This is a genomic window from Caulobacter sp. GW821-FHT10A10 (assembly GCF_059415745.1).
In genome coordinates, this window is the sequence record NZ_JBWKNV010000016.1 from 1 (window position 1) to 49,992 (window position 49,992).

General features: G+C 69.2%; 35 protein-coding genes, 2 tRNA genes and 1 pseudogene. 22 read left to right on the top strand and 16 right to left on the bottom strand.

Going from position 1 to position 49,992, the window contains the following annotated elements; genetic code table 11:
* Positions 1-263 precede the first annotated feature (263 nt).
* The gene (locus AC07NS_RS26195; protein WP_110120960.1) at positions 264-626 is read right to left on the bottom strand and encodes a CZB domain-containing protein; all 363 of its coding nucleotides are present in this window, start codon (positions 624-626) and stop codon (positions 264-266) included.
* Positions 627-878: 252 nt separating this feature from the next.
* Between AC07NS_RS26195 and AC07NS_RS26200 the strand changes: the two genes are divergently transcribed.
* The gene (locus tag AC07NS_RS26200) at positions 879-1,154 is read left to right on the top strand and encodes a FecR/PupR family sigma factor regulator (RefSeq protein ID WP_494608107.1); all 276 of its coding nucleotides are present in this window, start codon (positions 879-881) and stop codon (positions 1,152-1,154) included.
* 326 nt (positions 1,155-1,480) lie between these two features.
* Here AC07NS_RS26200 and AC07NS_RS26205 read toward each other — a convergent pair whose 3' ends face one another.
* Positions 1,481-4,483: a TonB-dependent receptor domain-containing protein gene (locus AC07NS_RS26205; protein WP_494608109.1), complete on the bottom strand. Its 3,003-nt coding sequence runs from the start codon at positions 4,481-4,483 to the stop codon at positions 1,481-1,483.
* Positions 4,484-4,710: 227 nt separating this feature from the next.
* Between AC07NS_RS26205 and AC07NS_RS26210 the strand changes: the two genes are divergently transcribed.
* Positions 4,711-4,917 (top strand): hypothetical protein, encoded by a 207-nt coding sequence (locus tag AC07NS_RS26210; RefSeq protein ID WP_058346819.1) that lies wholly within the window; start codon positions 4,711-4,713, stop codon positions 4,915-4,917.
* 142 nt (positions 4,918-5,059) lie between these two features.
* The gene (locus tag AC07NS_RS26215) at positions 5,060-6,313 is read left to right on the top strand and encodes a dicarboxylate/amino acid:cation symporter (protein ID WP_494608111.1); all 1,254 of its coding nucleotides are present in this window, start codon (positions 5,060-5,062) and stop codon (positions 6,311-6,313) included.
* A 281-nt stretch (positions 6,314-6,594) separates the two neighbouring features.
* Here the strand turns inward: AC07NS_RS26215 and AC07NS_RS26220 are convergent, their stop codons facing one another.
* From AC07NS_RS26220 to murA, 5 genes are all read right to left on the bottom strand, one after another.
* Complete coding sequence (locus AC07NS_RS26220) at positions 6,595-7,770, bottom strand: glycoside hydrolase family 5 protein (protein WP_494608113.1); 1,176 nt, start codon at positions 7,768-7,770, stop codon at positions 6,595-6,597.
* 70 nt (positions 7,771-7,840) lie between these two features.
* Positions 7,841-9,754 (bottom strand): M1 family metallopeptidase, encoded by a 1,914-nt coding sequence (locus AC07NS_RS26225; protein WP_494608115.1) that lies wholly within the window; start codon positions 9,752-9,754, stop codon positions 7,841-7,843.
* A gap of 56 nt (positions 9,755-9,810) precedes the next feature.
* Complete coding sequence (locus AC07NS_RS26230) at positions 9,811-10,941, bottom strand: hypothetical protein (RefSeq protein WP_494608117.1); 1,131 nt, start codon at positions 10,939-10,941, stop codon at positions 9,811-9,813.
* A gap of 324 nt (positions 10,942-11,265) precedes the next feature.
* Positions 11,266-11,703, bottom strand: a complete 438-nt coding sequence (locus tag AC07NS_RS26235; protein ID WP_494608119.1) for a DUF2948 family protein — start codon at positions 11,701-11,703, stop codon at positions 11,266-11,268.
* Positions 11,704-11,706: 3 nt separating this feature from the next.
* Positions 11,707-12,999, bottom strand: a complete 1,293-nt coding sequence (gene murA, locus AC07NS_RS26240) for a UDP-N-acetylglucosamine 1-carboxyvinyltransferase (protein ID WP_487292323.1) — start codon at positions 12,997-12,999, stop codon at positions 11,707-11,709.
* Positions 13,000-13,340: 341 nt separating this feature from the next.
* On the opposite strand from murA, the gene AC07NS_RS26245 reads away from it, so the two are divergent.
* Positions 13,341-13,415: transfer RNA gene (locus AC07NS_RS26245), tRNA-Thr, on the top strand.
* A 209-nt stretch (positions 13,416-13,624) separates the two neighbouring features.
* Here the strand turns inward: AC07NS_RS26245 and AC07NS_RS26250 are convergent.
* Positions 13,625-16,018: a TonB-dependent receptor gene (locus AC07NS_RS26250; protein WP_494608120.1), complete on the bottom strand. Its 2,394-nt coding sequence runs from the start codon at positions 16,016-16,018 to the stop codon at positions 13,625-13,627.
* Positions 16,019-16,409: 391 nt separating this feature from the next.
* Between AC07NS_RS26250 and AC07NS_RS26255 the strand changes: the two genes are divergently transcribed.
* From AC07NS_RS26255 to AC07NS_RS26300, 10 genes are all read left to right on the top strand, one after another.
* Positions 16,410-17,027: a lytic transglycosylase domain-containing protein gene (locus AC07NS_RS26255; protein ID WP_494608122.1), complete on the top strand. Its 618-nt coding sequence runs from the start codon at positions 16,410-16,412 to the stop codon at positions 17,025-17,027.
* Entirely contained in the window at positions 17,027-17,359 is a 333-nt protein-coding gene (locus tag AC07NS_RS26260; RefSeq protein WP_494608124.1) for a TrbC/VirB2 family protein, read from the top strand. The genes AC07NS_RS26255 and AC07NS_RS26260 overlap by 1 nt, the downstream gene beginning before the upstream one ends.
* A 6-nt stretch (positions 17,360-17,365) precedes the next feature.
* Positions 17,366-17,653 (top strand): VirB3 family type IV secretion system protein, encoded by a 288-nt coding sequence (locus AC07NS_RS26265; RefSeq protein ID WP_110121867.1) that lies wholly within the window; start codon positions 17,366-17,368, stop codon positions 17,651-17,653.
* Positions 17,650-20,001, top strand: a complete 2,352-nt coding sequence (locus AC07NS_RS26270; protein ID WP_494608125.1) for a VirB4 family type IV secretion/conjugal transfer ATPase — start codon at positions 17,650-17,652, stop codon at positions 19,999-20,001. Before AC07NS_RS26265 ends, AC07NS_RS26270 begins: the two co-directional genes overlap by 4 nt.
* Complete coding sequence (locus tag AC07NS_RS26275; protein ID WP_494608127.1) at positions 19,998-21,200, top strand: TrbL/VirB6 family protein; 1,203 nt, start codon at positions 19,998-20,000, stop codon at positions 21,198-21,200. Before AC07NS_RS26270 ends, AC07NS_RS26275 begins: the two co-directional genes overlap by 4 nt.
* A gap of 29 nt (positions 21,201-21,229) precedes the next feature.
* Positions 21,230-21,970, top strand: a complete 741-nt coding sequence (locus AC07NS_RS26280; protein ID WP_494608128.1) for a TrbG/VirB9 family P-type conjugative transfer protein — start codon at positions 21,230-21,232, stop codon at positions 21,968-21,970.
* A complete protein-coding gene (locus AC07NS_RS26285) occupies positions 21,967-23,082 on the top strand; it encodes a TrbI/VirB10 family protein (protein WP_494608130.1) in 1,116 nt (371 codons plus the stop codon). The genes AC07NS_RS26280 and AC07NS_RS26285 overlap by 4 nt, the downstream gene beginning before the upstream one ends.
* On the top strand, positions 23,079-24,059 hold the full coding sequence (gene virB11, locus AC07NS_RS26290) for a P-type DNA transfer ATPase VirB11 (RefSeq protein ID WP_494608132.1): 981 nt from the start codon (positions 23,079-23,081) through the stop codon (positions 24,057-24,059). Before AC07NS_RS26285 ends, virB11 begins: the two co-directional genes overlap by 4 nt.
* 73 nt (positions 24,060-24,132) lie before the next feature.
* On the top strand, positions 24,133-25,848 hold the full coding sequence (locus AC07NS_RS26295) for a DUF1800 domain-containing protein (RefSeq protein ID WP_494608134.1): 1,716 nt from the start codon (positions 24,133-24,135) through the stop codon (positions 25,846-25,848).
* 3 nt (positions 25,849-25,851) lie between these two features.
* Entirely contained in the window at positions 25,852-27,210 is a 1,359-nt protein-coding gene (locus tag AC07NS_RS26300) for a DUF1501 domain-containing protein (protein ID WP_494608136.1), read from the top strand.
* Between the two features lie 62 nt (positions 27,211-27,272).
* On the opposite strand, the gene AC07NS_RS26305 is transcribed toward AC07NS_RS26300, so the two are convergent.
* Positions 27,273-30,026, bottom strand: a complete 2,754-nt coding sequence (locus AC07NS_RS26305; RefSeq protein WP_494608138.1) for a TonB-dependent receptor — start codon at positions 30,024-30,026, stop codon at positions 27,273-27,275.
* A gap of 245 nt (positions 30,027-30,271) precedes the next feature.
* On the opposite strand from AC07NS_RS26305, the pseudogene AC07NS_RS26310 reads away from it, so the two are divergent.
* The 6 genes and pseudogenes from AC07NS_RS26310 to AC07NS_RS26335 all read left to right on the top strand — a co-directional run.
* A pseudogene (locus AC07NS_RS26310) lies at positions 30,272-31,333 on the top strand (phosphatidylinositol-specific phospholipase C1-like protein); the annotation flags it as partial.
* A gap of 198 nt (positions 31,334-31,531) precedes the next feature.
* Entirely contained in the window at positions 31,532-32,011 is a 480-nt protein-coding gene (locus AC07NS_RS26315; protein ID WP_494608156.1) for a phosphatase PAP2 family protein, read from the top strand.
* Between the two features lie 83 nt (positions 32,012-32,094).
* Entirely contained in the window at positions 32,095-34,344 is a 2,250-nt protein-coding gene (locus AC07NS_RS26320) for a TonB-dependent receptor (RefSeq protein WP_494608140.1), read from the top strand.
* The gene (locus AC07NS_RS26325; RefSeq protein ID WP_494608142.1) at positions 34,341-35,519 is read left to right on the top strand and encodes an MFS transporter; all 1,179 of its coding nucleotides are present in this window, start codon (positions 34,341-34,343) and stop codon (positions 35,517-35,519) included. Before AC07NS_RS26320 ends, AC07NS_RS26325 begins: the two co-directional genes overlap by 4 nt.
* A 53-nt stretch (positions 35,520-35,572) precedes the next feature.
* Complete coding sequence (locus tag AC07NS_RS26330) at positions 35,573-36,655, top strand: flavodoxin family protein (protein WP_494608144.1); 1,083 nt, start codon at positions 35,573-35,575, stop codon at positions 36,653-36,655.
* A gap of 93 nt (positions 36,656-36,748) precedes the next feature.
* Positions 36,749-36,822, top strand: a tRNA-Cys gene (locus tag AC07NS_RS26335).
* A 265-nt stretch (positions 36,823-37,087) separates the two neighbouring features.
* Here the strand turns inward: AC07NS_RS26335 and AC07NS_RS26340 are convergent.
* The 7 genes from AC07NS_RS26340 to AC07NS_RS26370 are packed head-to-tail and all read right to left on the bottom strand — an operon-like array spanning position 37,088 to position 48,303.
* Positions 37,088-38,440, bottom strand: coding sequence for an MBL fold metallo-hydrolase (locus AC07NS_RS26340; RefSeq protein WP_494608145.1), 1,353 nt, complete (start codon positions 38,438-38,440; stop codon positions 37,088-37,090).
* Positions 38,441-38,456: 16 nt separating this feature from the next.
* Positions 38,457-42,134 carry a S8 family serine peptidase gene (locus AC07NS_RS26345; RefSeq protein WP_494608147.1) on the bottom strand — a complete coding sequence of 1,226 codons (3,678 nt, stop codon included), beginning with the start codon at positions 42,132-42,134 and terminating at the stop codon, positions 38,457-38,459.
* 13 nt (positions 42,135-42,147) lie between these two features.
* The gene (locus tag AC07NS_RS26350) at positions 42,148-42,570 is read right to left on the bottom strand and encodes a hypothetical protein (RefSeq protein ID WP_110117880.1); all 423 of its coding nucleotides are present in this window, start codon (positions 42,568-42,570) and stop codon (positions 42,148-42,150) included.
* 13 nt (positions 42,571-42,583) lie between these two features.
* Positions 42,584-44,146, bottom strand: coding sequence for a c-type cytochrome (locus AC07NS_RS26355; RefSeq protein WP_494608149.1), 1,563 nt, complete (start codon positions 44,144-44,146; stop codon positions 42,584-42,586).
* Position 44,147: 1 nt separating this feature from the next.
* Positions 44,148-45,560, bottom strand: coding sequence for an NADH:flavin oxidoreductase (locus tag AC07NS_RS26360; protein ID WP_494608151.1), 1,413 nt, complete (start codon positions 45,558-45,560; stop codon positions 44,148-44,150).
* Complete coding sequence (locus AC07NS_RS26365; RefSeq protein WP_494608152.1) at positions 45,557-46,456, bottom strand: hypothetical protein; 900 nt, start codon at positions 46,454-46,456, stop codon at positions 45,557-45,559. Before AC07NS_RS26365 ends, AC07NS_RS26360 begins: the two co-directional genes overlap by 4 nt.
* Entirely contained in the window at positions 46,453-48,303 is a 1,851-nt protein-coding gene (locus AC07NS_RS26370) for a peroxidase family protein (protein WP_494608153.1), read from the bottom strand. The genes AC07NS_RS26365 and AC07NS_RS26370 overlap by 4 nt, the downstream gene beginning before the upstream one ends.
* Before the next feature lie 304 nt (positions 48,304-48,607).
* Between AC07NS_RS26370 and AC07NS_RS26375 the strand changes: the two genes are divergently transcribed.
* Positions 48,608-49,693 carry an acyltransferase family protein gene (locus AC07NS_RS26375; protein WP_494608154.1) on the top strand — a complete coding sequence of 362 codons (1,086 nt, stop codon included), beginning with the start codon at positions 48,608-48,610 and terminating at the stop codon, positions 49,691-49,693.
* A 233-nt stretch (positions 49,694-49,926) separates the two neighbouring features.
* Positions 49,927-49,992: hypothetical protein (locus AC07NS_RS26380; protein WP_494608157.1), on the top strand; the 66-nt coding region annotated here is incomplete at its 3' end.

Consider the following 49,992-nt stretch of genomic DNA (forward strand, 5'->3'; position numbering starts at 1 on the left):
AAGCTGAGACTGGCGGACGCGCCCTTGCCGGAATCTCGGCCTCGAGGCCTGGGACCCAACGAGCTGCGCCCGCCACCTATCAAGCTCGCGCTCGACACCTATCGCAATACACAGGGACCCAGGGGACTGGGCGCGGCGGCTGGTCCAAGGCGTTGGCGGCGGCGACCGCAATGCGGCGGCCCCTGGGTCCCGGCTCTCCGCGCTAAGCGCTGCGGCCGGGATGACGGAGATGGGGGGCGGGTCTTCGCGCCCTACCCCGCCCCCTACCCGGCTGTCGTTTCGGCGGCGATGCGCATCTTGCGGAAGGCGGCGGTCAGGTCGGCTTTCGCTTGAGCCAGGGCGCCGCCGTTGCGCAAGCTGCGGCGGGCGTCGGCGACGGCGCCGCGGTTGACCTGGTCGGCGACCTGGCCGGCGACGCGATGGAACTCGCGGTGGGCCTCCAGGCAATGCAGGTGCAGGTGGCTGCCCGGCATCCGCCGGTGGCCCTCGCCGTGCAGCCACTGGCCCGCGGCGCATTGGCGCTCGGCGCGGACGGCGACGGCGTCGACCTGGCGGCCGCCGGCCATGGCCTCTTCGAGGTCCTCGCAGATGCGATTGTGAAACTGGGTCTGTTCGAGAAAGTCCATGACCACGCTCTCACGCTGGGGGCGATTGAACGTGGGCAATGGCGACTTTCGGTTTCGCGATTATTGCGCCCAGGTTGCAGTTTGACGAAGGGCGGGCTCAAGGCCTCGCCATCGCCGATTTCGCGGGCGCCCGGCCCGCGCGGCGCCCGCCGGACAACCCAGGATATCGCCGCACGTCCGGCGCGACATGCGACCGTAACAGTCTCCCGGAACAACGGCCTCCGCTTCATCCGAGGACGGAGGGACGTCGACATGACCCGGACCCGAGAAGACGTGCGCGAGGCCGCCGCCTGGCTGGAACGCCTGCGCGCGCCCGACGCCGGCGAGGAAGACCACGCGGCGTTCGAGGCCTGGATCGCCCAGCCCCGCCGCCGCGACGCCGTCGAGGCGGTGCAGGCCGTGGAGGCGGAGATCGCCAGCTGGGATCCGCCGGAGCCTTCGATATGGCGCGACCTGAGGGTCCTGGCCCTGGGCGGAGCCGGCATCGCCGCCGCGGCCCTGGCGGTCGCGGGCGTGCTGGCGCACTGAGGGGGACCTCTCCTACTCGCCCCCTCCCCTTTCCTCCCGTCATTCCCGCCCTTGTGGCGGGAAACCCTCCGTCAGCCGCAAGAGCGGATGGGGCGGACTGCTCAGCAGTCCGCTTGCGCTTCACCTGCGAGCGGAACCAGGGGTTCCCGCCACAAGGGCGGGAATGACGGGAGATCAATAGAGAAGCGGGATTGAAGACCGCCCACAGAACGCGAAAAGGGCGCCGGCCCGCCAAGACCGACGCCCCTCCTCGCCGCCGCCGGGGGGATCGGCGGCGAAGGCCGGGCGCGTCAAAGGGGGCCGACGCGCCCGGTATTCTTGAAAAACTAGAACCGCTTGCGGACGCCCAGGTAGTAGGCGCGGCCCAGCACGTCGTAGTTCTGGGCGTCGTAGTTGCCCTCGGTGTCGCCCACCTGCGGCGGCGCCTTGTTGAACAGGTTGTTGACCCCGAAGCGCAGGTCGGTGTCCCACGGCAGCTTCACGCGGCCGTTGAAGTCGAAGGCGTTGTAGGAGACGACCCCGCGCGAGGTGCTGGTCGGGGTGACCACCTTGGCGGAGTTGTCCATGGCGTCGATCCAGCGCCAGCGCAGGCCCACGCTCGCCGGACCCCAGGTGTAGGTGGTCGAGGTGACCGACTTCCACTTCGGGTGGGCGGTGCCGGCGGTGCTTTCGACGCCCGTGCCGATGGTGCCGACATAGTCGTAGACCGCCGCGCCCGGCAGGCTCTGGATCTTGAACTTGTCGGTGTATCCCAGGGCCACGTTGACCGACAGCGAGCCGGGGACCTTGTCCAGCAGGGTGTCGGCGAAGTCGAAGCTCCAGTCGACCTGCACGTCGACGCCGGTGGTCTGGAACTGGCCCAGGTTCAGCAGCGGCTGGACGGGGTTGGTCGGCACGCCGCTGGCCGAATTGCGGGTCAGCAGCGAGCAGTAGTAGTTGCTCGGGTCATAGGTCGGGTTGGCGCCGCCCGAGTTGAAGCAGAACTGGAAGGCGTTGACGATCGACAGGCTGCCGATCGCGTCCTTCACCTTGATGTCGTACCAGTCGATCGAGGCGGTGATCCGGCTGAGCAGCGGGCCTTCGAAGGGCGAGCGCAGCACGGCGCCGAACGAGTAGGTGTCGGCGGTCTCTTCCTGCAGGTCGGGGTTGCCGCCGGTCAGGGCGAAGACCTGGGCCGTGCCCAGCTGGTAGCTGTCGATGATCGCCGTCGGCACGCCCTGCGCCAGGCAGAGGGTCCGGACCGCCGCGGCGTTGGCGCCGGTGCGGTAGGACGAGCGGACGTCGCAGGGGTCGCCGTTGGTGGTGGTCGACGAGGCCGTGCCGATGGCCACCGACCCCGTCGAGACGGGAGCGTACAATTCACCGACGCTGGGGGCGCGGATGGCGCGGTTGTAGCCGCCGCGCAGGCGCACCGGCTCGATGATCTTCCAGTCGAAGTCGGCCTTGTAGGTCTGCACCCCGCCCACCGAACTGTAGTCGGAATAGCGGTAGCCGAGGTCGAGGTTGAACTCCTGGATGAAGGGCAGATCCTTGACGATCGGGACCAGCAGTTCGCCGTAGACCTCGTAGGTGTCGACCGAGCCCGAGGCGTCGCGCAGCACGCTGTAGCCCAGGATGTCGCTGGTGCCGTCGGGCTGGTTCAGCTGGCTGTCGGGCTTGAAGGTGTATTCGTTGGAGCGGTAGTCCGTACCGGCGGCGAACTTGATCGTGCCGGCCGGCAGGTCGAACAGCGAGCCCGAGACGTTCACCTCGACCATGCGCTGCTCGAGGCTGTTCTGGTTCAGCGTGCGGCGCGACATGTAGCGCACGCACTCGCCCGACGGGGTCAGGTTGCCGAAGGGGTTCCAGCCGCCGGCGCAGTATTCCGTGCCCCCGGTCGGGCTGTTGAGCAACCGCGAGATGGCGCTGGCGCTGGCCCCGCCGGTCTGTTCGTTGTCGAACTTGGCGCGGCTGAACGAGACGTAGCCGTCCCAGGTCCAGTCGCGGAAGCCGGTGTCGCCCGACAGGCCGTTGGTGAACTGGAAGACGTCGTAGCTGTACTTCTGGACGCGCGGACCCAGGATATCGAGGGCCTTGTAGAAGGTGAAGGCGGCGTTCGGGGTCGGGCGCGAGGCCAGGATGGCCTTGAAATCGTTGGGGATGAACGGGTTCGTCACCGGCACGGTCAGGCCGTAGACGTTCGAGGCCAGGGTCGGGTTGGACACGCCCACCGAGGTGTAGTCGGTGAAGGTGAACTGTGAGAAGAACCGCAGATTGTCGGTCAGATTGTAGTCAACCTTGGCGAACACGGCGTAGCGGTCGAGGTCCGACTGCATCGAGCTGCCATTGTAGCCGAAGTTCACCTGCTGCGAGGTGCCCGAGGCGTTGGCGTTGACGATGTAGGCGTTGTCGGTCTGCGGATCGCGGAAGTTCAGGACCGGCACGCCCGAGGTCGAGAACAGGGTCTGGTCGGTGTTGAAGCCGAGCTGGCCGGTATAGCGGCCGGCGCTGTTGCCGGTCAGGGCGGCCGTCCCATAGGTCCCCTGGAACAGGCTGTTGATCGAGGCCAGGGTCGGCAGGTTGGCGCCGAACAACACCGTGCCCTGCGGGATCGTCGACAGGCCCGGCGCCGAGGTGCGGAAGATGTAGTAGTCGCGGGCGCTCTGCAGGGCGCGGTCGCGGTTGGTGTAGTCGAACGACAGCACCGCCCGGCCCTTGCCGTCGGCGAAGGACGAGCCGCCGGTGACCGAGAAGCGGAACGACTCCGCGTCGCCCTTTTCAGAGATGCCGTACTGGGCGTCGGCGGTCAGGCCCTCGAAGCTGCGCTTGAGCTTGAAGTTGACGACGCCGGCGGTGGCGTCCGAGCCGTAGGCCGTCGAGGCGCCGCCGGTGATGACCTCGACGTTCTCGATCAGGGCTTCGGGGATGATGTTGAGGTCGACCGAACCGTCGGGGTTGGACGGCTGCAGGCGGCGGCCGTCCAGCAGGATCAGGGTGCGCTTGGCGCCGAGGCCGCGAAGGCTGGCGTAGGACTGGCCGCCGTTGAGGCCGGTGCTGGTCGAGCCGGTGTTGCCCTGGCCGAACGAGCCGGTGAACTGGGGCATCTGCGACAGGGCCTTTTCGACCGTCACCTGGCCGGTGGCCTCGATCGCCGCCGCGCCGACCGTCTGGATCGGGCTGTTGGCCACATAGTCCTGGCGGGCGATGCGCGAGCCGGTGACGACCACGGCCTCGACGGCCTGGGGCTCTTCCGGCGTCGCCTCCTGGGCGTAGGCGCCGTTCGCGCCGATCATCAGCGCGCCCAAGGCGCAGCCGCCGGCCATCATCGCTCGCAAGGTGCTGGATCGCATCGCTGTAGTCCCCTTCGTATTCGGTCGCGCCCCTCGCGCTTCCAAACCTCAAGACGCAGCCTGTTTCCGAACCCACATCTTCCCGACGACATTTTGCCGTAAAGCCAAGTCACGGATTGGTAAGGAGAAAATATTTTGTCGCCAGACGTGAGGAAACGTCGTGCGACTGCGTCTTGATAGATGCGGGCCGCTTAAGTCGGCCTTCTGAACAGAGCTACGGGACCGTTATGCCGGACGTGATCCAGATCCCCGCCGAACACTTCGAGCGATTGAAGAGCCGCCTGCCCGCCATCACCCGCGAGCACCTCAACAACGTCTACGGGATCAGCGAGACCACCTGGACCAAGCTGCGCCGGGGCGAGCCGATCAAGCGGGTCACCTGGGAGCGCCTCCTGAGCCGCTACGAGCGCCTGCAAAAGGCCGCCGCTTCCTGATAACGGCGCACCTGCGCCTCTCTTCCTGACCGGGACCGGCCCGACTTCCGGCCCCGCCGTCCGCCCTTTCCCCAAAATTCACGCACTGCGGACGCCTGAGCGACAGGCGGCTCGCCGGCCGCATGCGCAGAGGTCTCGCCCGATGAACAAACGCTTCGCCTATCTGATCATCGGCGCGATGGTGCTGGGGGTGCTCGTCGGCTGGGGGTGCAACCAGTTCCTCGACGCCGAAGGGGCCAAGTCGGCGGCTTCGGGCCTGTCTCTGATCACCGACATCTTCCTGCGCCTGATCAAGATGATCATCGCGCCGCTGGTGTTCACCACGCTCGTCGCCGGCATCGCCCACATGGAGGACGCCGCCGCCGTCGGCCGTATCGGGGCCAAGACCCTGGGCTGGTTCATCGGCGCCTCGGCCGTCTCGCTGCTGCTGGGCCTCTTGATGGTTCACCTGCTGCAGCCGGGCCATGGGCTGCATCTGGTGGAGGCCGCGGTCTCGTCCAAGCCCGCCGCCTCGACTGAGGCCTTCACCCTCAAGGGCTTCATCACCCACCTGGTGCCGACCTCGATCTTCGACGCCATGGCCAAGAACGAGATCCTGCAGATCGTCGTCTTCTCGCTGTTCGTCGGCACCGCCGTGGCGGCGCTGGACGACAAGGCCCCGCAGGTGCTGCACCTGGTGGAGCAGTGCGCCCAGATCATGCTGAAGGTCACCGGCTTCGTCATGAAGCTGGCCCCGCTGGCGATCTTCGCGGCCCTGGCCTCGACCATCGCCACGCAAGGGTTGGCCATGCTGGCCACCTACGCCAAGTTCGTGCTCGGCTTCTACGCCACCATGGGCACGCTCTGGGTGCTGCTGTTCGCCGCCGCCTTCGTGGTGCTGGGCAAGCGCGCCATCCCGCTGTTCGGGGTGATCCGCGAGCCGGCCCTGCTGGCCTTCTCGACCGCCTCGTCGGAAGCCGCCTATCCCCGCATCCTCGACAGCCTGCCCAAGGTGGGCGTGCGCCGCCGCATCGTCTCGTTCGTCCTGCCGCTGGGCTATTCGTTCAATCTCGACGGCTCGATGCTCTACTGCACCTTCGCCACCATGTTCATCATGCAGGCCCACGGCGTGCACCTGACCATCCAGCAGCAGATCTTCATGCTGCTGCTCCTGATGGTGACCTCCAAGGGCATCGCCGGCGTACCGCGCGCCTCGCTGGTGGTGATCATGGCCACCCTCACCTATTTCGGCCTGCCCGAGGCCTGGATCGCCCTGGTCCTGGGCGTCGACCACCTGCTCGACATGGGGCGGAGCGCGACCAACGTGGTCGGCAACTCGGTCGCCGCCGCCGTGGTGGCCAAGTGGGAGGGGGAGTTGGAGGACATCCAGCCGGAGGAGGCTTCGGCCACCGCCTGATACTTTCCTCCGTAAAATCCCCGCGAAAGCGGGGACCCAGGCGTTTTCTGAAACGCGCCGCTCTCTCCGACAAAAAGCCTGGGCCCCCGCTTTCGCGGGGGTTTTACGGTTTACGGGGTGGGTTGAGTCCCGACGCCCCTAACAACCCCGCCTCCCTCGCCCTCGTGGCGAGGGTCCATGCCGGCCGCTGCTCAGATCCGAGCCGTACTCGAAAGGTCTGAGCAGGATGAACCCTGGATCCTGGGCACAAGGCCCAGGAAGGCGACGGGGGGGGCGGGAAGTCAGCGCACCGCCTTCCCCGTCAACGCCTCCACGACCTTCGGATCGGCCCACTTGGCCCAGGTCGGGTCCAGCAGCCCATAGGGCTCCACCGCCCCGGCCGTGCGGTTGTAGCCGCCGGACTGCGTGCCGTTCAGCGGCCACCAGGCGAAGTCGATACCGCTGGAGCGCGCGTAGTCGGCCAGGGCCTGGACGAAGGTGATACGGTCGTTCTTGCACGGTTGGCCGTCCGGGCCGACCTGGGTGCAGCCGCCCCACTCGCTCATATAGACAGGGGCGGTCCAGGGCTGCCCCGGGTCGCGCACGAAGCCCCACCGCTCGTGCGAACGCAGGGCGAACAGGGCCGGGTCGGCCAGCTCCTCGGGCTTGCGGTTCCAGGCGTAGTCGTGGGCCGCGTAAACGAGCTTGTTCGGAACCGACAGGGTCACCGGCTGGTCACGCACGCCGGTCAGGTGGTTCTGGTAGTCGATGCCGCCGACGATGATCAGCAGCTTCGGATTGACCGCCAGCACGGTTTCCGCGCCGCGCATGGACGCCGCCCGCCAGTCGGTGCGCGGATCGCCGCCGCCCCAGACGGGCTTGAGGCCCAGGGACGGATCGGGCCGGATCTCGTTGCGCAGTTCGGCGGCGACCACGAACGGACGGTTCGCATAGCGGGCCGTCATCGTCTTCCAGTCGGCCAGCCAGGCGCTTTCGGGGTAGGCTGGCGTCCACCACAGGCCGTCGCCATGGGCCTCGTCGCAGCACCAGTCGCCGCGGCTGCGATGGTTGTCGAGCACCACCATCAGCCCTTCGCGGCCAAAGGCGTCGACCACCGCGTCGAACACCTGGAGGGCGGTCTTGCCCTTCAGCTTCGGATTGGCCGAGAGAAAGCGGTCCTCGACCACCGGATTGCGCTCGACCAGCTCGTTCGACCACGGCAGGCGCACCGAGTTGAAGCCGCCGCCCTTGACGGTCCTGACAATCTTTTCGAGCGGTTGCCTGTCCAGCCCGCCGACCACGAACTCGGCCGACTCCGCCCCGAACCAGTTGACGCTGACCAGCCGCACCTTCGCCCCCTTGGCGTCGACGATGTCAGGGCCACGCGTGGACAGTGGATACTTCGGCCCCGCGATCACGGGGGTCGCCAACAGGACGCAGCCGAGCACGGCCGCAAGACGCAGAAGGAAAGCCGACAAGAAAACGCTCCGCCACCAGCAAGGGACGGAGCGCATTCATCCTACAAATAGCCTGGGGCGCAAGCGGCCCCTACTTCACCGTCTTGTCGACCGTCTCGCGGGTGACGGCGTGATAGAGCGGCCGGGACTCCGCATAGATGCGCTTGGCGATCGGCTGGCCCCACTCGCCCTGGCCCCACAGCGACACGAACAGCGGGGCGACGAACTTGCGGCGGCCCTGTCCGGTCAGGAACTGCTCCAGCGACGGCACGGCCGGCTCGTAGCGGTTGGCGATGGCCAGTTGCAGCCAGGCGAAGCGGATCTCGCTGTTGCCCTGGGCCGACAGGCCAAAAGCGGCGTCGACGGCGGCCAGTTGGGCGTTCGTCAGCTTGCGCGGCAACTGGCCGACGAAGCGGACGCGCTCCGACGTGCCCCAGCCCTTCCAGGCCTCGACCGGCGCAACGCCGCCGTCCGCGAAGGCCTTGGCCGCGGCGTCCACGGGCTCGAAGGCCTTGGACTGCACGTGGACGGCGTTTTCCGGCAGGCCCGGCTGGTAGATCCAGCGCTGGACGTCGATCTTCTTCTCCAGCGCCTTGTCGCCCTTGAACAGGTTGGCGCGCAGGTCGGCGATGAAGCCCTCGGCGGTCTGCGGCTGGAAGGCGTGGCGGTCGAAATAGCCGCGCAGATAGGCGTCCCAGCGCTCGCGGCCGACCTCCTTCTCGATCGTGCGCAGGAAGGCCGCGCCCTTCTCGTAGGGGATGTCGGTCATGCCGTCGTCGGGATCGCGGCCGGTCAGGTCGATGTGCAGGCGGGTGTCGGGGGCGGTCATGCCGCCGGCCTCCTCGATCGCCTCGTGCAGGTCGGTCCAGCCCAGGTCGGCCAGCATGGCGGCCGTGTCCTTGCCGTACAGGCTCTCCATGATCCGGTTCTCGAAATAGACCGTGAAGCCCTCGTTGAGCCAGAAGTCGGCCCAGGTGGCGTTGGTCACCAGATTGCCCGACCAGGAGTGGGCCAGTTCGTGCGCCACCAGGCTGACCAGCGAGCGGTCGCCGGCGATCACCGTTGGGGTGGCGAAGGTCAGGCGCGGGTTCTCCATGCCGCCGAACGGGAACGACGGCGGCAGCACCAGGAGGTCGTAGCGGCCCCAGCGGTAGGGGCCGTAGAGCTTCTCGGCGGCCTCGACCATCTTCTCGACGTCGGCGAACTCCCAGGCCGCGGCCTTCAGGGCCGAGGGCTCGGTATAGATCCCGGTTCGCGGGCCCAGCGGCTGGAAGGCCAGATCGCCGATGGCGATGGCGATCAGGTAGGGCGCGACCGGCTTGTCCATCCTGAAGCGATAGGCGCGGCCGCCGGCGACGGGTTCGCCGTTCGGGGTCAGCTGCTCGGCGCTCATCACCGCCTTCAGGCCCTCGGGCGCGACGATGCGGGCGGTCCAGGTCTGGCGGATCCCGGGGCTGTCCTGGGTGGGGATCCAGGTGCGGTTGAGGATCGCCTCGCCCTGGCTGAACAGGTACGGCTTGACCTTGCCGGCCGTCTGCGAGGGCGACAGCCACTGCAGGGCCGCGCCGTCGGGGGCGCTCTCATAGGCGATGACGATGCGCTTGGCGCCGGCCAGGGTGACGGTCAACGGCGCGCCCAGGTGCGGGTCGAAGGCGCCGAGGGTCCACTTCAGCGGCTTGCCCTGGGCGTTGGTGATCGACTTGATCTTCAGGCCCTTGGTGTCGAGCACGACCTCCTTGGCGCCGGGCGCGAGCTTGAGGTCGAGGGCGGCCTTGCCGACCATCTTCTTGCCCGTGAAGTCAGCCGTCAGGTCGAGATCGACATGGGTGACGCGGGCGACCTGGGGCCTTGCGTAGGAGTGGATGTCCTTGGCGTCCGAGCGGGTCGACAGCGGGGCGATCATGGGGGCTTTCGCCGGCGCCGCCGAAGCCAAGGCCGGGACGGCGACGCCGCCGAGGAGCGCGGCCACGAGCAGGGCGCGCGAGGTGTTCGAGATCAGGGACATGAGACGTTGAATCCGTGGAAGCGGAACTTTGCGCCTCTTATTCCAGATACTGGGGCCTACAGATAGTCGAGCAGGCTCATACCCGTCTTGAGCGTTCCGTCCGCGCCGAACATCGAGGAAAGTTTGTCCGACAGGGTCTGCAGCGAGACCATCTTGTCGTAGAGGGCCGGGGTCCAGCCGACGGCCTCGCGCTCCTCGTCGCTCATCGAGACGTATTGCGAGACGAGGTTGCGGCCGAAGACCGAGGCGTCGCCCGACTGCTGGGCCGACTTCCAGTTCGAGGAGACGCCCTCGCGGTTGCGGGCGCGGACCTCGTCGGCGGCCTCCTTGACCTCGTGCTCGGAGAACTGGCCGCCCTTGTTCAGGGCGATGGCCGACAGCGAGCGGTCGTCGAAGCGGGAAAAATCGATGGTCCCGGCGTCGCCGTCGGTCGCCATCCCCTCCCCCGTCGCCAGCGCGTACTGGCGGTCGAGCGCGGTGCGGACGTCGGAGGCCACGGCGTCGATCTCGCGCGAGCGCGGATTGGCGACGACGCCGCCGTTTTCCTTGAGGTAGGCGGCGACCGGATCGTCGGCGATGCCCGTGGGCGCGGTTCCCGGCTTGGCGGTGGCCTGACGCAGGCCCTCGACCAGGGCGGCCTTCGCGTTCTGCCAGGCCAGCGTGCCCTTCTCTTCGGTCCCGGCGGCCTCGTGGCGGGTCAGGGCGGCCTTGTAGAGGCCGGCATAGTCGCCGGTCACCCGGGCGTCGGCGGCGGGACCGGCCAGCGCCTTGTCCTGGCCGGCCTTCAACTGGAGGCTGGCGACCACCTGCTCCTCGATCGGGAAGCTGCCACCCTGGTTGGAGGCGCCCTGGTTCGAAGCAATGGCGTAGAGGCTGCGGCGGTCGAGGCCGGAGACGTCGATCGTCGCCTTGCCGTCTTTCAGCGCGCTGGTGGCCTTGGCGGCCGACAGCAGAGCGTCGAGGCTCTTGCGGGCGTCGGAGACCACGGTGGCGAGGCTGCGGCCGTCGGTGCTCGCGGCGGCCAGCGCGGCTTGAGCCTCGGCCGACAGGGTGACGCTGACGCTGGCCCCGCCGGTCTTGGCCGCTTCAGCCGCCTTGGCCTGGGCGGCGGCCGTTCCCGTCTGGCTGCTCGTCGCCCCCGCATAGGCGTAGGCGGCGGCGTAGCCCTGAGAGCCGATCCTGGTCATCACGCACTCGAAGTCGATTCAACTGCGAGTTAACGTATCAGTTCGGATGTGATTTGAAATGTTTGGAAATCAGAAGGTTGGTTGGTTAACGTCACATCCCTGTGGGTGGGAGCCGTCCGATTCCCCTCTCTCTTAGAGAGAGGGAGGGGCCCATGCGAAGCATGGGAGGGTGAGTGGTTACACCCTCAGCCGGCGTGTCGGCACGTACCCCCAACAGCACCAAGATTTCTCAAGGGCTTCGCCTACCCACTCACCCTCCCACGCCTACGGCGCGGGCCCCTCCCTCTCTCCATGAGAGAGGGGGCGGAGGAAAGGGACTGAGCCCTACCCCTCGTGCCCCGGCGTCCGGGGCGTCGCCCACGGCTCCGACACGTCAGCCAGGGCCGCTTCCACGCAGTCGACGGAGACCCGCAGGTCGCCGCCGCCGGCGAAGGTCAGCAGGATCACGCCGCCGGGGGCTTCCGCGCCCGGCTCGAAGGCGATCGACAGCAGCTCGACCACCGCCTGCTTGGCGTCGCGGCGCAGGTTGCGGGCCTGCACGCCGGTGACGTCGCCCAGTTGCAGGGCCGAGCGCACGCGCTCGCCGCCCTTCTTCCTAGCCCCGGCTTCCCAGCGGAAGCGGTTGCAGGCCAGGGTCAGGGTGCGGGCGGCCGCGTCCCAGCGGATGTCGCCGATCTTGGCGACGGCGTCCTGCAACGCCGCCGAGATCACCGGCAGGTCTTCCGGCTCGTGGGCCAGCAGGCGGAGGGGCGCGGCGCTCATCGCTTAAAGCTCCGGCTCGCCGTCGCCCTTGATGCGGCGCACCTGGGCCCCACAGGCGCCCAGCTTCTCTTCCAGGCGCTCGAAGCCCCGGTCGAGGTGGTAGATGCGCGACACCACGGTCTCGCCGCGAGCCACCAGGCCGGCGATCACCAGGCTGACGGAGGCGCGAAGATCGGTGGCCATCACCTCGGCGCCTTCCAGCTGGGCGACGCCGCGCACGCGGGCCTCGCCGCCGTGCACCGAGATGTCGGCGCCCAGGCGCATCAGCTCGGGGGCGTGCATGAAGCGGTTCTCGAAGATGGTCTCGCGGATGCGGCTCTCGCCGTTCGCCGTGGTCATCAGGGCCATGAACTGGGCCTGGAGATCGGTGGCGAAGCCCGGGAACGGCGCGGTCTCGAGATCGACGGCGTTCAGGCGCGAGCCGTTGCGCTTGACGATGACGCCGTCCTCGGTGCGGACGACGGTGGCGCCGGCCTCCTCGAGCTTGACCGACAGGCTCTCGATCAGTTCGGGGCGAGCCTTGGTCAGGCGCACTTCACCGCCGGCCATGGCGGCGGCGACGGCGTAGGTGCCCATCTCGATGCGGTCGGGGATCACCGAGTGGGTCGCGCCGTTCAGGCGGGCGACGCCGGTGATGGTGATGGTGGGGGTGCCCGCGCCCTCGACCTTGGCGCCCATGGCGTTCAGGCATTCCTGCAGGTCGGCCAGTTCCGGCTCGCAGGCGGCGTTGCGGATCACCGTCACGCCGTCGGCCAGCACGGCGGCCAGCATGGCGTGCTCGGTGGCGCCCACCGAGACGATCGGGAAGACGATCTCCGCGCCCTTCAGGCCGCGCGGGGCCTGGGCGTAGACGTAGCCTTCGTGCAGGTCGATCTTGGCGCCCAGGGCCTCCAGCGCCTGGAGGTGCAGGTCCACCGGACGCGCGCCGATGGTGCAGCCGCCAGGCAGCGAGACCTTGGCCTGGCCCGAGCGGGCGACCAGCGGGCCCAGCACGTTGAACGAGGCGCGCATCTGGCGCACCAGGTCATACGGCGCGAAGCCGCTGGTGATCTCCGGCGCGTGCAGGATGGTCTGCTGGCCGTCGGGACCGTCGTCGCTTTCGGTGACGCTGACGCCGAGGCGCGTCAGCAGCTTGCCGAGGAATCGCGTATCGGCCAGGCGCGGCATGTTGGTCAGCCGCAGCGGCTGATCCGTGAGCAGGCTGGCGGCCATCAGCTTGATGGCAGAGTTCTTGGCGCCGCTGACGGGGATGGTCCCGTTCAGCTGCGCGCCGCCGGTGATGGCGATGCGATCCAATGAAAATCCCTCGAACGCGCGGAAAAGCCGTCTTCCACGCGGGTCACATGTGAGGTCGCGGTTCTAACGCTTGCAAGGGGGCATGCAAGAGGCCGCGCCGATTCCTATTCCGAAGCCGATTCCGGCTTGGCCGACGCGCTGGCGGGCGCCTTGCGACGGCGGAGGTTGGTTCTCAGGGCCTGGGCCAGACGCGCCTCGCGTTCGGCTTTTTCCTTGTCCTGACTGGGGTTTGGCTTCGATGACTGACTCATGTGTCCACAGGTGAATTGCCCGCGACGTTCAGTCAACGCGATTTGGGCTTTGCAATCCCCGAAATCGTTGGCTATACGCCCCTCCTCGTCGCCGCCGTAGCTCAGTGGTAGAGCGCATCCTTGGTAAGGCTGAGGTCGGCAGTTCAATCCTGCCCGGCGGCACCACGGGGACCCAGACGGAAGTCTGGGTCCCCACCACACCCCTGAAATCGCAAAGCTTTCCCAACGCCAGACGGCGTGATCGTTCGCGCGTGCGAAGTCGCGTCCGGGCGGCCGAGGCCGTCCGCCGAAGCTGGAAGCGCGTCGTTCAGCCGGCCGGAATCGCCCGCCGGATCGGGAGCGGCCCGCCGGGCCGCCGCCCCCCTTCCCTCAAATCAGAAAACGATCTTGCGGACGCCGATGCGGAACACCCGGCCCAGCGGATCGAGATAGTCGGGCTGGTAGGTCAGCGGCAGGGTCCCGTCGCTGCTGGTCACCTTGGTGCGGGCGTCGAACAGGTTGGTGACCTCGGCCGTCACCCGCGTTCCCCGCAGCCACGGATGCTTCCGCACCCACTCGCGGCGCTGCGAGAGGTCGGCGAACAGCCGCAGGTTCACGGTCGCCAGGTCGCCGAACTTGTAGTCGGGCGTCAGGCCATTGCCCTTCGTGACCGTGCCGGATTCCCACTTGGCGTTGACGAAGCCGCCGACGCCGCGACGCGAGGCCCCGACCTGCAACTTCACCTCGTGCTCGGACTCGCCGCCGGCGCCGGAGATGGAATCCCCGTTCAGCAGGTCGAGCACCGACGAGCCGTCGCGGATCGTCACCTCGTCCTTCAGCCGCCAGGTATGGGTCAGCGAAATGTTGATCAGGCCCTGGCCGGGCCGCATCATCACGGCTGGACGCCGCCCGCCGCCGGGAGGGCCGCCAGGACCCCCGCCCGGGGGACCACCGCCGGGACCGCCCATGCCAGGCGGAGGACCGCCGCTCTCGCCCGGAGGCGGACCGCCTCCTTCCCCAGGCGGCGGGCCGCCATCGGGGGGACCGCCGTCCGGCGGGCCGAAGCCCTGGCGCGGCGGGAACTGCATCGGCTTGCCGAAGGCGCGCGAGAAGGTGAAGCCCCAGGCGGCCTCTTCCTTCACTTCGCGCGCCACGTTGATCGGCCGAGCGTCGATGCTGAGCAGGGTTCCGTCGGCCGAGCGGGTGAAGCGCTCGGGAAGGGCTTCTTCCAGGCCGGCGGTGACGCTGGAGAAGCTGCTGATCCCGTCCAGCACCTCGGTGCGGGTCCAGTTCAGGTTCATCTGCAGCGCGTGCTTCGAGGTCGGGGTCCAGTTGACGCCGAAATGCAGGATGCGGCTTTCGGGCGCCTCCAGGTCGGCGTTGCCGCCGCTGGTCTGGGTCACCGACACCGTCTGGCCGGTGGCGTAGTCGAACACCGCCACATTGGGCGTCGTCTCGGTAGGGTCGTTCAGCTGCGACAGGGTCGGGGCCGTGGTCTTGGTGGTGTAGTCGCCGGTGAAGACCAGTTTCTCGACCGGCGTCCAGTTGAGGCCCGCGCCGAGCGTGCGCAGGGTTCCGAAGTCCGACACCTGCGAGGCGGCGAGGTTGAAATTGGCCGAGACCGCGCCGAGCCTTTTCCCCGCGCCCTCCCCCGCCGCAAAGATTGGCAGGTCGAAGCTGGCCTGCACCGAGCCCTGGTCGCGCGACACGCTGCGGCTGGTGAAGTCGTCGTCGACGCGGCTTTCGCTGTCGAGGCTGGAATGCTCGCCGCCGGCCTTCAGCGACAGGCGCAGCGAACCGGCCGGCAGGGAGAGGAGCGAGCCGTTGGCGACGACGTCGGCCTTGACGCTCTGCGCCACCGACGAGGCCCGGGTGGGGGCGAGCACGGTCGTCGTGGAGTCACGGTCGGTGCTCGAGTCGGCCTCCACCCGCTGATAGGCCAGGCTGCCGGTCGTGGCCCAGGAGCCAATGAAGCCGTCGGCCAGGGCGCCCAGATCGGCGGTCGTGGTCTTGGTCTTCTTCTGCAGCGTGTCGGACAGGCCGCCGTCGTCGTCGCCCAGGCGGCTGACCTCGTCCACCGACTTGAGGCCGCCGCTGAGGGTCAGGCCGACCTTGTCGGTCAGGTCGCGCTTGACCACGCCCGACAGCTGGGCCTGGCGAAGCCGGGGCAGCAGCGTGCGCCCGGCGGTCGTCTCGCCGGTCTCCGAACGGTCGATGTCGCGCTCGTCTTCATAGAGGGCCGACTGGTTCTTGAGGTCCAGGCTCAGCGAGGTGCGGGCGCCGCCCTGGATGCGCAGGGCGTTGGTGCGCGAACTGCCGACGGTGCGTCCGCCGCCCTGCGGCCGTTCGGCGTCGACCTGCTCGGACAGCGAGCGGAAGCGTTCACGCAGGATGATGTTCACCACCCGCTGGTCGGCGCTGTAGCCATAGGCCAGGGCCGTCTGCTCGGGCAGGATCTGGAACTGCTCGATGGCCTCGGTCGGCAGGCCGCGCAGCTCCTGGAAGCCGGAGATCCGGCGGCCGTTGATCAGGAACACCGGCGAGCCGCCGCGGGCGCTGGTGGTCTGGGCTTCCAGCAGTTCGATCAGCTCGTCGACCGTGGCCGCGCCGAAGGCCTGGATCTGCATCGGATCATAGGCGACCAGCGGCGCCTGGCCGCCCCGCGCCTCGCCGCGCTTGGTCGCCTCGACCACGACGCCGGAGACGTCGGTCGAGGCCGCGCCTGGAGCCGTATCCGGGGCCGCCGACAGAGCGGCCGCGGCCAGGATGACAAACGGTGCGACGGCCATGGTCCCTCTTCGTCCAGGATGAGCGAAGCAGGGCTCCTAAGGCCTAAGTTGTGCAGCACCATCACTGGACGGAAACAATCGCGGCGATGCTTCGCGATCGCCGTTCGGGCCGTCTCGGACGCGTGAGGACGCCCCTTGCGTCTCGCTCGAAGTCCGCCCTCGGATGATCGGCCAAGCTTGACCGTTATCGCCATCACGCTGGCAAGCTTCAGCATAAGTAAAAGAGCGAAATACTTAACGCCGATTAACTTGAAACAACTTCATACGTAGACTTTTCGACATAGATAACTGGCTACCTCATGCGCTGTCCTGCCGCATTACGCGATTCAGGCGAGCCTTATACAGATGCATTAAGCATATCGTTTAACCATAGCTGTACGGGGGAGCGTCGATGACGTTCGATCTCGCCCGCCAGGCCATGAGCTTGGCGGCCATCGCGACCTGCTGCCTGCTCGCCGCCCCGGCCGCCGCCCAGGTTCTGGAAATCGGCGACGAGGGTCAGGTCACCCGCTTCGACGGTGCGGCCGTCTTCGACGGCGAGACGGCCCAGGCGATCGCGCCGCCGCCCGTCGCCGTCGTCGAGACCGTGGCCAGTGAGGCCGTCCGGCGCGAACTGCACGCCGCCGCCGCCGACTACGCCCTGGATCCCAAGCTGGTCGAGGCCGTGGCCTGGCGCGAGAGCCGCTTCCGCCCCGCCGCCCGCTCGCGCCGCGGCGCCATGGGCGTGATGCAGCTGATGCCGGCCACCGCCCGCGACCTGGGCGTCGATCCCTCGGACATGGCCCAGAACATCAAGGGCGGGGCGATGTACCTGCGCCAGATGCTCAACCGCTTCGGCGGCGACGTGAAGCTGGCCCTGGCCGCCTACAACGCCGGCCCCGGCGCCGTCCTCAAGCACGGCGGCGTGCCGCCCTACGCCGAGACCCAAGCCTATGTCGCCTCGATCCTCGGCCGCATGGCCGTGGCGGCGCCCGCCCTCGCCCTCCCCGCCCTCGGAGCCCCCAACTGATGCGTAAACTTGTAAGCGTTCGCGCCGCCGCCCTGGCGACCACCCTCCTCGCCGCCGCCAGCCAGGCTCACGCCCAGGCCGCCCAATCCCAAGTCGCTTTGGCCGACCCGCAAGGCTCGTCGGCCGTGCTGTCGGGCGTGCTTTGGCTGCAAGGCACCCTGATGGGCAACGTCGCCACCGCCGTGGCGGTGATGGCCGTGGCCGCCGTCGGCTTCATGATGCTGACCGGCCGGATGAACTGGCGCTACGGCGCGACCGTCATCCTGGGCTGCTTCATCCTGTTCGGCGCGACCACCATCGTCAGCGGCATCCGCACCGCGGCGGGCGCGTAAAGCCCGATGGCCGCCCCCCTCGATCGCGACGTGGTGTTCGGGGCCCTGACCCGGCCCCAGATGTTCGCCGGCGTGACCTACAGCTACTTCGTCGTCAACGGCGTGGTCACGACCGAGCTCTTCCTGATCACCAAGTCGTTCTGGGCCCTGCTCGCGGCGCTGGTGGTCCACGCGATCGGCTATGCGGCCTGCCTGCGCGAACCGCGCATCTTCGACCTGTGGCTGGCCAAGGTCAGCCGCTGCCCCCGCGTTCCCAATTTCCGGGCCTGGCGATGCAACAGCTACCAACCGTGAATCCGAAAAAGGAAGCGTCGGCCGGCAAGCGCCTGCCCTACGCCCGTCACCTGGACGCGCGGACGATCGAGACCCGCGACGGGCTGTTGCTGCAGGTGATCCACCTGGCCGGCCTGCCGTTCGAGACGGCCGACAGCGAGACGCTGAACTACCGCAAGGCGGTGCGCGACGTCATGCTGCGCGGCCTGGCCAGCTCGCGCTTCGCCGTCTACCACCACATCATCCGCCGCGAGGCCAGGGTCGGTACGGAAGGCGAGTTCTCCGACGCCTTCAGCAGGCAGGTGGACGCCGACTGGAGCGAGCGCCTCGCCGGCCGCAAGCTCTATGTCAACGACCTCTTCCTGACGATCGTGCGCCGGCCGCTGCAAGGCCAGGGCGGGCTGATCGACAAGGCCCTGCGCCTGGCCAAGGGCTCCGCGCAAAGCGCCGGCCAGAAGACCCAGGACCGCCGCGAACTCGACGCCGCCCGCGACAGCCTGGTCTCGGCCCTGGCTCCCTACGGCGCGCGGGTGCTGGGCCAATACGAGGGTTCGAACGGGACCAGCTCGGAGCCGCTGGAATTCCTGTCCTGCCTCTATAACGGCGAGATGCGCCCGGTTCTGGCGCCGGAAGGCGACGCGGGCGAGTACCTGCCCTATCGTCGGGTCAGCTTCGGCCACGAGACGCTGGAGCTGTCGCGGGCCGGCGCCCTGGCGCGCGGCTTTTCCTCGATCGTCTCGGTCAAGGACTACCCCGCCCAGACCACGCCGGGCATGCTGGACGACCTGCTGCGCCTGCCGTGCGAGATGGTGGTGACGCAGAGCTTCGGCTTCGTCGATCGCCAGCCGACGCTGGACAAGATGAACCTGGCCCTGCGCCGCATGCGCGCGGCCGACGACGACGGCGTCAGCCTGAAGGCCGACCTGATCCGCGCCAAGGACGACGTGGTCAGCGGCCGGGCCGCCTTCGGCGAGCATCACCTGTCGGTGCTGGTGCGCGGCGAGAGCCTGGAGGGCCTGGACCAATCCACCGCCGAGGTGCTGTCGGCCTTCACCGAGATGGGCGCCATCGCCGTGCGCGAGGACGTCAATCTGGAGCCGGCCTTCTGGGCGCAGTTCCCGGGCAACTTCAAGGATATCGCCCGCCGGGCGATGATCTCGACCGCCAACTTCGCCGGCTTCGCCAGCGGCCACAACTTCCCGGTCGGCAAGGCCCTGGGCAACCACTGGGGCCCGGCGGTGACGCTGCTGGAGACCACCTCGGCCGGCCCCTACCATTTCAACTTCCACAAGGGCGATCTGGGGAACTTCACGATCATCGGCCCGTCGGGCTCGGGCAAGACCGTGGTGCTGAACTTCCTGCTGGCCCAGGCCCAGAAGTACGCGCCGCGCACCGTCTTCTTCGACAAGGATCGCGGGGCCGAGATCTTCCTGCGCGCCATCGGCGGCCGCTACGAGGTGCTGCGCCCGGGCCAGGCGACGGGTTTCAACCCGCTGGCCCTGGAGGACACGCCGGCCAACCGCCGCTTCCTCGCCGACTGGATCGCGCGACTGGTCGTTCGCCCGGGCGAGAGCCTGACGCCGGACGACCTGGCCCGCATCAAAGACGCGGTCGACGCCAACTACGATCAGGCGCCGAAACTGCGCCGCCTGCGGTTCTTCGCCGAGCTGTTCAAGGGCGCGCGCCGTCCGGACGCCGCCGATCTGGCCGCGCGCCTGGCGCCGTGGCACGGCGCGGGCGAGCACGCCTGGCTGTTCGACAACGCCCAGGACGGCCTCGATTTGTCGGCCGCCACCCTGGGCTTCGACATGACCCAGCTGCTGGACGACCCGGCGCTGCGCACGCCCGCCATGATGTACCTGTTCCACCGCGTGGAGCAGCGTCTGGACGGCCACCCGACCCTGATCGTCGTCGACGAGGGCTGGAAGGCGCTGGACGACGAGGTGTTCGTCGCCCGGATCAAGGACTGGGAAAAGACCCTGCGCAAGCGCAACGGCCTGGTCGGCTTCGCCACCCAGAGCGCGCAAGACGCCCTGGAAAGCCGGATCGCCAGCGCCATCGTCGAGCAGGCCGCCACCCAGATCTTCATGGCCAATCCCAAGGCCCAGGCGAAGGACTACTGCGAGGGCTTCGGCCTGACCGAGCACGAGTTCGAGTTGGTCCGCAGCCTGCCCGACACCGCCCGCTGCTTCCTGATCAAGCACGGGACCGACAGCGTCGTGGCCCGCCTGAACCTCTCCGGCTCGCCCGAGCTGCTGACGGTGCTGTCGGGCCGCGAGAGCACGGTGCGCCGGCTCGACGCCCTGCGCGAACATCTGGGCGACGCGCCCGAGGCCTGGATGGCCAAGCTGGTGAGGGACGCCGCATGACGCCTGTAGCCTGCCCCGCCGCTGACGCGGCTCTGGTTCAGGGCCTCATCGGCTCGGTCGATTGCCAGGTGCACGGCCTGGCCCAGGCCGGCTACGCCGCCCTGGCCGCGCCCGGCTCGCCGGTCTCGACCCTGCTGACGGTGCTGATGACCGTCTATGTCGCCTTCATGGGCTACCGGCTGGTGCTGGGCCGCGGCTCCCTGCGGATCGGCGACGCCACCATCGCCGTCGTGAAGATGGCCCTGGTCGTGGCCCTGGCCACCAACTGGGCGCTGCTGGAAACCCTGGCCTACGACGCCCTCTTCAAGGCCCCGGCCGAACTGGGCGCCCTGCTGCTGGGCCAGCTGGGCGGCGAGGCCGGCAAGGCCGATCCCTATCTGCGCCTGCAATCGGCCTACGACGTCCTGCAGCAGGCCGCCCAACACTTCGCCAGCCGCGCCGGCGCGCGCGACTCCGCCCTGCAGGGCGGCCCGGGCTTCGCCGCCTTCGCGGCCAATGTCGGCGGCCTGGTCATGCTGCTGACCAGCCTGGGCGCGGTGCTGGCCTGCAAGGTGGTGCTGTCGGTGCTGCTGGGCCTGGCCCCGCTGGTCGCCGGCCTGCTGCTGTTCGACGCCACCCGCGGCCTCGTCGAGGGCTGGATCAAGGCGATGATCGCCCTGGCCCTGCTGCCGATGGTCGCCACCCTGGGCCTGGCGCTGGAACTGGCGATGATGACCCCGTCGCTGAAGGCGCTGGCGGCCATGAAGACCGCCCAGCAGTTCGCCGAGCTCGACATCGGTCCGGCGGTCACCGTGCTGGTGCTCAGCCTGGTGTTCGCCCTGGTCGTCACCGCCGCCGCCATCGCCGTTTCGGTCATGGCCGCCGGCCTGCGCCTGCCGCGCGAACGCTCCCGCGACCAGGCGGCGTCTCCCTCGATCGACGTCGGCCAGACCGCCGCGCCGCTGGAGCCGCCTTCGCGCGCCGCCCATGTCGCCGCAGCAGCCGCCGCCCAGGCCCGGCGCGAGGAACAGGCCGCGACCGCCGCCTCCAGCGCGACCATCGGCCCGCGCCGCCTGACCGTGGTGTCCGACCGCTCGGCCCCCGCGCCGTCGGCCTCGTCCGCCCCCTCCACAGCCACGGCCGCCGTCCCGCTCGGCGCCAGCTACCGCCGCCCCGCCTCGCCCCGCCGCACCGCGTCCGGGACCCGGAGAGACCAGTGACCCCGCGTTCCAGTTTCGGAGTATCGCCCGTGAAGCGTCCGCTTCTCGCCCTGTCGATCGTCTGCGGCCTCGTCGCCCCCGCCGTGGCCCTGGCCCAGCCGGTCGCCTCGGCCGTCGTGCGCCCCCCGGCGGCCGACCCGCACATCCGCACCCTGCCCTATGACGCCGACCGGGTGCAGCGCCTGACCGGGTTCATGGGCTTCCAGACCATGATCGAGTTCGGCCCCGACGAGCGCATCGAGAACGTCTCGATCGGCGACGCCCTGGGCTGGCAGGTGACGCCGAACAAGCGCGCCACCCTGCTGTTCCTCAAGCCCGTCGACCGCGCCCCGGCCACGAACATGACCGTGGTCACCGATCGCCGCCGCTACGTCTTCGAACTGTCGATCGCCCCCGCCGGCGCGCCGACGAGCGACGCGGCCTATGTGGTGCGGTTCCAGTATCCGAGCGTCGCCGCGCCGGTCCGCCCGGTCGCGCCGAGCGCCCAGAACACGGCCTACACGATCGAAGGATCCCCCGCCGTGGCCCCCTCGCGCGTGTTCGACGACGGCCGCGCCACCTATTTCGCCTGGCCCGAGCAGGCCGAGCTGCCGGCGATCTTCGTCATCGGTCCGGACGGGGTCGAAGGCCTGGCCAACGCTCTCGTGAAGGACGGCTACCTGGTCGTCGACCGCCTGGCGCCGCGCTTCGTGCTGCGCAGCGACAAGGCCAGCGCCACGGTGGTCAACACCGCCTGGCGCCGCGACCTGACGACGGGGAGCGCCCGATGACCCACGACATCGATCCCCGCCTGACGCCCGAGGTCCAGGACGACCTGGCGAGCGCCGACGCCAAGGCCCGGCCCGTGGTCGGCCGTAGCGGCGGCGTCTCCAACCTCGCCATCATGGTCGGCTTCGGCGTGTTCGGCGTGGCCGTGTTCGTCTGGCTGTCGAGCCACCGCGCCGACGCCGGCCAGCGCCAGCCCGTCGCCTCGCCGCCGGCGGCCGCCGCGCCGCTGGCCCAGGTCGCCAAGGTCGAACCCCCGCCGGCCGCGATCCCCGGTCCGCAGTTCACCGTCGACAACAGCGCGCCGACGCCCGCCCCCGAACCAACGCGCGGCGAGCTCATGCCGCCGAGCACGCCGGCGCCGCTGCTGGTCCCGGCGCCGGCCGACGAGTCCGTCCGTCGCCGCGCCCCGACCCTGGTCGTCGATCTGAGCGCGCCCTCGGCGCTGCGTCCGGCCGGCGACAAGGGCGAGGCCGCCGCGCCCGCCGCCGGCGCGGGCGACGGCTTCGGCGACAAGGTCAGTCTCGACGAGGCGACCCCGGCCAAGGCCACGGCCATGCAGAACCTCGACGCCGTCGTGCCCCAGGGCGCGGTGATCCCGGCGGTCATGGAGACGGCGATCAATTCCGACCTGCCGGGCCTGGCCCGCGCCATGGTCACCCGCGACGTGAAGAGCTTCGACGGCTCGACGGTGCTGATCCCGCGCGGCAGCCGGGTGATCGGCCAGTACAAGTCGGGCGTCGCCCAGGGCGCCTCGCGCGTCTTCGTGATCTGGACCCGGGTGATCCGTCCCGACGGCGTGTCGATCCAGATCGGCTCGCCGGCCGCCGACCCGCTGGGCCGCGGCGGGCTGGAAGGCAAGGTCGACCGCCACTTCTTCACGCGGTTCGGCGGCTCGATCCTGACCTCGGTGCTGAGCGCCGGCGTCGCCGCCGTCAGCAACACCCGCGCCAATTCGCAGATCTACATCGGCTCGGTGTCGGAAGCCGCCAACCTGGCCAACAGCGCCAAGACCACCCAGACCTCGCCCACCATCAAGACGCCGCAGGGCGCGCCGGTGACGATCTTCGTGGCCCGCGACCTCGACTTCTCCAGCGTGCGGAGCGCCGCACGATGACCCATCACGCCCCGATGGGGGTCTATCTGGAGGCCTATCTGGCGCCGCTGGCGCCGTGGCTGGCCGATCCGGAGGTGACCGACCTCTATGTCAACGGCCCCGGCGAGCTGTGGGTCGAGCGGCTGGGCGGCGCGGTCGCCAAGGTCGCGGCCCCCGAGCTGGACGAGACCAACCTGTGGCGCCTGGCGCGCCAGGTGGCCGCCCTGGTCCACCAGGGCGTCAGCCGCGAGCACCCTCTGCTGTCGGCCGTGCTGCCCGACGGCGCGCGGGTGCAGGTGGTGGCCCCGCCCGCGACGCGCGGCGGGATCGTCATGGCCATCCGCAAGCACGTGGTCTCGGACCTGTCGCTCGATGACTACGCCCAAGCCGGCGCCTTCGACCGCGCGACCACGCCCTTGGTCCGGCCCGACGCGGCCCTGCGGGCCCTGCTCGACGCCGGCGACGTGCGCGGCTTCCTGTCGGCGGCCGTGCGCGCGGGCAAGAACATCGTGGTCAGCGGCGGCACCTCGACCGGCAAGACCACCTTCCTCAACGCCCTGCTGAAGGAAGTGCCGCGCGACCAGCGCCTCGTCCTGATCGAGGACGCGCCCGAGATCCGCCTCGTCCACGCCAACGCGGTCGGTCTGGTGGCCGCCAAGGGCGACCAGGGCCAGGCCCGGGTCGGGACCGAGGACCTGTTGCAGGCCTCGCTGCGCCTGCGGCCCGACCGCATCATCCTGGGCGAGCTGCGCGGCGCGGAGGCGTTCAGCTTCCTGCGCGCCGTCTCCAGCGGCCACCCCGGCTCGATGACCACGGTCCACGCCGACGACCCGCGCGGGGCCATCGAACAGCTGGCGCTGATGGCCCTCCAGGCCGGCGCCAACCTGCGACGCCAGGACGTGATCGACCATGTCGAACGCGTCGTCGACGTCTTCGTCCAGCTCCATCGCCAGGACGGCGTCCGCGCAGTCCGGGAGATCGTCTTCATCGACCGATAGCGGCCGCTTCCATCCACCTCATCACCAGCTTCAACGCGCCCGTTCCGCGGGCGTGACCGGGAACCTCTGTGCAATGCGTATGAAACTTCTGGCGTCCACGGCGGGGGTAGGCCTCGCCCTCGTGCTCTCGGCCTGCGGCGGCGGCAGCGGTGGAGGCGGCGGCTCGTCGTCGACGCCCCAGAGCAGCGGCGGCACCACGCCGACCACCCCGCCCGCGCCCGTGGTGATCTCGGCGGCCGAGGCCGCGCGCCTGGCCAAGCAGGCCACCTTCGGCCCGACGCCGGCCCTGATCGACCAGATCGTGGCCGCCAAGAGCGCCTCGGCCTGGATCGACCAGCAGTTCGCCCTGAGCGGCAGCACCTACGCCGACATCGCCGCCAAGCCGGTAGCGACCAACTACTGCGCCAATTCGGGCCTGACCGGGACCGACCTCAGCAACTGCAACCGCGACAACTACGGCGCCCTGCCGATGTCGATGCGGTTCTATTCCAACGCCATGAGCAAGGACGACCAGCTGCGCCAGCGCGTGGCCTTCGCCCTGTCGCAGATCGTCGTGGCCTCGGACCTGGAGGTGCACACCACCGCGGGCCTGGCGACCTTCAACCAGATCCTGCTGAGCAACGCGTTCGGCAACTACAAGGACATCCTGCGCGAGGTCACCCTGAACCCGTTCATGGGCAACTTCCTCGACATGGTCGACAGCAACAAGTCGGCCCCCAACGAGAACTACGCCCGCGAACTGATGCAGCTGTTCTCGGTGGGCACGGTGCTGCTGAACGCCGACGGCACGACCAAGACCGGCGCCGACGGTGCGGTGATCGCCACCTACAGCAACGCCGAGGTCAAGGAAGTGGCCCGCGCCCTGACGGGCTGGACCTACGCCCGCCTCGACGGCGCGGCCGTCACCGACGGCACGAAGCTCGATTACTCCAAGCCGATGGTCGTCAGCACGGTGAGGTTCGACACCAAGGCCAAGACCTTCCTGGGCGTCACCATCCCGGCCGACGCCACGCCTCAGGCCAATGTCGACACGGTGGTCGACGCCGTCTTCAACCACCCCAACACCGCCCCGTTCATCAGCAAGCGGCTGATCCAGCAGCTAGTGCTGGCCAACCCGTCGCCGGCCTATGTGGGCCGCGTGGCCGCGGTCTTCGCCGACAACGGCGCGGGCGTGCGCGGCGACATGAAGGCGGTGATCAAGGCCATCCTGACCGACACCGAGGCCCGCGGCTCGGCCGCCACGCCCGGCAAGGTCAAGGAGCCGGTGCTGTTCCTGACGGGCCTGGCCCGCGGCATGGGCCTGAAGTCGGACGGCTACGCCTTCTATTACCGCGACAACGCCCTCGGCCAGATGCCCTTCCGCGCCACCTCGGTGTTCAACTTCTACCCCTACGACTTCCCGCTGCCGCTGGGCTCGGGCGAGGCCAGCCCGGTCAGCAAGCTGATGACCACCTCGACCATGATCGCCCGCCACAACCTGGCCTGGGACTGGACCATGGCCGGCGAGGCCACGCGCACCGAGTTCAAGGTCCAGTCGACCATCACCGGCTCGACCGCCGTCGAACTGCCCTGGACCGAATGGGAGGCCCTGGCCGCCGACGAGGCCAGGATGCTCGACCGCATCGACCTCGTGTTCCTGAACGGCACCATGACCTCGGCCCAGCGCAGCGCGCTGTCGTCGGCCATGGCCGCCGTCAAGAACACCGACCCCGCCGTCCAGGCGCGCAAGCGGGCGCAGGTCGCCCTCTACATCGTCGCCTCGTCCCCGCAATTCCAAGTCGACCGCTGAGCCATGACCCTTTCCCGACGTGACTTCGGCCGGCTGCTGGCCGGCGCCTCCGCCACCGCCGCCCTGACCCAGATCGGCATCTCGGCCGCCATCGCCGACACCTCCAGCTATCGCGCGATGGTCGGGGTGTTCCTGTTCGGCGGCAACGACGCCTGGAACATGGTCGTCCCCACCGACGACCGCTACGCCGCCTACGCCAGCCAGCGCGGCTCGATCGCCCTGAAGCAGGAGAGCCTGGTCCCGCTGACAGGCACGGCCTTCGGCCTGAACGCCGCCATGGCCCCGCTGAAGACCGCCTGGGACGAGGGCGCACTGAGCGTCGTGCTCAACACCGGCACCCTGTTCCAGCCGCTGACCAAGAGCCTCTACCAGACCCGCCCGGACCTGCGGCCGCTGAACCTGATGTCCCACGAGGACCAGCAGAACCAGTGGCAGGGCATGCGGACGCGCGAAAAGAACCTCGACGGCTACATGGGCCGCATCCTCGACCGCTCGGAAGCGGCAGAACTGCCGCCGCTGGTCTCGATCGCCGGCTCGCAGCTGGCCCTGCTGGGCAGCCGCAAGTCGCCGCTGATCCTGCCTTCGAGCGGCGGGATCACGCGCACCGGCTACAACGCCGCCAGCACCGACGCGGCCGTCGTGGCTCGCCAGGCGGCGCTGAACACCTTCTCGGACGCCTCGGCGTTCGGCGCGGTGACCGACCTGACCGGCCGGGGCATGTCGTCGGCCTACGCCCAGGCGGTGACGGCCAACACCATCATCAGCTCGACCACCTCGGTGGTGGACCAGTACTTCAAGAACCCGACCACCGGCGCGGCCCTGACCAGCGACATCTCGCGCCAATTGCTGCGAGCGGCGCGGATGATCGAGGCCCGCAACACCCTGGGCCACGCCAAGCAGACCTTCTTCGTCAGCCAGGGCGGCTACGACACTCACACCAACGAGGTCGCCGCCCACGCCTCGCTCTACGCCGATCTCGCCATGGCCCTGGCCGGCTTCTACAACGCCATGAAGGCGCTGGGCCTGGCCAACAACGTCACCGCCTTCACGATGTCGGACTTCGGGCGGGTCTTCAAATCCAACGCCAGCGGCGGCACCGACCACGCCTGGGGCTCCAACCACCTGGTGCTCGGCGCGGGCCTGGCCTCGCGCAAGGTGCACGGCGCCTATCCGGACACCGCCTTCGGCGGGCCCGACGACGCCTATAACGACGGCCGCTGGATCCCGACCATCGCGGTCGAGGAATATGTCGGGGCCATCGCCCAGTGGTACGGCGTGTCGGCCACCGACCTGCCCTACGTCTTCCCCAACTGGGCGACCTGGAACGGCGGCGGGCGCGGTCCCGTGCCCCTGTTCGGTTAGAACGACGACGCCCCGGGGCCTTGCGGCTCCGGGGCGTTGCTCTTTCAGTCCTGACCTAGATCTTAGAACTGGATGTTGGCGCCGAAGAAGACGGTCCGGCCGCTCTTGGTGTGGTTCCACAGGCGATGGGCGCCCGGCTGGGTCACGTTCACGCCGGTGGTCGAGTTGTAGACGTAGAAGCTGTTGTACTGGGCCTCGCGCTCGTCGGTGAGGTTCACCCCGTCCAGCGTCAGGCGGATGCGCGGGCTGACCTGGTAGAAGGCGGCCGCATCGACGTAGGTGGTGGCTTCGAAGCCGCCGCTGTCGATCGTGTAGTCCGAGCGGTAGTTCGACGACACCCGCGCGCCCCACTTCGTGGTCTCGTAGTAGAGCGTGATGTTGGTGTTGACGTCCGACAGCCCGTAGATCTGCCCCTTCACGTCCTTGCCGTTGATCTTGTTGGTGGTCTCGGAGTCGATCAGCGTCAGGTTGGCGACCATGCCCAGGTTCTTCAGCGGACCGGGCAGGAAGAAGAAGTCGCTCTGGGCGCTCAGCTCCAGGCCGCTCAGCGTGGCCGAGGCGTTGTTGACCGAGCGGGTGTAGATCACCGGGGTCGAGGCGGTGACGCCCGTCACCAGGCCTTCGGCCAGGCCCGTGTCGGAATAGAGGGCGTTGGTCGTCGTGCTGCTGACCAGGTTGTCGATCTTCTTGTGGAAGACGCCGGCGGTCAGCATGCCGATGCTGCCGAAGTACCATTCGGCCGACAGGTCGAACTCGTCCGAGGTGTAGGGGTCGAGGTTCGGATTGCCGCTCGACACCGTCACCGTCGAGCCGTCGACGCTGATCGAGCCGTTCATGGCGTAGGCGGCCAGGGACGGACGGTTGATGTTCTGGGCGGCGGCGGCGCGGATCTGGAACTGGTCGGTGACTTCCAGCACGGCGTTGAAGGCCGGCAGGACGCCCGAATAGCTCTTCTTGACGGTGGTCGGGGTGTTGACGCCGCGCACGGCCATGACGCCGGTCGAGGTCAACTCGGTGTCGTAGGCGCGGGCGCCGAGGTTGCCGCGCAGCGGCATGCCGGCCAGTTCGGTCTTCCAGTCCAGCTGCAGGTAGCCGGCGTTGGTGTCTTCCTGCACCGCGTAGATCGACTTGGGCGCGCCCAGGGTGCGGGTGACGTTGTAGGCCGCCAGGGCCTTGTTCCAGTCGACGATCAGCCAGGACTGGTCGTCGTGCTCGCGGAAGATCTTGTAGTAGCTGTTGACGTGGTCATCGAGCGTGCCCTTTTCCCAGGCCGTCTTGTTCACGTCGTCATTGGTCTGGGTGTAGCCCGAATTCTCGAAGCCGCGGAACGACACGCCGCCCTTCAGGGTGAAGGTGTCGTCGAACTTGTAGGACCCGTTGAACTCGGCGTTCTTCAGCTTCGTCGTCTGGTAGGTGGCCGAGAAGTCGATCTCGTGGGCGCGGTAGTTGTTGGGGTCGGTGGTGTCCCAGCCGTAGATGTTCTTGGCCGTCTCGCCGCGGTAGTCGGTGATCAGGTCGCCGAAGGCCTCGGTGTAGAACTTGTCCGAGATCGGGATGTCGTAGTCCGAGGTCTCCTGGCCGATGTGGCCGTCGAACTTCAGCTTGTCGGAAACCTCCCACTCGCCGGTCAGGACCAGCTGCTTGAAGGTGTTCTCGGTCTCCTGGCGACGGGTTTCGGTGGCGAACACCGTGTTGGCGACGTCGGCGTAGATGATCGTGTTGTACTGGTCGTACTGGATCGAGCGCAGCACCGGCGCGGCGGTCGTCACGCCCGAGTGCGGCGTGGCCGCGCCCAGGATCGTCGAGCCGACGCTGGCGCGGGTGGCCAGGTGGTTCTCGCTGCGGTCGTTGGAGAACTTGCCGTACAGGCCGTCCAGCGTGAGGGTCACGGTCTCGACCGGGCGCCATTGCAGCGCCGTGGTCACGCCCAGGCGCTCGTTGTCGGCGCCCCAGACCGACAGGCGGTTGCCGCGCTGGAAGATCAGCTCGCCGTTGGTGGCCTTCAGGGCGTCGGAAGCGCTGAGGTTGACGACGTTGGCGGCGACGGCCTTCTGCTGGCCCGCGCCGTAGGTGTTGTAGCCCTGCTCCTCGACCTGGCGCTTGGAGTAGGCCACCGAGACCAGCACGCCGAACTTGTCGTCGAAGTTCTGGCTGAACATGCCGGCGATCCGCGGCTGGAAGTCTTCGGTGGCGCTGTTGGTGCCGCCTTGCAGCGACAGCGCCATCTTGCGGCCGTCATAGGCGAACGGCTTGGCGGTGTAGAGACCGACCGTGCCCGCCATGCCGCCTTCGTCCTGCTCGGCCGAGAACGACTTGCGCACGTCGATCTTCGAGAACAGCTCCGAGGCGAAGATGTTGAAGTCGAAGGCCCGGTCGCGCGAGGTCTGGCCGCGGCTGTCCATCGGCGAGTCGACATTGCCCAGCACTTCCATGCCGTTCAGCTGCACGCGGGTGTAGTCGGGACCAAGGCCGCGCAGCGAGACGCGGCGGCCTTCGCCGGCTTCGCGGTTGATGGCCACGCCCGGCAGGCGCTGCAGCGACTCGGCCAGGTTCAGGTCGGGGAACTTGGCCATGTCCTCGGCGACGATGACGTCGGCGACGATGCTGCTGTCGCGCTTCATCTGGCGGGCCACGCCCAGCGACTTGCGGAAGCCCTGCACGACGATGGCGTCGACTTCGCTGGCGTCGTCGGCCGGCGCGGTGGCGATCGGCGCGTCGGCAGCGACCTCGGCGGCGTAAGCCGGAGCCGTCAGCATGGCGAAGGCCAGGACGGCCGAGGCGGCGCCGAGCGACAGCGCCTTCTTGGTGGTGGACATGAGACCCCCTGCAACTGGATCGCCGGAGGCCTCCAGAGAGCGGGCCGCGGCGCGATGGCGGGGCGGTTAGGGCGAAATTGTGACGACGTGTTACGAGTTTGATAACGAGCGTATGAAGCGAGCGTTTGGCGGCCGGCTATCCACGATTTTGTTGCGTATCGGTCGCAAATCGGGGCGGCGATACTGACGTCTAACCGTCATGCGGCGCCGCTAGAGAGGCCGCTTGTTCTGGTGGAGTGCGGCCCATGTTCGGCTTGGTGGCGGTGATGGCGATGGCGGCGGCGAGCGACACCCCGCTGCGGATGAACGACCTGACGGCCGTCGGCACCCACAATTCCTACAAGCAGGCCATTCCCGCCGACGAGCTGGCGGCCATGGTCGCCGCGCGCGGCCAGCCGGTGCTGGCCATCGACTACGCCCACCGCCCCCTGGCGCAGCAGTTGGACGCCGGCGCCCGGCAGCTGGAGATCGACGTCGTCAATGACCCGGCCGGCGGCCTCTACGCCAAGCCGCTGACGGCGCTGGGCCGGGGGACGGTGCTGTCGCCGCGCGTCGCCGAAGCCCTGGCCAAGCCGGGCTTCAAGACGCTGCACATGCCCGACATCGACTTCCGCAGCTCCTGCGTGACCTTCGTCGAGTGCCTGAGCCAAGTCCGCGCCTGGTCGGACGCCCACCGCGACCACGCGCCGATCCTGATCATGCTCAACGCCAAGGAAGGCGCGGCGACCGTGCCGGGCGGCGTCACGCCCCTGCCCTTCGACGAAAAGGCCTTCGACGCCCTCGACGCCGAGATCCGTAGCGTGTTCGGCCCCGACCGGCTGATCGATCCCGACCTGGTGCGCGGCAAGAAGCCGACCCTGCGCGAGGCGGTGCTGGCCGGCGGCTGGCCGACGCTGGAGGCCGCGCGCGGCAAGGTGTTCTTCGCCCTCGACGAGGGCCCCGAGAAGGTGGCGATCTATCGCGGCAAGCGCGCCTCGCTGGAAGGCCGGGCGATGTTCGTCAACACCGACGAGGCCTCGCCGGCCGCCGCCTATCTGACGCTGAACGACCCCATCGCCCAGAAGGACCGCATCGCCGCGGCCGTGAAGGCCGGCTTCATCGTGCGCACCCGCGCCGACGCCGACACCTGGGCCGCCCGCAATGGCGACGTCGCCCAGCGCACGGCCGCCCTGACCAGCGGCGCCCAGTACGTCTCGACCGACTATCTGTGGGCCGACCCGCGCCTGGCCTGGAACTACACCGTCCGCCTGCCCGGCGGCGAGGCCGCCGCCTGCAACCCCGTCCGCGCGCCCAAGGGCTGCGACGGCCCGCTGGAAATGACGGCCGGCGCCCCGGCCACAGGCTACCTCGCCCCCGCCCAGCGCCCGGACCTGACCAAGGTGCTGGCCGCTCCGCCGGCGCCGGGCTCGCCCCGCGCCGTCGCCGACGCGGCGATCTTCGACGCCAGCCGATCGCTGAAGGACACCCCGCGCTGGGCGCTGGCGACCGCCGACGTGAAGGGCTCGATGTTCGACCACTTCGCCGACGCCCTCGGCGTGCGCCTGACCCCGCAGGAAGCCCCGGTCCTGGCCGCCCTGCTCGAACGGGCCGGCGACGACCGCTCGGTGGTGGGAACCGCCAAGACCTTCTGGGGAACCAAGCGCCCCTATATCGGCAAGGACGCCGCCCCGGTCTGCGAAGCGAAGACTGACCACCTGGCCGGCAATCCCGACTATCCGTCTGGCCACTCGGCCCATGGCGAGCACGTGGCGATGATCCTGGCCGAGGTCGCGCCCTCGCGCGCCGACGCCCTTTACGCGCGCGGCCGGGAATACGCCGAAAGCCGCTGGATCTGCGGCTCGCACACGGTCAGCGCCACAGAGGCGGGCTTGCAGGCCGGCGCGGTGATCTACGCCGCCGAGCACCGCTCGCCCGCCTTCCGCTTCGACATCGACATGGCCCGCGCCGAGGTCGCCGCCGCCCTGGCGAAGGCAGGAAACAAATAGCCGAACCCAACTCGTCGAACGGCGCTTGCCAAAACGATAGTTATAGCTAGCATCCTCCTCGTACGGACATGCGGGGGGTTGTAGTGCGCAAGCTGCAAGTGTTCGCCGGGGTCGCGACTGTCGCCTTGATGGCGGTCGCGACCTCATCTCGGGCCCAGACGGCAAATGAAGCCGCGCCGGTCGCACTCGACGAGATCGTCGTCACGGCCCAGAAACGGGCCGAGAACTTGCAGGACGTGCCGGTCTCGGTGACCGCCATGACCGGCGCCCAGCTCCAGAACCAGCGGGTCGGCGACGTGCTGGCCCTGTCGGGCCTGGCGCCCGGCCTGCAGATCAAGACCGACGACAACGCCGCCAACCCGCGGATGTTCATCCGCGGCATCGGCGTCAACGATTTCAACCCCGGCACGGCCAGCGCCGTCGGCGTCTATGTGGACGGGGTCTACATCGCCTCGCCCCTGGCCCAGTTGGCCGGCTTCTACGACCTGGAGCAGGTGGAGGTGCTGCGCGGGCCGCAGGGCACGCTCTACGGCCGCAACACCACCGGCGGGGCGATCAACGTCGTCACCAAGAAACCGTCGAGCACGCCGGGCGGCGACATCGCCGTCGAGTACGGCCGCTTCAACGCGATCAACGCCCAGGGCGGCTTCGGCGGCCCGATCGCCGGCGACGACCTGTCGTTCCGCATCAGCGGCCTCTACGACAAGAACGACGGCTACACGACCAACCGGCTGACCGGGAACAAGGGCAACGACGCCAACCGCTGGGCGCTGCGCGCGGCCTTGCGCTGGAAGCCCGACGACAAGCTGACGGCCGACCTGTCGCTGAGCCTGAACCAGTCGCGCGGCGGCTCGATCTGGACCTACAACCGCTCGATCCTGCCGCAGACGGCCGAAGCGACCGGCGCCGACGGCTTCTGCAAGGCCGGCTTCTACACGTCGGGCCAGTGCACCAACGCGCTGGGCTACGCCAACACCAGCGGCGACCTCTACGAGGGCGACTACCGGTTCGAGGGCAAGGACATCGTCAAGCTGTTCGGGGCGACGGCCAACGTCTCCTACGACCTGGGCGACATGACCCTCTATTCGGTGACCAGCTACCAGCGCGCCGCCCGCGACGACTGGGAAGACACCGACGCCAACCCGCTGCAGGTGATCAGCGCCCGCTACATCGCCCTGCAGGAGACGGCCAGCCAGGAGTTCCGCCTGCAGTCGAACGGCCAGGGTCCGCTGCGCTGGGTGACCGGCCTCTACTGGGCCAAGGACGACCTTTCCAACGACAGCCACTACGACGTGCTGTCCGACCTGCGCAATCCGACCGTGGACAACCCCACGGGCATGGATCCGGCCAACAGCATCGGCGTGTTCGGCTGGCCCCTGACCCTGAAGTCGCGCAGCTGGGCGGTGTTTGGACAGTTCGACTACGACCTGACCGAGCGCCTGACCTTCACCGGCGGCCTGCGCTATTCGGTCGACGACAAGAGCATCCATTATGTCAGCGACGTCGACTACGGGCTCGTCACCCTGTTCGTTCACGACGGCGACAAGAGCTTCAAGTCGCTGTCGGGGCGGCTGGGCCTGCGCTACGCTCTGACCGACGACGCCAACCTCTATGCGACCTACAATCGCGGCTACAAGAGCGGCGGCTTCTTCACCGGCCAGACCGCCGACGAGGCCGATCTCGAGCCCTATGACGACGAGACCGTCGACGCCTTCGAGGTCGGGGCCAAGAGCGAGTTCCTCGACCGCCGCCTGCGCCTGAACGCGGCCGCGTTCTACTACGACTACAAGGACCTGCAGGTCTACACGACCATCCAGCGGGGCCTGCTGACCGTGCAGTACTTCACCAACGCCTCGGCCGCCCGCGTCTACGGCGCCGAGGCCGAGGTCGAGGCCCGGCCGATGCGGGGCCTCTCCCTGACCCTGGGCGCCTCGCTGCTGCACGCCGAGTACGAGGACTTCGTCTCGGTGGGCGAGGACTATTCGGGCAACCGCCTGCCCTCGGCCCCAAAGCTCAGCCTGAACGGCGCGATCCGCTACGAGCACCCGCTGCCGGTCGGCGACTTCACCGGCCAGCTGGACTTCACCCATCGCTCCAAGGTCTATTTCGACACCGCCAACACCGAGCGGCTGAGCGACGAGGCCCGCACCTTCGTCAACGGCCAGGTCGGCTGGAAGCTGGACGGCGGCCGCTACGAAGTGGGCGTGTGGGGCAAGAACCTGTTCGACGAGACCAACATCCTCGACATCACCGCCATCGAGGGCCTGGGCTTCGACGCCTTCAGCATGGGACCGCCGCGCACCTACGGCGTCTATCTGCGGGCCCGCTATTGAGCGGCGAGACTTCACCGGCCGACGCCTGGATAGGCCCTGCCCCGAGCCTGGCGCAGCGACTGGCGGTGCTATGGATCGGCGTCGTGGGCGTGCTGTTTCCCGGCGTCGGGCCATTGCTGCTGGGCGGGCTGGAGGCGGCCGGACGGCTCAGCGCCATGGAGATCGGCCTGGCCGGCATGGCCGAGTTGGCGGCCATGGGGGTGGGGGCGGCGCTGCTGGGCCCGGCCTTCGGCGCGAAACGTCTCAGACCGGCGGCGATCGCCTGCGGCTGTTTCCTGGCGGCGCTGAATCTCGCCTCGACCCAGGTGGACGGCGGGTGGCTGGTGCTGGTCCGCGCCGCCGCGGGCCTGCCGGCCGGAGCGCTGATCTGGGTGGTGACCGGCATGATCGTGCGCTCGCCGCGCCCCGATCGCTGGTCGGGGATCTACCTGACCGTCCAGACCCTGATCCAGCTGGCCGTGGTGGCGACCTTGAGCGCCCTGGTCATCGACCGGTTCGGGCCGGACGGCGGCTTCGTCGTGCTGACGGGCCTGGCCGCCTCGGCCGTGGCGGCGGGCTTCCTGGCCCCGCGCGCCTGGACCGCCCTGCCGCAGGCCGATGACGCCCCTAAAGGCCTGCCCAGCCCCCGCGGCTGGGTCGCGCTGCTGGCGGTGTTCTGCTTCCAGGCCTTCATCCTGGCGCTGTGGATCTATGCCGAGCCGCTGTCGCGCCAGGCCGGACACGCGCCGAAGGTGGCGGGCCTGGCTTTCTCGATCTCGCTGGCCGCCCAGGTGGCCGGGGGCTCGGCGGCGACGGCGCTGGCGGGACGGGTGTCGTGGTTCGTGTCGCTGGCCGTGGGCGTGATCGCGGCGGCGGCCTGCCTGCTGGTGTTCGCCGCCCTGCCGCCGGCCCCGGCCTTCCTGGCGGCCTCGGGCCTGTTCGGCTTCGCCTGGCTGTTCGCCTCGCCGTTCCTGACGCCCCTGGCCATCGAAGCCGACCCCAGCCGGCGCGCCGCCCTGCTCGGCCCCGGCGCCAGCCTGCTGGGCTGCGCCACGGGCCCGCTGCTGGCCGCCCTGATCGTCGGCGAGCACGACGTACGCCCGGCCGTCTGGCTGGCCGGCGGCCTGGCGCTGGTCACTCTGGCCCTGATCGCCGGCTTGCACCTGACACGGCAGCGCGAGGAACCGCGAGGTTAGCGGCTCCGTTGGCTCCGAACCGGCGCACCGCAACGCGCCGGCCAGGAGCCGTGATGTCCAAGCCCGTTCCCGAGCCTCGCAAAGGCATGCCCAGCCCCCGGCTCGACGAGGCGACGTTCCGACAGCGGTTTCTTTCGCGCTATGTCGATCCGGCCTTCGAGCCCTTGCAGGCGGAACTCGGCAAGATCGCCGACGCCGCCTGGGACGCCTACGACAACCACCGCAAGGCGCCCCATACCCAGAAGGCCGGCGCGGGCTATCACGACCCCGACTACGACATGGCCGTCGACTGGCTGCGGGCCAAGGCCGACGTCGAGGCCGCGCAAGCCCGCCACGACGACAAGGACGGCCCCTGCCGGGTGCTGGTGGTCAACGCCTCCTCCCGCAGCGAGCACACCTGCCCCGGCGAGATGTCGAAGTCGTTCCGGCTCGCCGAGCTGGCCCGCGAGGTGTTCGAGGCCGACGACATCACCGTCGAGATCCTCGACCTGTCGCGCCTAACCTCGGAGTTCGGCCGGGCGATCCATCCCTGCAAGGCCTGCTTCTCGACCGCCGCCCCGCTCTGCCACTGGCCGTGCTCATGCTACCCGAACTACTCGCTGGGCCAGGTCGACGACTGGATGAACGCCATCTACCCGATGTGGGTCGAGGCCCACGGGGTGATGATCATCACCCCGGTCAACTGGTACCAGGTCAGCTCGCCGCTGAAGCTGATGATGGACCGGCTGGTCTGCGCCGACGGCGGCAATCCCGATCCGACCCTGACCCACGGCAAGAAGGCCGACGAGGCCAAGGCGATCGAGCTGGCCGGCTGGGACTATCCCAAGCACCTGGAGGGCCGGGTGTTCTCGGTCGTCGTGCACGGCGACGTCGAGGGGGCCGAGAACGTGCGCCGCAGCCTGTCGGACTGGCTGAGGTTCATGGACCTGGTCCCGGCCGGGGTGAACGCCGAGCTCGACCGCTACATCGGCTACTGGCAGCCCTACGCCACCAACCACGAGGCGCTCGACGCCGACCAGGCGATCCAGGACGAGGTGCGCAACGCCGCCAAGACCCTGGCGGAAGCCGCCCACGCCAACCACGCCGGAACCCTGCTGATGGCGGGGCGCGCGCTCAAACCGCCACGCCAGAAGTGATACTGGGGACGAAGCGAAGTTGGCCATTGCGAGCGCGGCCGCCGTCTGATAGCCATCCGCCCTCTTCGCCGACGCAGCTTGTGTCGACCCGGTGGCCCGGTGGCGGAGTGGTGACGCAGCGGACTGCAAATCCGTGCACCCCGGTTCGATTCCGGGCCGGGCCTCCACCCTCTCTCCTTTCTCATCTAACGGCTTCGAGACGCGCTGCGCGCCTCCCCGTCCACCAGAGAAGGAGGGCCTTTTTGGTTCGCCTTCCTGGGCCCTGTGCCCAGGATCCATCGTTCAGCCGCTCAAATCTTTGCAGGACGATAGAGGTCTGAGCGGTCGCCGGCATGGACCCTCGCCACGAGGGCGAGGGAGGCGAGTTTGTTTGGAGTGGAGGAAGGCCGAAGGAACTCTCCCCTCCGGGCCGCCCCCTTCAGGGGAGGGTCTTCAGACCGTCACCTCGTAGAACAGCGGATCCTCGACGATGTCGGGACCGCTGACGCCGTTCTCGTCGGCGCGGACCAGGGCTTCCTTGGCCTGCTTGCGCAGGGCTTCCTCCAGCGACGGCAAGGGGATGTGGTCCCAGTGCTTCTTGCCGGCCATCACCTCGTCGACGGGGTTCAGCGCGATGCGCAGGCGCTCCATCGACAGCAGGTAGTCCTTCAAGGTGGCGTTGTGGCTGCCGTGGTGGCCGACCTTGTAGACGATGGTGCGGCGCACGAGGTCCAGGCCCTCGACGTCTTCGGCCTCGCCCTCGGGCTTGGTCCACTTGACGTCCTTCCAGGACAGCCAGTTGCCGACCTGGGCGTCGGCGGCGAACAGCAGGACGTCACGGCCGGTCGCATCGCCCCCGCCGCCCCCTGGACTGTCCAGCTCGATGGCCAGCACCAGGCTGGTGTTGTTGGTGTCGTTGTCGAGCTTGATGGCGAAGTCGAGCGCGCTGGAGCCGACGTCGTCGATGCCGCGCCAGCCGGACGCTCCGGCCTGGTTCCAGTAGTTGTCCTGGAAGAACTTCACCTCGGCGCGGGCCACGTCGAGCGGGATCGTGAACAGCGGCGAGAACGGCCGCCCCTCGATCCCCGGCGGCGGCGCGCCGCCCGGCGCGTCGAGCGCCATGTCGAAGGTCTCGGGCGCCTTCTTGCTGGGCGTCGACTTGCGGATCAGGTCGTGGTCGCGCGGCGGTCCCAGCACCATGATCCGGGCCTTGGCGCCCGGCGGCCGGTAGGGATCCTGGCCGGGCTTGCAGTAGCGAAGCTTGCCTTCCGGCGCCAGTTCGCGCGCCACCTGCACGGCGTCTTCCGTGGTCGCCCGTCCCCCGGCCGCCCCGAACGACACGTCGTCGATCCCGAAGAAGTCCATCAGCCCGGCGATCTTCTCGCCCGCCGCCGCGTCGCCGGCCGCCTGCATCTGGCCGGCCACCGCCTGCAGGGCGTCGACCGCCCCGCGCCGGCCGCGCGCGTCGAGCAGCGACTTGGCGAAGCTGTCGTCAGGATCCTCGGTCCAGGCCATCCACACCTGGCCGACCTCGAGCTTGCGGAAGATCGCCTCGGCCTGGAGGAAGCCCGAGACGTGGTCGCCGTGGGCGTGGGTCAGCACCAGGAGGTCGATGACGTTGCCGGTCTCGGCGACGACGTTCTCCATCACGGCGTTGATCTTGGCGCGGGCGTCCTTGGTGCCGAGGATGACGCCGCAGTCGATCAGGATGTTGAAATCCCGGTCGCCGTCGCGCGCCAAGCGGACGAGCAGGCAGTCGCCCAGTCCGTGGCGATACATCCTCACCTTGGCGCGGTGATCGGTCACGCTCGCCCTCCCCGTCTCAACAGCAGTCGTGAAGCATGGCGAAGGGCTCGCGGTCGCCCATGACGCCGAAATAGGCGCTGCGGACGTGGCCGGTCCCGCGCGGCGGCGGGGCCGCGGCCGTCTCGGCCCAGGCCTGGGCGAGGTTGGCCACCCGCTTCCGGATCAGATAGCGGGCCTGGTAGCTCTCCAGGTCGAACAGCACCGTACAGCCGCCCCGGCGGGTGACGCCGCCGCTGTCGGTCCACTTCTGGGTGATCTCGACGACGATGTCGCTGACCGTCACCCCGTCGGGGCCGATCCGCCGGGCGGGCCGCACCGAGTGGACCTCGATCTTGCCGATCGTCACCTCCTCGCTGAAGGTCTCGCCGTTCTCGACATAGTCGATCTTCTGCGCGCCCTCGTCGCGGTAGAGGCCGAAGGCCTTGAGCTCCAGGTCGGTGGCGCGCTCGTCGAGCGGCACCTGCACCCAGGCGCCGTTCTCCCAGCGCCGGCCCGACAGCCAGGCGTGCAGGACGCGGGCGTTGTCGCGCGACAGGTTCCAGGCCTTCTGGCGGCGGTTGCGCAGGTTCCAGCCGAGATCCAGCTTGGGCAGCAGCCGCGAGGCCGTGGTGATCACCGGCGGCGGCGCCTCCCAGACCAGGCTGCCGGGCGACAGGTGCGGCACGTTCTGCGGGAAGATCCCGCGCTTGGCGAAGCCGGCGATCAGGGCCAGGCGATAGCCGCGCACGTCGTTGGGCACCACGTCGCGGTCGGCGGTGATCATCGCCCGCAGATAGTCGCCGAAGGTGGCGTCGACCGGCGGGCAATAGTCGAGCGCGCGGATGCAGATGTTCAGCAACTGCTCGGCCAGCTTGGCGGCCACCCGCGCCAGGGCCTTGACAAGGGGCTGGGGCAGCTGGCCCTCGGGCAGCACGCCGCTGCCGCCGGTGGCCAGCACGATCACCTCTTCCTGGCGGGCGGCGTAGAGGGTCAGGAAGGCGTCGAACACCGAGGCCACCAGCATGGCTCCGCGATCGTGCGCCTCCATCGGCAGCTCGGGCGCGGCGCCCTGCAGCTCCGACAGCTTCTCCTTCGACAGGCCGTCGACCGCCTCGCGCAGGGCCTTCTGGAACTGGCCTTCGCGGCTGGTGGCGCGGCCGAACTCGACGGCCAGCTGCACCAGCGGACCACCGCCGGTCAGGTCGCCCCGGCTGCGGCCGATCTGGTGCTCCAGCGCCTCGGGCAGGGTGAAGTGCTGGAACAGGGCGACGATGTCGGCGAAGGCCTCGTGCAGGGCCATGGCGTCGGGGTGGGTGGATTCCCGATAGCGCGGATGCAGGCCGTCGAGCAGGGCGTGCGAGGTCTCGTGGGCGACGATGTCGTGCGACAGGCAGCTGAAGGTCATCTGCCCGGCGGGCGAACCGCGCCAGTCGCCGCCGGCGGCGGGGAAATAGCCGAACAGCAGCGCCTTGCGGTCGGGGCTGTAATAGGCGTTCGCGCCCCGGAAGGCGTGGGGATAGATCCGCAGGCGCTGGACGTACTCCTCGCGCTCGCGGCGCTTGGGCGGCTTGCCCGCGTCGCCCCTGTCTTCGGGGGAGGTCAGGGTCGGCAGGTCGCCCTCGTTCAGCTTGCGTGACGACCATTGCGCCGTGCGCCCCAGAGCCCGCTCGAAATGGCCGATGGTCTTCATCGCCACCGCATAGACCATCTGCTGGTGGAAGCGCGGGTCAGCGGGGCTCGGCGACAGGCCGTCCTGGCTGAGCAGATGCGGATGGTTGAGGTCGACCGGCGCATAGGCCGCGTCGCTGACCGGATCGACGTCGATGACTTCCAGATATTCGCCGATCGGCCCGGGCTTGAGATTGGCGTCCCAGGGCACCTCCAGCCGCGCGACATTGATGCCGGCGGTGTCCTGCGAGGCGCTGAACGACGGGTCGAAGGCGTAGACGCGCAGCCGGCGGCCGGGCGGCTCGCGCACGGTCGGGTTCAGGGCGTGATCGAGGTGCAGCCGCTCCATGTCGCCCAGGGCGGGAGCGGGCGCCGGCGCGGCGGGCGCGGCCGGCGGCTGGACGGTGCGGCTGTCGGACCCGCGCAGATAGGCCTTCAACCGGCGCGAGGCGCGGGGCTGGTCGGCCAGGGCCTCGCGCAGCTTGCGGCGGCCGGTCTCGGTGTCCGGCGGCTCGGCGGGATCAGGCATGATCGCCTCGATCGCGGCCGACTGCGACAGCTGCAGGATCTCCAGCTCCAGCATCCGCTGCACGGCCGGATCGACCGGCGGTCCACCCGCCGCGCCAAGGCCCGCGGCCAGGCGGATCAGGGCGAAGGCGGCATCGTCGGCGGGCGCTTTCCGGAGCGAGCTGACCGCCGCCGGCTTGACGCCCAGGGCCTTGTCGGCGCGCAGCAGGCCGGCGCCGAAGGTGGTGCGAGCGCCCGGGCGGGCGCTGGAGAACAGCGCCTTGCGCACGGCCTCCACCCGCATCCACCCTTCGGGATAGGCGTCGAGCTTGGCGCGGTTCTCGGCGATCCACAGGGCCGCGGCCGCCGCGATCTGCGGCGTGGCGCAGGAGGTGCCCTGCCCGCTCCAGTCGACCAGGTCGGCGCAGCCGCCGACGGCCCAGGGAATGTTGGGCGTGCAGGCCGCCAGGGCCGTGCCCATCTTGCTGTCGGGGCCGTAATTGCCGGCCATCCGCCCCTGGCCGAGATCGGCATAGGGCGAGCCGTCGGCCATCACCCCGCAGGCGGCGACCACGCGGTTGAAGCGGGCCGGATAGACGACGTTGCGGGTCGGGAAGTTGTTGTCGTTGTTGCCCGCCGCGGTGACGATGAAGATGCCGGCCTCGTACAGCCGGTTGACCGCCTCGGCCCAGGCCTGGGAGGCCAGGCCGCCCATGCTCATGGTGATGACGTCGATGCGGGTCTTCGGGTCGTTGCGCAGGCCATAAACATAGTCGAGCGCCTGGGCGAAGGTGCTGGAGCGGAACAGCACCACCCGGTCCGCGATGCGGATCGGCACCACCTCCGCGCCCGGGGCGCCGCCATAGTCCGGGCCGGCCAGGATCGAGATCGTACCCATGCCGTGGCCGTCCTGGACGAACCAGCCTTCTGAGCGGTCGCTGGCGTCGCGCGGATGGTCGCGGTCGACGAAGTTGCGCTGCAGGTCCAGGCGCAGGTGCTTGGGCAGCTGGCTGTGCGTCGGGTCGTAGCCGGTGTCGATGTGGGCGATGCGGACGCCGGCGCCGGTCTGGTGGCTGGCCGGGTCGAAGCCCGAATGGGCGGCGTCCCGGAACCACAGATTGTTGCTGTCGACATGCGGGAAGTTGCGCCGCTGCGGGGTCGGCTGGGGCCGGCAGGCCGGGGCCGCCGCGCCCATCGCCGGCGGCGGGGCGGGATAGGACCACTGCTGCTCGAGATCGGGCTCGGCGAACACCGGGCCGCCGCCCGCCGCGCCCAGGCCTGCCGCGCCGTCGCGGGTCAGGGCGTGGCACAGGTCCCACAGATTGCGGTCGTCGCCCTGCTCCAGGCTCAGCTTCTGCCATTCAGCCCCGCCGTCGCCGGTCGCGGCGAAACCCTCGCCCTCGCCGGCCGGCTGCGAGATGTGCTCGAACAAAGGCTCGGCCTTCAGCCGGACGGGCGCCGCGCCGATCCCCAGGCGCAGGCTCTGCGACTTGAGCGGCGGAGCCTTGATCAGGACGGCGGGCGTGCGATCGGTCGCCATGGCGCGCGCCTCCTTAAGGCCGCGTCATGACGTGGGCGCGGAACAGGCGCAGGTAGAACAGGAAGATGATCAGCGCCCAGGCGTAGTCGAACAGGGCGAACCACAGAAAGCCCCCGCCGCAGAACACCCAGACCGTGCCCATCCAGATCCGGCCCAGTATGCCGATCAGGTTGGGGGCGCGCTTGTGCACCGGCTCCAGCAGGCCCGGCACATAAAGGGCCGTGACCAGGATCAGGGTCGCGCCCCAGCCGCGCGTCCAGCCCGCGACATTCGGCGCGTCCAGGCCCACCGTCTGCGAGACGAAGTTCGGGGCGAACATGCACAGCAGGCCCACGACCAGGTGCAGGAACATGTTGAAGCCGAGCACGCCGCGATAGACGTTGCGCGCGCGCCTGGCCTGCTCATCCGACCAGCCGATGCTGAGGCCGTCGCTCATCGTCGTTCCCCCTTCAGAAAGTCAGCAGATAGGCCAACAGGTCGGCCTTCTGTTCGGGCGTCAGACCCACGCCGTAGAGGTGTCCGCCATTGCCGTTGCCGGGCAGGGCCGTGTCGTAGCAGCTGGTCCCGCGCGGGGTCGGCTGACCGGGCGTGCAGGCCGTGGTCAGGAAGCCGCCGTTGACCGGGTCGATCACGTCCTGGCCGCGACCGCGCAGGAAGGCCTTGGGCCGCTCGGCCGGCGCCTTCAGGAGGTCGGTCAGGGTCGGCACCGAGCCGTTGTGCAGATAGGGCCCGCGCAGCCACAGCCCGTCGAGCGGCTGGTTGGAATAGCCGTCGGTCTTGCGGAAGTAGCGGAACTGGTAGGGCGTGCCGGCGAACATCTTGCTCACCTGCTGCTCGCGGAACTCCTTGGTGTAGGAGTCCAGGCGCGCGCGATCGGTGCCGATCAGGGCGATCGGCGTCACCTTGCCCAGTTTTTCGGCCTTGAAGACGTAGCCGCCGGCCTCCTGCCCGCCGTGGCAGGCGAAGCACTCGGCCTTGTAGATCGCCTGGCCGCGCAGGGCCGCCTGGGTGTTCAGCGGATGCGGGCTGACCGGCGCCGGCAGGTCCATCAACCAGCCCGCCACGCGCCGGAGCGAGGCGTGGTCGACGGTCTTGGGCGTGACGCCCGCGCCGATGGCGGCCGACAGGTTGCGCTCCTGCAGCGAGGTGTTGTTGCCGTCCCAGTGCAGCTCCATGCCCTCGCGCGGGCGCTGGTTAAAGATCGCCGGGAAGTCAGAGACCCCGTGCACCTCGGCCTCGCTCAGGCTGGCGGCCGGCGTGCCGAACTGCAGCAGCTTGTAGGGGTTGAAGGTGTCGACGCGGCCGGCTCCCCAGGGCGACTGCCGCTCCAGCAGCGGGGCCAGGCGGCCGCGCACGCGGATCAGGCCCTCGCGGAAGCGCGGCATGACGGCGGCCTGCCAGACCAGGCGGTCGAACCAGTCAAGGCGTGTCCCGGCCTTCTCCATCGGCCCGAACAGGTCGGCCGCCTCCAGACGCTCGTCGGTGGCGGCGGTGAGCAGCAGAGAGACGAAGCGGTGGAAGTCGAGATTGTTGGACGGCATGCCCGGCACGACGTGCACGACGCCGCCGTCCGAGGCCCGCCAGGTGCCGGTGTGGCAGGTGGCGCAGTTCAGCCAGACCACGTCGACGCCGTTGACCTGGCGCTTGGAGACGCCGATCGGCAGGTCCTTGCGCACGCCCTTGTCGTCGGTCTCGTAGATGAAGCCGAAGGCGGTGTAGTCGTTGCGGCCCTCGAACTGCTTGGGATAGAGGGCCGGCAGGGCTTTCCATAGCGCATAAGGCACGCCGCTCTGCGGTTCGGAGCCGATCGAGCCGTACTTGAAGTGGTCGACATCGCTGGCGTAGCGCGGCGTGGCCGAGCCCGACAGCCGCAGGGCCGCGCACAGGCCAAGGCCCAGCACCGCCACACCGAGAGCGATCAGCAGCGCCACCACCGCCACGCCCAGCCGAAGCTGCCAGCGCGTTGCGGCCAGATGGGCCTCGACCGCCGTCACCGCTTTGCGCGCCGCCATCCTACAGCTCCGAAGCCAGGGGAATGCGCATGTCGGCGCGCGGCTTGTAGACGCTCATGATCTCGTCGATCATCGCCTCGCGGGACGGGAAGCGGGCCTCCTCGTAGCAGCCCATCGGGTTCTTGGGCGCGTTGGCCAGGCACTTGTTGCAGTAGGTGCAGGGCTTCTCCGGCAGGTCGTGGCCGGCCGCCCACTGCTGGACCAGATCCTTGTTGGCCATCAGCGAACGGGCGATCGACACCCCGTCGACCACGCCCCCGGAGATGGCGTCGCGCACGAACGAGGCGGTCTGGAAGCCGCCCGTGCACAGCACCGGCACATTCACCGCCGCCTTGATCGCCCGGGCCTCCTCCAGGCTGACGCCCTCGATCGGATGGCCCTTCTTCATGCGGAACCAGATCCAGTGGAAGATCGGCCGCAGCAGCGGATAGCGGAACAGCAGGAAGTTGCGGAAGCCGTAGACGCCCGAGCTGATCATGGCGTCGTAGGTCACCGCCAGGATGTCGATCGGCAGGTCGCCCGGCGGGTTCAGCGGGTGCGGGAACAGCGAGCCGGACGAGACGTGGATGGCGTCGGCGCCGGCCGCCTCGACCCACTGGGCCACCTGCACCGTGTCGGCCAGGGTGTTGCCCTTCTTCTCCCACGGGATGACGTTGTTGCGGTCGATGGCGCTGAGCTTGACCTGCAGGTGGAAGTCGCGCCCGACCCGCGCGCGGATGGCGCTGATCACGTCGAGCAGGAAGCGGGCGCGGTTCTTCAGCGAGCCGCCGTACTCGTCGGTGCGGTCGTTGATCCCCGAGCTGAGGAATTGGGTGAACAGGTAGCCGTTGGCCGCGTGCAGCTCGACGCCGTCCAGCCCCGCCTCGCGCGCCCGCCATGCGCCGGCCGCGAAGGCGTTGATCGTGTGCTCGATGTCGCCCTTGGTCATGGCCCGACACAGGAAGCCGTGCAGGGTTTCCTTGTTGTCGGTCGAGGTCAGGCTCGGGCGCATCTGGTTGTGCACGCCGGGCAGGTCCATCTGCCGGCCCGAGTGGCTCAGCTGCATGATGTACTTGGCGTCGAAGCTGTGCACCGCCTCGCCCAGCTTGGCCCACAGCGGGATGAACTCGTCGCGGTGGACGGTGGCGTAGCCGGCGATGATCCGGCCTTCCATCAGCACCGGCACGTAGGACGAGATGATCGCCCCCACCCCGCCCTTGGCGAACTTGCTCTCCCAGTTGATCCGCGTCTGGGTCAGCGAACCGTCCTGGTTGTCGAAGATGCCCGAGATGTTGGAGCGGAAGATCCGGTTCTTGACGGTCAGGTTGCGGAAATGCAGCGGCTGGAAGATCGGGTCGCCCGCGGCCGCCGCGTCGGCGGGGGTGCGAATGACGGGACCAGCGGCGGCGGCGCGCGGCGGCAGGACGTCGGTCATGCCCGGCCTCCCTTCACGGGAGCGCTGGCCTTGGCCTCGCGCCAGACCGCGCCCAGCAGCGAGGCGGTCCAGTGGTGGGCGGGACAGCGGCTCCAGCTGTCGGTCATGAACACGATCTGGTGCGATGGGCTGCGGTAGCGGGCCGCATCGAGCTGGAACAGCGTGATCGCCCCGGGCTCGACCTCGCCCCACAGGGTGCTGGCCGGGGCCTTCCACTGGCGCAGCACGTTGGCGGGCGCGACGGCGCACTGGCAGATCACCGCCTCTTCGGTCAGGCTTTCGCGGGCGAAGGGCTGGCGCCACAGCCCGCGCATGATCTTCAGGCCGCGCACCAGATTATGGACAGCGACGCCGGTGGCGTGGACGGCGGCCGGATCGTTGTCGACCGGCGCGGCCAGGGTCTTGCGGGCCCGGTCGACGGCGCCGGTCAGGCCCCACCACAGGATCTGCAGCGGATTGAACGAGCGCGGCGCGGCGTCCAGCGTGCGGGCGGCGTTCCAGCGGTCCTTGCGGGCCGCGTAGCCGGGGGCGAACAGCTCGCCGACGGCGGCCTGGGCGGTGGGACCCAGGACCCCCTCGCCCTTCTCGCCGCGCACATAGGCCGCCAGGGTCGCGCGCTGCTCGGGCGTGCCCAGCTGGGCGTTCTGCAAGCGCTGCTCCAACAGGGCCTGCAGCCGCGCGCGGTCCTCGGCCTCGCGCGGGGCGACGGCCGGCAGCGGGTGCGAGCCGACGCGCAGCACCTTGCGAATGCGCCCGGCCAGCAGCCGGTTGACCAGCGGCCCTTCCTTCTTGAAGTCGCGGTCGAGGCGCGGATCGGCGACGATCGCGCGAATGGCGGCCGGCTCGTCGAGGCGGATCACGTCGACGAGGCCGGGAATGCGGATCCGGCTGCTCATCCCGCGGTCCCCTTGGCCCAGGGGAAGAACATGCTGCGGGCGTCGGCGAACTGGGCGGCCAGGGCCGGAACGTGACGCTCCATCACCTGGCGCAGGCCGTTGTCGCGCACCCAGGCGAAGCCGGCCGGGGTGTAGACCTTGGCGTTGAAGTCCTCGCCGTAGAAGCGGTCGCTCTTCAGGCGGCGGGTGGCCATCAGGATGAAGATGCGGAAGGCGGTGTCGGAGAAGCCGAAGCCCGGCGGCGTGCCGTTACGCGTGCACTGGCTTTCGGCCAGAGTGCCGACCAGCAGGTCGACTTTCTCGACGTCGCCGTAGATCTCCTCCAGCTCCTTCTGCCATTCCTTGTTGTCGGTCAGCTCGGCGAAGGTCTTGGGCGCGCGCATGCTCATGTGGCGCCGGAACTCGCAGTAGCGCGGCACGCCCCGCTCGCGGTCGCGCAGGATGTCGGTGGCGGCCAGATCCGTCAGCACGTCGTTGTCGCGCTTGGGCGGCAGGTTGCGCAGGGTGTTGGGGTAGTTGTGCAGGCACAGCGCGCCCGGGTGGCTGGTGGCCAGCGAGTAGACGACGTCGTCGAAGCTGGCGTGCTCGTAGACGCTGGAGGCCTGGCCGCGGGCCACGCCGATCAGGTCGCGCTTGAGCAGCTCACTGTCGTCCACGTGGCTGCGGAACGAATAGTCGTCCGGCATCAGCGGGTGCATGCGGTAGCAGGCCGCGAATTCCTCGGTCATCGCGTAGGGGGCGTTGTGGTGGTCGACCGGCGAGCCGGCCACCCCGAACAGGATCTCGCTTTCGCCACGGCGGCCGAAGGCCCGGTGGAAGGTCTCGCCCGCCAGGCCCCACCAGTTGGCGCGCATGGCCAGGCGCCCCTCGGGGCTGTTCATCAGGGCCGGCGTCCACTCGACGGTGTGGATCTTGGCCAGCAGGGCCGAGACCACCAGGCGGGCCTTCTGGAACAGCCACTCGCCCGAGGCCTCGGGGAAGTCGATCTTCAGCCGGTCGACGACCGAGTTGTGCTCGCGCACGAAGACCGTGTGCATCACCGACAGGCCGATCCACCAGTTGCCGTTCACCCCGGCCAGCTCCAGGCCCGGGATCTTGGCGGCCTCGTCGATGGGCAGGTGGCCGTCGGGCTTCAGGCCCAGCTTGCCGTCGGTAAGGAACTGGCCCGTCGTCGGGTCCGTCCGCACCTTGATCTGCCGGCGCAGCGACGAGCCGTAGATCTGCGAGGCGTCCCACCAGTGGGTCTCGACATTGGTGTAGGCCTGGGGCCGGCCCGCATCGCCCGGACGGTCGGGATCGCGCAGGGTCTTGAGGATCTCCATCACCCCGCCCGGCCAGCTGTCGCCCTCGGGGATCGGCACGTAGAACTTGTCTTCCGGATCGTTTTCACCGTGGCTCAGCCAGTCGTGGACCATGAACTGCAGCCAGGCGCCGGCCAGGGCGTTCAGGTGCGGGACCGGCACGAATTCCTTGCGGGCCAGAAGCCGATTGCTGATCACCCGGGGGTTCGGGGTCATCAGGGCCGGCTCTTCCTCGCCAAAGGTGCGCTCGATCGGCATGTTGCGGCCAAAACGCGCCCCGGTCATGCCCATCCAGGGCTTGGAGAGGTCGTTGTAGCTGCCGTCGGCGGTGCGGGCCTCGCGCACGTCGATCGAGCCGGGCGCCGGCTCGGGCGCGGCGATCGTCGGCTCCATCTCGGTGTCGAACAGGTTCTCGTGGCGCATGTTGACGCGCAGGCCCGCCAGCGTCGGCACGGCCAGCGTGGTCGGATACTTGTGCCAGGGTTGGAACCGGCTCAGCACCCGCGCCGCTCCGCCCAGCAGACTTTCCAGTAACGAACCCGCCACTCGTCGCCCTCCCCGCAGATAGGCACGCCCCACGATTGCAACTCGGAGCTAAACACGGATTCGATGCAACCGCGAGGGGAATATCAATGTTCGTCGAAGGGGAATTCGGGCGCCTCAGCCGTGGCGACGGAGCGTCGCCTGACGGACGCTGCGACCGATTTGGGCAAACCGGCGAGGCGACGTGAATTCCTCGCCTTTGGGTCACAGAAAATTCCCAAATTGGCGAGAGACAGGGCCTAGCGTCTCTTGCACCCGGACGTGCATCGCTCCACGCAACACAACATTGACAGGCATGGCGTCAGAGATGGACATCGGCTCCCCCTCCACGACCGAGGCGCTTCCCGCCCCTCCCCACGGTGAAAAACGACCCCGCATCGAATGGATCGACGCCGCGCGGGGCCTCGGCATCGTGCTGGTGGTGCTCAGCCACGTCGCGCGCGGGCTGGTTTCGGCCGACATCGCCAAGGGCCCGTTCTGGGCGGCCCTCGACTTCACGCTCTATACTTTCCACATGCCCCTGTTCTTCTTTTTGGCGGGGCTGAACGCCCGCAAGAGCGTGGAACGAAGCGCCAGGTCCTACCTGCTGAGCAAGGTCGTCACGGTCGCCTATCCCTATGTGCTGTGGTCGCTGATCCAGGGCCTGATCCTGGTGGCCGCCTCGTCGCAGACCAACCGGCAGCTCGACGTCCACGAACTGGCCTATATCGGCTGGAGCCCGATGGCCCAGTTCTGGTTCCTTTACGCCCTGATGCTTTGCCACATCGTCCTGGCGATCGTGAACTACCGCCCCATCGCGCTGGCGGTCATCGCGGTCGGGGCCCTGGCGGCCAGCCAGTTCCTGCCCAACGACGTCATTCTCGAGCGCTTCACCTATTCCCTGCCGTTCTTCCTGGCAGGCGTGCTGACCGCGACCCGAGCCCTGTCGTGGCCGGGCGTAAAGAACCTCGCCGCCCCCGCCGCACTGTGGGCGCTGTTCGCCGGCGCGGTCTGGGCGGCCAGCCTAGTGGCGCACGGAGACTACAGCTCCATCCCCGCCCTGCCGGCCGCGCTGCTGGGGGCCGCGGCGCTGGTCGCCACGGCCAGCGCCCTGCCAGCCACGATCAAGCGTTGGGCCGTGGCGCTGGGCGAGGCGTCGATGAGCATCTACGTCATGCACATCATCGTCGCCGCGGGGCTGCGCATCGTGCTCGTCAAGCTGCACGTGCCGCAGATCGCCGGCGTCTACGCCCTGCTCTGCACGGGTGTCGGGGTCGCCGCCCCCTTCGTCGCGCACCTTATTCTCGCGCGCTGGGGCCTTCTGCCGCCGCTCGGACTGGCGGCGCCGCGCTGGCTGTCGAAGCTGACGCGAGGCGCCTCCGTCCAAGCCCGCCCCGTGCGGGAGGGGGCCTGACACGTTCCGACCGAAGACTCTTCCCCCAAGACGCGCAAAGTTCATTTCGCGCGTGTAGTCAAGGTCAACTGCTTGGAACTTAGTGAATAGAGCCCATTGGACAGGCGAAATACGACAGGTCCGCCCGCTTTCTAGAATTTTCACGAACGGACGGTTGCTTCCGACTTCTGATTACGCAATTAGGAGCCGTCCGCCTGCCTTGTGTCGCGAGGCGTTAAGTCTAAGAGGTTTCGATGCGCGTAGCGATGATTGGCACGGGCTATGTGGGCCTGGTGTCTGGGGCGTGTTTTGCGGACTTC

What these genes read in the sequence shown, in the direction of transcription:
- AC07NS_RS26265 (WP_110121867.1), top strand. Translation starts at nt 17,366, where the DNA reads ATGGCCGCCCCCCTCGATCGCGACGTGGTGTTCGGGGCCCTGACCCGG.
- AC07NS_RS26355 (WP_494608149.1), bottom strand. Translation starts at nt 44,146, where the DNA reads ATGGCGGCGCGCAAAGCGGTGACGGCGGTCGAGGCCCATCTGGCCGCA.
- virB11 (WP_494608132.1), top strand. Translation starts at nt 23,079, where the DNA reads ATGACCCATCACGCCCCGATGGGGGTCTATCTGGAGGCCTATCTGGCG.
- AC07NS_RS26215 (WP_494608111.1), top strand. Translation starts at nt 5,060, where the DNA reads ATGAACAAACGCTTCGCCTATCTGATCATCGGCGCGATGGTGCTGGGG.
- AC07NS_RS26330 (WP_494608144.1), top strand. Translation starts at nt 35,573, where the DNA reads ATGTCCAAGCCCGTTCCCGAGCCTCGCAAAGGCATGCCCAGCCCCCGG.
- AC07NS_RS26225 (WP_494608115.1), bottom strand. Translation starts at nt 9,754, where the DNA reads ATGTCCCTGATCTCGAACACCTCGCGCGCCCTGCTCGTGGCCGCGCTC.
- AC07NS_RS26375 (WP_494608154.1), top strand. Translation starts at nt 48,608, where the DNA reads ATGGACATCGGCTCCCCCTCCACGACCGAGGCGCTTCCCGCCCCTCCC.
- AC07NS_RS26275 (WP_494608127.1), top strand. Translation starts at nt 19,998, where the DNA reads ATGACGCCTGTAGCCTGCCCCGCCGCTGACGCGGCTCTGGTTCAGGGC.
- AC07NS_RS26200 (WP_494608107.1), top strand. Translation starts at nt 879, where the DNA reads ATGACCCGGACCCGAGAAGACGTGCGCGAGGCCGCCGCCTGGCTGGAA.
- AC07NS_RS26255 (WP_494608122.1), top strand. Translation starts at nt 16,410, where the DNA reads ATGACGTTCGATCTCGCCCGCCAGGCCATGAGCTTGGCGGCCATCGCG.
- AC07NS_RS26285 (WP_494608130.1), top strand. Translation starts at nt 21,967, where the DNA reads ATGACCCACGACATCGATCCCCGCCTGACGCCCGAGGTCCAGGACGAC.
- AC07NS_RS26315 (WP_494608156.1), top strand. Translation starts at nt 31,532, where the DNA reads ATGTTCGACCACTTCGCCGACGCCCTCGGCGTGCGCCTGACCCCGCAG.
- AC07NS_RS26260 (WP_494608124.1), top strand. Translation starts at nt 17,027, where the DNA reads ATGCGTAAACTTGTAAGCGTTCGCGCCGCCGCCCTGGCGACCACCCTC.
- AC07NS_RS26305 (WP_494608138.1), bottom strand. Translation starts at nt 30,026, where the DNA reads ATGTCCACCACCAAGAAGGCGCTGTCGCTCGGCGCCGCCTCGGCCGTC.
- AC07NS_RS26350 (WP_110117880.1), bottom strand. Translation starts at nt 42,570, where the DNA reads ATGAGCGACGGCCTCAGCATCGGCTGGTCGGATGAGCAGGCCAGGCGC.
- AC07NS_RS26300 (WP_494608136.1), top strand. Translation starts at nt 25,852, where the DNA reads ATGACCCTTTCCCGACGTGACTTCGGCCGGCTGCTGGCCGGCGCCTCC.
- AC07NS_RS26230 (WP_494608117.1), bottom strand. Translation starts at nt 10,941, where the DNA reads ATGACCAGGATCGGCTCTCAGGGCTACGCCGCCGCCTACGCCTATGCG.
- AC07NS_RS26345 (WP_494608147.1), bottom strand. Translation starts at nt 42,134, where the DNA reads ATGGCGACCGATCGCACGCCCGCCGTCCTGATCAAGGCTCCGCCGCTC.
- AC07NS_RS26235 (WP_494608119.1), bottom strand. Translation starts at nt 11,703, where the DNA reads ATGAGCGCCGCGCCCCTCCGCCTGCTGGCCCACGAGCCGGAAGACCTG.
- AC07NS_RS26360 (WP_494608151.1), bottom strand. Translation starts at nt 45,560, where the DNA reads ATGACCGACGTCCTGCCGCCGCGCGCCGCCGCCGCTGGTCCCGTCATT.
- AC07NS_RS26210 (WP_058346819.1), top strand. Translation starts at nt 4,711, where the DNA reads ATGCCGGACGTGATCCAGATCCCCGCCGAACACTTCGAGCGATTGAAG.
- AC07NS_RS26195 (WP_110120960.1), bottom strand. Translation starts at nt 626, where the DNA reads ATGGACTTTCTCGAACAGACCCAGTTTCACAATCGCATCTGCGAGGAC.
- AC07NS_RS26250 (WP_494608120.1), bottom strand. Translation starts at nt 16,018, where the DNA reads ATGGCCGTCGCACCGTTTGTCATCCTGGCCGCGGCCGCTCTGTCGGCG.
- AC07NS_RS26205 (WP_494608109.1), bottom strand. Translation starts at nt 4,483, where the DNA reads ATGCGATCCAGCACCTTGCGAGCGATGATGGCCGGCGGCTGCGCCTTG.
- AC07NS_RS26295 (WP_494608134.1), top strand. Translation starts at nt 24,133, where the DNA reads ATGCGTATGAAACTTCTGGCGTCCACGGCGGGGGTAGGCCTCGCCCTC.
- AC07NS_RS26365 (WP_494608152.1), bottom strand. Translation starts at nt 46,456, where the DNA reads ATGAGCAGCCGGATCCGCATTCCCGGCCTCGTCGACGTGATCCGCCTC.